Here is a 55,851-nt window from a genome sequence, read left to right as displayed (position 1 = left end):
GGCCGCCCTGGCCGAGGCGGCCGCCGGGCGTGCGGAGACCTCGCTCCTGTCGACGGTGGTGCCGCTGCCGGCTCCCGCCCTGCCCGCTGCGGCACCCGTGGTGTCGGTGCCGCGCGCCGCCGGCCCCGTCACCGACCTGCTGGACCTCGTACTCGGAGCGGTCGACGGCCTCCTGCGGACGATCACCTCTGGTGTCGGCGGCCTCCTTCCCTCGGTCGACGACCTGCTGACCGGGGTGGACGACCTCCTCGCCGCGCTGACCGCGGGCGACATGTCGTTCCGGGACGAATCCGATGCGTCGACACCGTCCGACGAGCTGTCCGGCGAGTCGCCCGGCCCGTCGTCGACATCGGCACCCGCACAGACGGCCGTCACGCTCCCCGCGGTGCCGCTGCTGACGACTTTGCTGCCGCCGACCTCTTGAGCCCGTCCAGCCGTGGTGCCGCCCGCAGGGGAGCGGCGCCACGACTGTTGTTCTTCGGTCTTTTAATAGATTTCGTATGAGGTATTGGCAATCTTCGGCATCTCCGGTTTCCGCCCAGGCCAGGGCTCGTTAGGCACGGCGACAGAATCCCCTCCGGCGACGCGCGTTGCCGAAGAAAGGAACACGATGAAGTCTCTGAAGGCTGCCGCCGTCTTTGCCGGATCCTTGATCGCCGCAGGTTCCGCCACGCCCGCGTTCGCCCAGGACGTCATGGTCGCTCCGAGCGCCCCTGCTGCTCAGAGCGCTCCGGATGTGCAGGCTGCTCCGGTCGCTCAGGCTGCTCCGGTTGCTCAGGCTGCTCCGGCGGCTCCAGTTCAGAGTGCTCCCGTCGCCCAGAGCGCTCCGGCGGTCCAGAGTGCCCCCGTCGCCCAGCCCGCTCCGGCTCCACAGGCCGCTCCGGTCGCTCAGGCGGCTCCGGTCGCTCAGCCTGCTCCGGCTTTTCAGAGTGCTCCGCCTGCTCCGCCTGCTCCGGTCGCCCAGCCCGCCCCCGCTCCTCAGCCTGCTCCGGCCGCTCAGAGCACTCGCGACCTGGCGTCCACCGACCTCACCGGCGGCGTCAGCACCAAGGTGCCCCTGGACGTGACCGCCGAAGGAAAGGAGTCGCTGGTCCACACGGCGAAGAACGCCGCTTCCGCGGTCAACGACGCCAAGCCGGTGCACGGCAACCTGTGGTTCTAGGCGCGAACCACGCCCTGCGGAGGGCCGGTCCTCGGAAAGTCCGAGGACCGGCCCTCCGCACGTGTCCATCAGGTGAAACGGACGCTCCCTCCCTCCCTTCCTCCGGCAACGGACACCGGTGATCACTTGTCTGGCCGCACGGCGGTGACCGCGCGGGACGTCCGGCGGTTATGGCTACGACACCGGAACCGGACGAGGAGCGGACCATGGCCGTCAGCATCGGCGCAGGACAGGCGGGGGAGGAGGCGCCGACCCCGGCCCCGGCACGAGCGGTACCGGGCCGTACACGGCGGGAGGCGACGCGCACTCTGCGTGTCTGCGTCTTCGCCGCCGCCGTGGCGGCCCCGGTGGCCGCCGCCCTCCGGTCCCGGCGCCCCGGGCCCGGGGACGTCCCCAGCGGCACCGTCTTCGCCGAGACCTATCGAGGCCGCCACATCGGCATGGTGTGGACCCCACCGCACGGCCCGGCCGGGCAGGGCCGGTGGCACGTCACTGTGGACGGCCGCCCTCTGCACCTGATGCGCCGGGCCGACGGCACCTGGCTGAGCATGGTCGACCACTACTGCTCCTACCCCTCACCGCTCGAGGCCGCCCGCGCCGCCGTCGACGCCCTCGGCCCCGGTCAGCGACTGGGCGAGCCGGCTCAGGGGCCGGGAAGCGCGGGCCACGTGCACACGGAGAACCGGCGTGGCGTACGTACGTAAGGACGCCGGTACGCTCACCAGGGCCGAGCAGCGGCGGTTCGTCAAGGCGCTGCTGGAGGTCAAACGGCGGGGCGAATACGACGAGTTCGTGCGGATGCACGTCGAGTACTTCTCCGCGGACGGCGAGCACGGACTGCGCGCCGCGCACATGGCGCCCTCCTTCCTGCCCTGGCACCGCCGGTTCCTGCTCGACCTGGAGCGTGCGCTGCGCCGGGTGGACTCCTCGGTGACGCTGCCGTACTGGGACTGGACACGCGACCGCAAGGCCACCTCCGCGCCCTGGACGGCCCATCTCCTCGGGGGCGACGGGCGCCGTTCCGACCACCAGGTGATGACAGGTCCGTTCGCCTATCGGGAAGGCAACTGGACCATCAAGGTGAACGTGACCGACAGGGTGTTCCTCACCCGGGACCTCGGACGCCCCCGAAATCCGGTCGGCCTGCCCGCGAAGAGTGAGCTGGAGTGGGCGCTGAAAGACCCCGTCTACGACGTGGCGCCCTGGGACTCGACGGTCACCCGGGGTTTCCGCAACAAGCTGGAGGGCTGGGGCACCGGCCGCAGCAACACGACCTGGCGCAACCACAACCGGGTGCACGGCTGGGTCGGCGGGGACATGCTCGGCGGGGCCTCCGTCAATGACCCGGTGTTCTGGCTGCACCACGCTTTCATCGACCTGCAGTGGTACCGCTGGCAACGCCGGCACCGCGGTGCCCGCTACCTCCCCGCGACGCCGCCGCGCCGGGGCGATCGGCAGCACGGCCGGATCGTGGCGTGGCGCCAGAGCCTGCCACCGTGGGACGTGACGCCGGCGGAACTGGAGGATGTCGGCCGGATCTACCGCTACGCGTGAGGTGGCACTGGTTTCCACCGGGCGCACGGGGAGAGCCCCGGCCTTCGGGGGCCGGGGCTCTCGGGTCGGACAGCATGAGTCAGTGGCGGTGGCCGCTCTTCTTGCTGTTCTTCTTGTCGTTCTTCTTGTGGCTCTCGTTCTTGCACTCGTTGCCGACGGCCGGGTTGAGCAGGCCGACCACGTTGACGGTGTTGCCGCACACGTTGATCGGCACGTGGACCGGCACCTGAACCACGTTGCCGGACAGGACGCCGGGCGAGCCGATGGCCGCGCCCTTGGCGCCGGCGTCGGCCGAGGCGAGACCGGCCCCACTGAGCACCACGGCGCTCGTGCCGAGAGCGACAGCGCCAACCTTCGCGATGCGAGACATCACGTTCTCCCTTACTGACTAGGTAAGTGCGGCAGCAGTACGAGCGCCGCACTGCCCCTTCAACGCGACGACCCCCGACCGGTCACGAGGAATCCTCCGCAAATCACCCGTCTTGAACAGGGACTCCGCCAAACGGGTGCGGATCGCGGCCCTCTGCTCGTTTCCGGCCTCCTGCCAGGTGTACTGGCGGGGACGGCAGCCGCCCGGCCGGTGCTCGGTTCGGGGCGGCGGTCCGGCTTGGACCCATCCGACTGATGCACGGCAACGCCATGACGTGCACTTTCACAGGAAAGACACGCAGTCGGGCGTTTCGCGTGGAAAAAGGCGCAAACACCGCTTATCTTAGCGACTGTCGGTGACCGGACCATAACGGTCCGTGTCGACTCGAGAATCGGAGAAGTAATGCGCAAGTACCAGAAGGCCGCGGTCGTCGTGGCCATGCTCGGCAGCGTCAGCTTCCTCGGCGCTGGCGTTGGTCACGCTGCGGGCGGGGACGACAAGTTCAAGCTCGAGAACGAGCAGGCCCAGTCCTGCTCGCAGAACGACTCGACCCAGGGTCTGGTCAACGTCGACGACGTCAACGTCAACGTTGCCGCCATCCTGGGCCTGGCCAACCAGGACAACAGCGAGCGCGAGTCGCTGAGCTGCTCGCAGGCCTTCTCTCTGCGTGGCGGCCACTGATCAGCTTGATCCAGGCAGGCCCCGGTGCTCGAACCATGCGTCCGAGCCCCGGGGCCTGCCGCCTGACTGAAGGAAACAGGTAGATGTTCAACTCGAAGAAGACCGCGGCTGTGGCGGCGGTTCTGGGGAGCTTTGCTCTGATGGGTGTCGGTGCCGTCCAGGCGTCAGCCCAGGGTGGTCCCGGCACCTGCGTCGAGGACGGCAAGGGGCATGTCCGCTGCGTGCAGATGAGTGAGTACCAGGTCATCAAGGACAAGCGCGGAAACGTCACTGTCGTCAACAACTCGACGCAGACCTGTCCGACGTCGCACAGCCAGGTCAGCTGTGTCGACAGTGTCGCGCTGCCCGTCAAGGGGACCTGACACTTCCGCCGGCCCGTGCGGGCTTCGTCTGCCCGCACGCACGCGCGGCCCTCGGCGGTGACTCGGGGTTCGGTCACTCGCTGCTCGCCGGTCCTCCCGCTCTGCGAGCGGAACTACAAAACGTCTTTTCCAGAGACATGCGCGGTTGGGCGTTTCGCCCGGCAAGGGGCGCACACCCCGCCTAGGGTTGGCAACTGTCGGTGACCAGCCCATTACGGTCTGTGTCAACTCGAGAAATCGGAGAAGTAATGCGCAAGTACCAGAAGGCCGCAGTCGTCGTGGCCATGCTCGGCAGCGTCAGCTTCCTTGGCGCTGGCGTTGGTCACGCTGCGGACGGGGACGAGAAGTTCAAGCTCGAGAACGAGCAGGCCCAGTCGTGCGAGCAGAACGACTCGCGTGAGGGACTCATCAACATCGACGACATCAACGTCAACCTCGCCATCCTGGGCCTCGCCAACCAGGACAACAGCGAGCGTGAGTCTGTGACCTGCTCGCAGACCTTCTCCCTGGGCAAGTAATCACCGACCAGGTGATTCACGCAGGCCCCGGGGCTCGAACCAGGTGTCCGAGCCCCGGGGCCTGCCGCTTGGCTTCTTTGCCGGTAATGCGTCCGGAACGACTCACCTGCCCAGTGGCGGCGAGTCGACCGTAAAGGAAAAGGTAAATGCTCACTTCGAAGAAGATCGCGGCGGTAGCGGGGATCCTGGGGAGCTTCGCTCTGATCGGTGTCGGTGCCACCCAGGCCTCTGCCGAAGGTGGCCCCGGCAAGTGCGTCGACGACGGCAACGGTCACGTGCGCTGCGTGGAACTGAGCCAGTACACGTACACCACCGACAAGGGCAAGGTCACTGTCGTCAACAACACAACGCAGGAGTGCCCGACTTCGCACAGCCAGGTCTCCTGCGTCAGCAGCGCTGTCGTCCCCGGCAAGAAGGCCTGACTCCCGCCGAGGCCGAGGCGCCTCGTTCACGGCGGCGCCCTTTGAGTCCACCCGCACAGCGGGCCATGGCCGGGACCCGGTATCGGGTCCCGGCCATGTGCGTGCCTGTGACCCTGCGGTCGATCGCCGACGGTGGAAAGCGCGCCGTCGTACGGGCGTAAGGGCAGCCGTCGTACGGGCGTCAAGGCAGCCGTCGTACGGGCGCGCCCGCGAGGAACGCGCGGATGTTCTCGACCGCCTGCCCGTAGTACGTCGCGTAGTTGGCCTGGGAGACGTAGCCGAGGTGAGGGGTGGCAAGGAGGCGAGGGGCGGTGCGCATCGGGTGGTCGGCGGGCAACGGCTCGATGTCGAAGACGTCGATGCCGGCGCCGGCGATACGGCCCGCGTGCAGGGCCTCGAGGAGGGCGTCCTGGTCGACGATCGCCGCCCGTGAGGTGTTGATCAAGTGGGCGGTCGGTTTGAGGAGGGCGAGTTCGGCCGGGCCGAGCAGGCCGCGGGTGCGGTCGCCGAGGGCCAGGTGGACCGAGACGAAGTCACTGGTCGCGAGCAGCTCTTCTTTGGAGGGGGCGAGTTCCACGCCGACCTCGTCGGCGCGCTCGCGGGTGAGGTTCTGGCTCCAGGCGCTGACCCGCATGCCGAAGGCGAGCCCGACCTGGGCGACCCGGCTGCCGATCTTCCCCAGGCCGAGCAGTCCGAGACGCCGGCCGTGCAGGTCGGCACCGACGGTGCTCTGCCAGGGGCCGCCGGAGCGCAGGGCGTTGCTCTCCTCGACGATGGCGCGGGCGAGGCCGAGCAGCAGTGCCCAGGTCAGTTCGACGGGCGGGGTGGAGGAACTGGCCGTGCCGCACACCGTGACGCCGTGCGCCTCGGCGGCCGCGTAGTCGATGACGGAGTTCCGCATGCCGGAGGCGACGATCAGTCTCAGCCGCGGCAGCCGGGCGATCAGCGACCCGGGGAACGGCACGCGTTCGCGCAGGGTCACCACGATGTCGAAGCCGGCCAGGGCGGCGGCCAGGTCGTCCTCGCCGTCGATGTGCCGGTCGAACGACACGACCTCCACCTCGTCCGCGACCACCGACCAGTCGGCGACCTCGGCCGCCACCTTCTGATAGTCGTCCAGTACAGCGCAGCGCAGCCGCACGTCGTGCCCCTTTCACGGCAAGTGGATCGGTCCTCGGAACGACCCGCGGATCGGCCCATGACTCGGTTCCAGGGGGCATGATCGCGCTTCGGGCGGTGGCACCGGAAGCCTCTCCCGTCACCCGACCAACGATCTGCGCTGGAACCAGGGCCCGTTGTACGTGCGCTACGGCGGTTTCGTCGAGCGGCACGTCGTCTCGGAGAAGGGAGTGCTGGAGCCCGCCATCGAAAAGCCCGACGGCACCCTCGTGCCCGATCGCCGCCTGCCCGGCTTCCACGTCCCCGAGTGGGTGACGCTCCCGGAGTTCCTCCAGCCGCACGCCGAGGCGCGCCGTGCCGAGTCCCTGGCCGGCCTTCCGTACACCGTCCGCCGCCCGGGCGCACTTCTCCAACGGCGGGGCGTGCACATCGCCGAGGACACCCGCACCGGCAAAGAGGTCATTCTCCGGCAGCCGCTCAGCAAGTTCTTCGGCCTCAGTACCCCGAGACCGGCCCCAGGGCCGACCCTGCCGAGAACGCCGACTACACGGAGTGGGCGATGGGGGTCTGCAGCGCGGTGGAGGACGCGGTCGCCTCGGCACACGCCCGCGGGTGCAGCGCCTCGGGACGGACCTCCACCGGGGGGGAGAGAGAGACGGCACCTGCGCCGGCCGAAGCGCGCGCTGCACGGCATGAGATCACGGGCATACCACCTACCCCGAAGCCACTGAGTACGGCACTGTGTCTCCGACTGTCCGCGTTAGTCATGGGGGGATCAACGTTGTGGGAGCAGTTACCTGCCTTGGTCGGCGTTGGCGTAGGGGCCGTCGGCTCCTACTTGGCAACCAGCCTCACGGAACGGAGCCGGTGGCGACGGGCAAGAGCCGAACGCTGGGATCAGAAGAGACTGGACACCTACGCGTCCTACGCGAACGCCTTGAAGCATCAGATCAACATCGCGCAGCGCATAGGGGCCGCAAGGGGATTCCAGCACGCTGTGGACCCGCTGGATCCGGAGCAGGGCCTAACACAGCTCGCCGAGGCGGAGGCGCGGCGTGCAGCCGAGTGGGAAACGGTGCTGCTTGTTGGGGATGCCGAGACCATAGCGGCAGCTCGTAAGTGGCATGAAGCTGTTTGGAACGTCGAACTTTATGCTCGCGGTCTGAAGGACGACCCTGCTGGCTGGGAGAAAGCGGTTGGGAAGATGAGCCGAGCACGTGATGACTTCTACGCTCTCGCACGGCGTGACCTAGGTATCTCGGGGCCCCCTCCACCGTCCGGCAACTGGCCTCGTGTCTGGCAGCAGCAAAACGGAACGAACTGAGAGGGCGTTAAGTCCGTTTCTGGTAGCGGCCTCGTCCGGGTTGGGTGAGGAAGCCTTGTCGGGTGAGGCGTCCGAGGCGGCTACGAGTGACGTTCAGGGCCGGGTCGGCGGTGAGCGTGCCGAGGAGGTCGCGTAGTTCGCCGGCCTGGGTGGTGGCTGCGTCGTGGCGGGCCTGGAGGTTGGTGAGGAGTTCGGTGATGTTCACGCGGCCGCTTGGAGGGTGTCGCGCCAGGACGGAGTGGGCGTGGTGAGGCGGCGGGTCATGCTCGCTGTGGAGGCCCAGCAGACCGGGGAAACGATCCCTCAGTGGGCTCCGCCTCCCACCCGCACCAGCCCCAACTCGTAAGCCGCAATCACGGCCTGCGCCCGATCCCGCAGCTCCAGCTTCGCGAACAGCCGGTTGATATGGGTCTTCACGGTGTGATCCGTGATCGTGAGCTGGCTTGCAATCTCCGTATTGGACAGCCCCCGAGCGATCAAGGTAAGCACCTCCGCCTCCCGCGCTGTGAGTTCCCCAGCGGAGTGAACCGGCAGCCGCGACGCCCGCGCATGCACGAACTCGCCGATCACCCGTTTGGTGATCTCGGGCGAGAGGAGCGCGTTCCCGGCCGCCACCACTCGCACCGCGTGCAGCAGTTCGGGAAAGGTGGCGTCCTTGAGCAGAAAGCCGCCCGCCCCGGCCGCGAGCGCGTCGTACACGTACTCGTCGAGCCCGAAGGTCGTCAGCATCAGGACCTTCGTCGCGCCCCCGGACCCGGCCAGAATCTCGCGGGCCGCCTCGATGCCGTTCTTGTGCGGCATCCGGATGTCGAGGAGCGCGAGATCGGGCCGGGTCTCGGCGGCGATGCGTACCGCCTGCACACCGTCCTCGGCCTCGCCCACGACCTCGATATCCTCCTGAGTGTCGAGGAGGTTCACAAAGCCGGTGCGGACGACCGCCTGATCGTCAGCGACCAGTGCCCTGATCACACCCAACTCCTTTTCCATGCCGATCACTCGGTCCCCCAGGGAAGCTCCGCCTCCACCCAGAAACCTCCGTCCGGGCCCGCGCCCGCGCTGAGCCGACCGCCAACCAGGGCCGCCCGCTCCCGCATCCCGGTCAGGCCGTGGCCCGTGCCGGAGCCTGGACCGGAACCCGGGCCCGGTCCGTCGTCGTGGATGCGCAGCGTGAGCAGCCGGTCGGCGCCGTAGCCGATCTCCACCACGGTACGGGCGCCGGGCGCGTGCTTGCGCGCGTTGGTCAGCGCCTCCTGGATGATTCGGTAGGCGGACAGCTCCCATGCGGCGGGCAGCGACACCCGCTCTCCTGTGACTCTCAGCTCGACCTCACCGCCCACCGCCCGGTGCTGCTCGACCAGTTCGGCAATATGGTCGAGGGTCGGCTGCGGGGCGGTGAGGGCCATGTCCTTCTGGCCCTGGGGGGTGCGCAGGACGCCGAGGAGGCGGCGCAGTTCGGCCATCGAGGAGCGGGCGGTGCCGGCGATCTGCTGGAAGCCGTCGCGGGCCTCGGGGGGGAGTCCCGGGGTGGTGTATGTGGCGCTCTCGGCTTGCACGGCGATCATCGACACCGAGTGCGAGACGATGTCGTGCAGCTCACGGGCGATGGCGGCCCGTTCGGCCTCGGCGGCCTGCTGCCGCTCCATGGCGATCAACTGGGCCTGTGCCAGGTTCCGTTCGTTGCGGGTCTCCTCTCGGGAACGTACCGCGTCACCCATCATCACGGCCCCGAAGATGACCACGGTCAGCAGGAACGACTCGGCGAACAGACTGAGTGAGCCCTTCTCCCAGAGCGCGGGCACCGGCAGGTCCATCCGCGACCAGGTGTTGATGTGCACCAGGTTCACGCACAGGGCCCCGAGCGCGGCGCCCGCGACGGTCAGCGCGGGGTGTAGTACCCGGTTGCGGCCCAGGGTGTAGCAGCCGATCAGCCCGCTCGCCATGATCGAGGCGTACAGGTTGACGTCCCCGGCGAACCCGAGCAGCCCCGCGGCGACTGTGAGCACCGCGACGGGCGGGAACGACCGTCGCCACATCAGCGAGGCGGAGGAGACGAGGACTCCGATCGTGGTGGTCACGGATCCGGGAAAGGCGATCAGCTCCGCCACTGCACCGACGGTCAGAGCGCCGCCGGTGACCCAGGGATAGGCGGGCGCAGCGATCCAGGCGCGAAACCGCTGCTGAAGGGGCGTACTCATACATCCATGGTCCGTGTCGGGGTGGGTGCGCGCGTCGCCGCACGGGTTGAGGCTGGGGCCGGATGTCATGCCACGGGTTGAGTTTCAGGTTCGGAGTCTCGGTTGACGTCCTCCGACCTGCGGATTCCTACCGTCGATGGACATGACGAAGAGTCTTGAACGGTACGTGCGGCACATTCGGTACGTACGTCACGAGCGGTACGCGTGGGCTGGCTGCGCGGTCGTCGCGCTAGGGCTCGCTCTGGCCTCGGATCTGGGTCCGCACCGGGTGTGGGGGGTGGTGGCGGGGGCGGGCTACGCGGTTGCGGCGGTCCTGGCGTGCGGTGCGCGCTCCCGCCCCGCCGCCCGGGTGGTCGCGGTGGCGGGGGCTGTCGTGGTGCCGCTCGTCTCGCTGGTGACGGCTGGGCTCGGGCAGCTGGAGGTCACGGTCGTTGATGGGTCGGGGCAGCTGCTGCTCACGACCGGCAGCCCGTACGTCGCCGACCCTACGGCCGTCGCCGACTTCAACCCCTACCTGCCCGGGATGGCGCTCTTCGGTGTGCTGCCCGGGGATGCGCGCTGGTGGCTGGGCGGCGCCTTCGTGGTAGCCCTCGCTGCGTCCGGCCTGCACCGAGCCTGGCTGCTCGCCTGCCCTCTGGTCGCGCTGCCTCTCGCGGTGGGCGGGATCGACCTTCCGGTCGTCGGCCTGATGTGCCTCGGGGTGGTGCTCGCCGGGCAGGGGCGGTCGGGCCGGGCGGGGCTGGTGCTCGGCGCCGCGGCCGCGCTCAAGTGGACGGCGTGGCCCGCGCTGCCTGTGGCGCTGGCGCTGATCGCGGTACGTCGGGGCGGTCGGCCCGCGCTGCGGCACGCGGTCGTGGCCCTGTCCACCGCTACGGCGGCGGTGCTGCCTTTCGCCCTCGCTAACCCCGCCGGCTTCTACCGGAGCGTCATCGCCTTCCCGCTGGGCCTCACCAACACCACCTCGCCAGCCGCGAGCCCGCTGCCCGGGTATCTGCTCGCGACGTACGTCCCCGGCGGCAGGGTGATCGCGCTCGTGCTCCTCGCGGTGAGCGCGCTGCTGATCGCGGTATCGCTGGTGGTGCAGGCGCCGGGGACGGTACGGGCAGCGGCCGCCCGGCTCGCGCATGGTCTGGGCCTGGCGATGGCCCTGATGCCCGCGACCCGTTTCGGCTATCTGGTCTATCCGCTGGTGCTAGGGGCGCTGGCGTACCGGATGCCGCAGGGCGGCAGCACCACTGTCACCCCTGTCGCTCCTTCCAGGGAGAAGGCCCTCGTATGACGAACAACTCCCGCCCTCGCACACTGATCGTCACCAATGACTTCCCGCCCAGGCAGGGCGGCATCGAGACGTTCGTCCGTGAACTGGCCGACCGATTCCCGCCCAACGAGGTGGTCGTCTTCACCTCGGTGCCGAGCCCGGCCACGGCGGAGTCTGCACCCGACGAGTCCTTTCCCTACCCGGTGATCCGCCACCGGGTACGCACCCTCCTGCCCACCCCCCGGGCCACCGCGCACGCCGCATCCGTGGCCCGCCGGTACGGCTGCGACCGGGTGTGGTTCGGAGCGGCGGCGCCGCTCGGCCTGATGGCGGGCCGACTGCGGGAGACGACTGGCATCCGTACCGCCGTCGCCACCACGCACGGCCACGAGGTGTGGTGGGCCCGCACCCCCGGAACCAGGGCCCTGCTGCGCCGCATCGGCACGGAGGTCGACGCCCTTACCTGGCTAGGCGCGAGCACCCGCCGACCGATCGAGGCGGCCCTTGCTCCCGGGACCCGCACCGCACGTCTGGTCCCCGGCGTGGACACCACGGCCTTCCACCCCTGCCTGGACGGCGGTCCGGTGCGGGCCCGCTATGGCCTGGGCCGCCGCCCGGTGATCCTGTGCTCGGCCCGACTGATCCCGCGCAAGGGCCAGGACACCTTGATCAGGGCGCTGCCCTGGATCCGCAGGGCGGTCCCGGACGCCATGCTCCTCCTGGTCGGCGATGGCCCTTACGTTCCCGAACTACGCCGACTTGCCCTGAGCGAAAGCGTTTTGGACTCGGTTGTCTTCGCAGGCGGCCACCCCCACCACACCCTCCCCTCCTTCTACGCCGCCGCCGACGCCTTCGCCATGCCCTGCCGTACCCGCAGACGCGGCCTGGAGGTGGAGGGCTTGGGCATCGTCTACCTGGAGGCCGCCGCGTCCGGACTCCCCGTCCTGGCAGGCGACTCGGGCGGCGCCCCCGACGCGGTACGCGATGGCGAGACCGGCCATGTCGTCGACGGCAGCTCGGTGGCGGCGACGGCGGACCGCCTGACCAGACTCCTCCTCAACCCCGAACTCGCCCACGAGATGGGCGAGAAGGGTCGCCACTGGGTCCAAACGGAATGGACCTGGGACCGCTCCTACGCAACTCTGGCGGAGCTGCTCCATTCAGCGGGAGCAGCAGGGTGAGTGAGCGCAAGCCGTACCGTGCGGGAGAAGGCCCGGCGATTGGAGGGCCCATCCCTGGTGGTCATCGACACCCAGTCTGTGCGCGCGGCCGCAGGTGTCCCGAAGACCACGACGGGACTGGACGCAAACAAGAAGACACCGGGGCGTAAACGAGGACTGGCCGTCGACGTGCTGGGGCTAATCATCGGCGTCGTCGTCCTGGCCGGATCGGATCACGACAACGCGGCTGGCACCGCCCTGCTCGACCAAGCCGTCGAACGGTGCGGCAACCGACGGGAAAAAGCCCTGGTGGACCAAGGTTTCAAGGACCAGGTCGTCATCCACGGCGCACTGCTGGATATCACCGTCGAGGTCGTCCACCGCAACCCCGCCGACCAGGGCAAAGGCTTCGTCCCGCAACCCAAAAGGTAGGTAGTCGAGCAGGTCAACGGCACCTTGATGCTCGGCGCCTGGCCCGCGAATACGACCACCGGCCCGACAGCGCAGCCTCCCGCGTCTACTGGGCCTCCACGGCGAACATGACCCGCCGCCTCACCACGCCCACTCCATCCTGGCGCGACACCCTCCAGGCGGTCGCGTGAACATCACCGAACTCCTCACCAACCTCCAGGCCCGCCACGACGCAGCCACCACCCAGGCCGGCGAGCTACGCGGCCAGATCAAGCACCTCACCGCCACCCTCACCGAGACCGAAGCGCACCTCGCGGACCTGGACACCACCCGGAAGGTCATCGTCGAACTCACACTGCCCGAGAACACACCGGCTCCGCCCGAGACGGCCACCGCCTACCAGGCCATCGTGGGCGCCTTCAACCAGCACCCCGCCCAGGCATTCCGTGTCCGCGAACTACACGACCTTCTCGGCATGCCCACCGACGACCCGGCCCTGAACGTCACTCGTGCCGCCTCGGACGCCTCACCCGACAAGGCTTCCTCACCCAACCTAGACGAGGCCGCTACCAGAAACGGACTTAACGCCCTCTGAGAGCGACCTGATGAGGACACCGGACGTATTTGCTTTGACGCCGGGTATGCCCTCGTGTCATCCAAGTGCCAGGTTCGAGGCTTTTCGGACCTGACCTGCGGCGATGCCCCTGAGAACCTGTTCACGAGTAGTCTGCGGCGGCTGACATACGGCCGCTGCGGGCGGTCCACGCCTGCAGGTGGCCGAGTGGGCCGGAAACAGCGTTGCCGTGCTCCTGGCGACCTACGCCCGCTGCTTCGAGGGCCAGCTGCCCGACCGGAAACGTATTCGACACGGCCACCCGCAAAAACCTCGTAACGGCCGGACAGCCCCGGAGTCAGCCCTTGATCATCAAGAAGGCGTCCGGGGCCTCGCCGTGCCCAGCGGCACCCACCCTGACCAGCAAAAAGCCCTCCCAAACGGGAGGGCGGAGACTTGCGCCCCCGGCAGGACTCGAACCTGCGGCCAAGCGCTTAGAAGGCGCTTGGTGTATGGAGAGACACACCACTGTTGACCTGCATACTTGTGCGACCCGCAGCGCGTCCGCCCGTGAACTCGACACGCATTCGACACGCGGTCTTGCGCTGTCTGAACTCAGCGGAAGAGGTTCGGCACAGGACAGGCCTCGAGAGGCTCGTCCGGTCGGTCTGCCCAGCCCCACCAGAGATGCCGATCGCTACACCTCCACAGGGAGCGGCACGCCCGTCGACCGTCGTCCACCCGTTCGGAGAGCACGAGTCCGCCGGACGTCATGGGCTGGCCGCACTGGGGGCAGCCCGGGACCTCGTTGGTCATGCGGCGCACTCCAGTGACTCCGGCTCGGTCTCGACTGTTGCTATCGGTTGATCGGGATCTCGTAGACGATCTCGCAATGTGCGGCGGGCACCACGATGTCCGCCGTCTCCACGGGCCGCCCGTCGTCGCTGTAGTACGTCCGTCGGATGTGCGTCACGAGAGCGGCCTTCTGGATACCGAGCAGTGACGCCTCTTCGGCGTTCGCCTGTCGCGGTTCCGGTTGCTCTACGGCGTGGCTGACGGTGACGCCGATCGCGGCCATGCGGTTCACGACTCCCGCCCCGGCGTGCGGCCCTCCCTCGGGGAGGACGACGAGTGTTCCGGCGGTGAGGTCGTACGGCTCCCAACTCGTCGACAGCTGCACCGGCCTGCCGTCGGCAAGGAACTCGTACGTGGTCCGGACGCAGAGGTCGCCCTCGGTGAGGCCGAGCCGCGCTGCGATGTCTGCCGGTGCCGGCACCTTGGCCTCGGTCCGGCTTTCCCAATCCCCTTGTCTGCCCAGGGCCTTCATGTCTGCCCGGAAGGGCGATCCGCTGGGCTGCTCCCGGGCTGATGACCGGACGACCCGGACCCGCTGTCGGGGCTCGGCGACGTACGTGCCCGAACCTGCGCGTCCCTCAAGCACACCTTGGGAAATCAGCAGCTCCTGCGCGCGGCGGACCACGTTCTCGCCCACACCGCACTCCTGGCCGATCTGGGCGCGGGAGGGCAGGCGGTCCCCGGGCTCCCATACGTGTTCCGCGATCCGCCGCCGGAGTTCGTCGGCGATGCGGAGGTAGGGCGGCTGCTCAGGCATATGGAAAATCTAGTCCACTAGCTCTAATCTAGTTAACTAGCTTTACTCAAAGTGATCGTCGGTGACGGAGGCTGCCCTGTGCCCGCTTCGGGAGTTCGCGCGGCAGCCATCGCTGCCCGGCTGTCCGACCTCGGACTTCCCGCACGCGTGGAGGAACACGACCGGCACACGTCGGTCGAAGCGGCAGTGCCGGAATCTCTCTCCGCCGACTTATGGCGGGAGGTCCTGGAAGCCGTGGCCGAGGCCGATCGATTTGGGCTGCTCGCCACCAGCCTGTACGACCGCACCCTCTGGGCGGTCGTACGCAAAGCGGTCCCCGCGACGGGCGATGTCGGGGGACCGAGCCATCAGCGATAGGAGCTGACCAGCATGCTCAACGTTATCCATCGCGCAGTTGCTCTCGCCAGAACTCGGCATGTCCCCAAGGGCAGGCATCGCCGCACCTTAGGGCCCTCGCGGCCACCGATCGCCCCTGTTTCCCCGGTATCCGCTGACGGGCCGACAGTCGCCCTCGCGCAGGCCGTCGACGAGCCGAGCCATCGGCACTTGCTCAGAGGCGAGGACAGTGCACTCGTCCGTCCGTACGTGCTGGCGCGAGAAGAACGCACCCGACGGCGCCCGACGGTCGTCATTGCTCCCTACCTGTCGACCGACGCCTGGTCGAATCTCCTGGGGGTTCAGTGACGTCCTCGCGGCGGCAGACTCTTGGCCCGGACATCTCAGCTACCTCGTACCGCTCGGCTGCTTGCCAGGTCGGCACGCACCAGGCCTGCGCGGAGTCCACTCCGGACTTGGCGCCGGTCGACCTCCCCTTGATCTACGAGGCTTGCGGCTGCCTGTGCCACGCGGCATCTGACCAGTCTCGGCCCGGAGGCGACGCAGCGAGGAGCTCGACATCCAGCGGTACGCCGGCGCCCAACATCGAGGCCACCGAGGGGCGAGTAGAGGGATGACGGCACAGGACGAACTGAGGCTCCTCCCATGGGCGGGGCCGGACGGCAAGCCGTGCTATCTGAGCACTGGTGACCATGGGGGCTACGTGTCCCGCCTGGCGGACCACATCGAGGCGTTCCAGCTTGGGATGGCGTCCCAACTGCTTGAGCACGCACGGCAGGTACTCGACGACGACATCGAGGACCTGGAGGAGTTGCACCTTCTCGCCGCCCAGTTGACCAGCGCACTGCGGGACGTGCTGCGCCTAGCGACCAGCCGCGGACGGAGGCCGGTCGCGCCTGGGCACCCCTGCGGGAACTGAGCGGCAACCGTGTGTAGTGCAGCAGGGGGCCTCGGAAACGGTCCGGGGCTCCCTGTTCTCATCCGGCGTGCGCTTGGCACGCTTGCGGTGGGACTGAGCTTAGTGACTACCGCTCCAGGGGTGCGATCCGAAGCTGCAACGGTGTTGCCGTCGACTGACCCTACGGCCGGACAGAGTCGCTTGTGTGCGCCCCTGTCCGGGGCCGTTGATGTCAGGAGTCAGATCCTACTGATCCGCAGCTATCTGAGAGCTGCAATCTACAAATACACGGGCGGGGCGTCCATTTGCGATCGTCAGCGGGAGCCCATCCTGAGGTTGTGGGGCCAAGTCGGTCGGCTTTGTGTGCACACAGCCCTGCGCAGTCGTCGTGACCAGAGCTGCAGTAGGACCACCGAGGGCGAAGACGGGCTGAGTGTTTGTACGGATCTAGACACAGCTCGCCAACAGGGGTTTCCGCAGTACGAGCACGGGTATTTCCTCCTCCAAATTGGAGGGGGAGCGATGGAGGGCAGCGCACGGCGCAAGCGGGACTGGGCTACTGACGTTTCTTCAGGTGCGGCCGCTATTGGCCTTATGGTTACCGGCGTACTCGGGTGGTACCAGCTGCAGGAAATCAAGGAGCAGGACAGAGAGCAAGAGCAGAGTCAAGCGGCGCTGGTTACGAATTGGGTGGAGGACAGGACAAAAAATGGAGCACGACCTGAAACATGGGTCGTAGTGATTTCCAACAGATCATTCGATCCGGCCACCGATGTTTACATCAGAGTGCCCGGCGACTCGACATCAAAGGACCTAAAATACGTCGACAAATTTGTGGGCCAGGTTCCGCCCTGTTCCAGGGTCGAGGTTCCTTACGGGAACGGTGATTTCATCGTTGGCATCAAGATGACGTTCGTCGACAGTGCTGGCCAGAAGTGGCGCCGTAGCGAAGTGGGCGTGCTCAGTAGGAGTCCGTACGAATCCAATACGCTGGGCGGTCAACCCGCAAAGTGCCCCATAAAGAAGACTGTGGGATGCGGGGGCAGTAGCTAGAAGACGTCGTCCTAGACTGCCCCGAACCCAGTCGCCGTTGACCACCGAGCGCACGCTCTCAGTTCCCACCCGCATCCCTACCCCGGCGTCGAACAGGCCGCCACGACCATCACGAACGCTGGCAAACAGCCGGGCGCCGCGGGTTCCGCTCCATCGCGTGCGGTGTGGGACCCATTGGTGGTAGACAGCCATTCAGGAGATCTGTGTCGTGAGGGTGCGGGGAAGAGTACGGGAGGCGTGCAGCCTCGGTGAGGCGGTGCAGGTCGAGCCACGGCCGCCCCTCTCGTGGCCTGTGGGGTCGGCCGTGGCCCTTCCCAACAAGCGGTGACCGCTTCGCGGAACACGAACACGGCTGTCGACGTCGACTGCCGCGAACTCCACCGCGACATGCTTGGGCGCCGCCGCGACCACCCGTCGGTGCGGTTCATCCTGGACGGCACGCGGCCGAGCCCCGTTCGCCCGTCTGCCGCTGCGAGACCGGGCCGACAGGTGGTCTCCCGTAGGCTGTCCGGCATCTGGGGAGCCACGGCGACGAATTCCTCGCCGAGATACTGCGCCTGGGCAAGGCAGTTGTTCACCTACTCGCGGGTGCGCTAAGGAGTTCCCTTACGGTCGCGACGTAATTGCGTTGCGCTTCATCCCACTCACGGGCTGCAGTGTCTCTCCTGTTGCGCGCTTCCCAGGAGGCGTGCCGGGACTCTGCGGTGACGAGTTCAGCCAGATCTCTATGCGGAAATGGAATTCGGAATCTGGCTTGCTGAACGGCTTTCCACGCGGCGGCGAGCTCGTCTGGCACGTCCTCTTCCCAGTGATACGCGCCACGGGCCGGTTCATTCCGCGCTTCAAACTGGTAAGTGATCACTGCGTTGAGGAGATCACCGTAGGGGCTCGACATTCCTTCCTCCTCTACCAGCAGTTCGAGATCGGGGCGGGCCTTGGCGAGGTTAGCCATGTAGTTATCGTCCCGTATGATGCTGTCCAGAAGGCCGACCAAATGGGTGGCGAGCAGCGATACGGAATCCGGCCCTTCAAGCCTTACGACAAGCTCCGCGGTGTGAGCCTTCGTTGATGCCGCCCGAACCTCGTCCTCCAGTGCTTCATACCGGTCGTATCGCTCTTGTGTGCCACAGTTTTCCCTCAGCTCGAGGGAAGCCGTGAGCGCTTCGTGGCAGGCGAGGAGGAACGAGGAATAGGCCTGTCGACGTGTGTCCCTGAGCCACTGGGCGTGTGTCTCGTCCGCGGAGGCACGGACGGCATCGAGTGCCGCCTTGTAGCTGGCCTCTGCCTGTGCCATGCCGGCACGGGCCGTTTGCTCCGCTGCCCGCAGCGCCGCGCGCATCTGCCACCTGCCGACGACCAGTGCGGCCGGGATACCGACAGCCGCGACCGCAGCAGCAGCCAACGCCCCTATTCCCTGAAGATCCATAATCCCTTACTGGACATAGAGCTCAGGGTGGTCCGCGAGCGGCAAGACCCCGCCGACGCACCCGGCGACCAACGCGTCCTCTTGGTCCTGGTCCTCCGTCTCCAGCTCACTCGGGAGGTTCCGTTCGCATCACCATTCGGCGTTTTCCATATCGGCGTCGACAGCGTCTCCGAGATCCCCTGACTCAGCATTCCGCGCCACGTCGCGCGGCACCACGGCGTCATCATGGCGCTGCTTCCCGAATCCCCAGCCCTCACGATAGGCGTCCCAGGCGGGGCCTCTGTAGCTCGGCGACGGCTCCGCCTCGGCGCTGTGTGTGCTCTCGCACCCCGCGGTCAGGAGGACAGCGGGAACAAGGCCGCATAACGCGGCAACTCTCATCACCACGCTCCCTCCCCGGCTCAACGATCCCACAGGCACATCAGAGCGGCCCGGGTGTTTTGCCCTTCCTGCAGGCGTCCCACTGCTCGGCGGGGATCTGGTTGTCGACGAGCTCATGCGTGGTGGGGTTCATCGGCCATTCGATCAACGTGCAACAACATGCCGGCCATCGACGGTGTCAGAGGGAGACGCCTTCCGTCGCCTAACAGGCCGCACTCCGCCTCGCGGGCATCCTCGTCTGCACCCGACACTGACCAAAGAGACAGAACCAAGCCCGCACCTTCATGAGGTCATCGTCCATGACGGCGGCCAGCCTTGCGGTGGGACCTCAGCTTGGGAAGCTGCGGTCATTTGCAGCGGGTTCGCGCGCTGACCTGGCTGAACGATCTGCATCGAGCCTTGCCGGGCTCGGCCGCTTTCACCGTGATTCCCCGTACTTCCCCGCTCGTTCTGGTGCGGTTGCGGTGCGGGGCCAACTGGCCACAGCTGACGGTCGGCGCCGTTGGGTCGGTTGTCAGTGCTCGCGGCTATGGTCTCTGGCGCGCGGTCGGCTTCCGGGGGTTCCAGCTCTGCAGGGAATGGTTGCATCCCTGGCCTGTCTGGGGCCCGGAGACTCGTCCGGGACCTAACCGACGGCTGGGCTTCGTCGATGGCCAAGCAGTGACCTGCCAGCACCGACCGCGCACCGCCCTCGTCTCAACGGCCTCACTGGTTGCGACAGTCCGCCGTGGCCAACACGCGCTGTGGGTAGGGGCCTTCGTGTGCTTTGCCGTGCACCCAGTCGGTGAGCCACTGAGCGAGCGGCTGCCCGAGCGGCGCAAGGGCATGCTGCATGCAGCAGAGGTTGGGGTCCCAATCCCACAGTTGTCCATCCGCCGTCCGGAAGTCGATCAGCGTCCACATGGCACAGCCCCGGTCCATAAGCGGGACGATCCCCGGCGGAAGGCCATCGGGATCGGCGAAGCCGCGGTAGGCCATCGTGATGTCCGCACAGTCACTGAACCAGTCGCCGGTGTCGGTCAGGGATGCCACTTCCCACGGTCCGAAGCCACCGTTGGCGACTTCGAGATACATCCGCCTCAACAGCTCGGGCATCGGGTGCCCGACCACTCGCTCAAAGGCGGCGACGTCGTCAGCGGATGCTGGGTCGGGCAGGCCCCGGCCGGCAACGTGCGTGCGGATGGCCAGAACGAGTTCGTCATCAGTCACACCGGGATACTCGGCGACACCGCTCGCTTTGTCGATGCTTCACCATGCCAGCACCGCGCACGCCCTGAGCTTGGGAAGCTTGGGTTCTCCACGGACGGTTGCCGGCCTGACCTGCGGTGGACCGGCTGTGCGGACTGACGGGCCGACGGCTTGGTCCCCGTCATTCCCCGTGATTCCCCGTACGATCTGGCACGGTTCTGGCAGGAGCTCTTCTTGCGACCGTCGGGTGGTTACGGGCGGGGTCCGTACTGCTCATAGTTAGAAGTCATCTCATTTGGCTGGGTAAGCTGGCGGTCGTGGTGAGGATCGTCGAGCGGCTGGTGCCGGATGAGTTGTGGGAGCTGTTCCAGCGAGTGGTTCCGGAAGCGCCGTCGCGGCCCCAGGGTGGGGGCCGGCGGAGGCATGGCGACCGCGAAGTGCTGGCCGCGATCGTCTTCGTGGCGACCTCGGGCTGCACGTGGCAGCAGTTGCCGACCGCGTCGTTCGGGCCGTCCGGCGCGACGGCTCACCGACGCTTCACCGAGTGGACGAAGGCCAGGGTGTGGGCCAAGCTCCACCGCCTGGTGCTTGACGAGCTCGGGTCCCGTGGCGAACTGGACTGGTCGCGGTGCGCGATCGACTCGGTGAACATGCGCGCCCTGAAAAGGGGGACCTGACAGGTCCGAATCCTGTAGACCGGGGCAAGTACGGCTCAAAGATCCACTTGATCACCGAGCGGACCGGTCTGCCCCTGTCCGTGGGGACCTCGGGTGCCAACGTCCATGACAGCCAGGCCCTGATCCCGCTTGTGAAGGGCATACCGCCGGTCCGGTCCCGCCGGGGCCCCCGGCGTCGCAAGCCCGGCAAGCTCCATGCCGACAAGGGCTACGACTATGCCCACCTGCGGCGATGGTTAAGCTGCCGAGGCATCCGGCACCGCATCGCCCGCAAGGGAGTTGAGACCTCCCAGCGGCTGGGACGTCATCGTTGGACGATCGAACGCACCATGTCCTGGCTCGCCGGCTGCCGCCGTCTCCACCGTCGTTATGAGCGCAAGGCCGAGCATTTCCTCGCCTTCACGAGTATCGCCTGCACCCTCATCTGTTACCGGCGGCTCGGCCGCTGATGTGGGCCCGCAGCAGCTTCACCGCCAAGTCGTGGCCGTAGTGCTTGGCCATGTCCATGGGGGTGCGACCGTCTGGATCGGCGAGCTCCGGGTCAGCCCCGAAGGCCAGCAGCACAGCAGTGGTGTGCACGGTCAACGGTTGACCACTCTGCAGGGAGCCATCGCCCTCGGCGTCGATTGCGTGCGTCAGCAGCGTCATGTTGCTGAAGACCTCATCAGGATCGGTACCGTCGGCCAGCAACCGGGCCAGGGTCTCCGCATCCTCGTGCTCGACCGCGTGATGCGCGGGTGTCCAGTAGTCGCTCACCAAGGCATTCAACCGCCACCACAGCACGTCTGCCAGCGACTATCTACACAATTATCCACCAATTGAGATGACGTCTTAGGCGAGTCATTGGCTCCGTCTCGACAGCCCTCCATCCACACCTGCCGCTCCGACGTGTCGGGCATCCTGCTTCCACATTCGTCGTCGATCCAGAACTGTGTAGGGCTGTTCCACCCAGCGCCGCACGCGATGGCTTCAGCACCCTCCTTGCCTGAACAGTCAGCGGGCTGCGAGGGAGCCTCGTAGCCGCCGGCCACTTCTTCGCCGGTGGAAAACGCATCCCAGTAGACATCGTTGGCTGACGCGCAGCCGGCAAGTAGCAGCACCGCGGCAAAGATCATCCAGGGCAGAGCGCTGTATCGCACCAGTCCCCCTCCGTCGTTATCCGGAGGAACCATATGTGCAGGCAGCCGTCACTGTGTGCCAGTCGCAGAAACCGGCGGCAAGGCTTAGGCGTACATGGCGACACGGCTCCGGAGGCCACTTGGGTCCTAGGCAACGCAGCAGGTCACGGCCCTGTACGTGGCGAATAGGGCGGGACGAGTCCACGGATAGGCCATTGCTGGCTGAACCCTGCTTCAGGAGATTGGAGTGGTCGAGTCCCAAGGCCCGGTCTCAGTCGGCGAGGACCCGCTCGCCGAGGTCGAAAGCCTCTTGGAGCCGTCCGGCCTTGATGCAGGAGTGGCACGACCTCGGGCTCACTTGCCACCTACCTCGCCGGCGCCCCTCCAACGAGCACCCTATGTCCGGCCCACTCAGGTAGCGTCGTGGGCTCGAACTGGATTTGGGCAGGCGCGCTGGTGCCTGGTGAGTCGTCTTGGGGGATGACGTGGATGCTGCTTGGGCTGCAGTGGGAGCGGGTCTGGTCGGCGCCATGATCGGCGGAGCCGCGACCTACTTTGGGCCCATGCAAGCTCAGAAACGGGCGCTAGAGGCTAGTGCTGCTGCGAAAGCGGCAGATCGTCGAGACGAGGCGGTCCGCTGTGTTGCCGAGGTCCGCAGCGAAGCGCAGGCATGGCTCATGTATTTGATGCAAGTGCTAGTGGACGTCGGACAAGGTCGGGTCCCGGACCTTGGCGACTTCGATAACAAAGTAGCCGAACTGCGTGGGGCGTTCGAGAAGCCTTTGGCTCGCCTACTGACGTACGGGCTAGACGTGTTTTATAGCGCGTTTGCTCGTGAACTGCGCGCCGTGGAGCAACGAGTACGTCAGGTCGTTGCTGACCGAGATTCGGTGATGGCTACTGCCTACATCTCGCAGACAGATTCCTTGGGGACGTACTTCTCAGCTCGGGCTGTGGTGACTACGCGATGGGCGGATGATGTCATCAATGGTCGGTGGAGCGATGAGAACCCTCTACGTGGGACGGTCTTTGACCCCAATCGATGACCGAACGAGCCGCTAAGCCGTGACCAGAGCTTGGGAAGCTCGTGTGCTCCGGTCCCTCTCCACCCCTGAGACCGAAGCGACCACTGCCAAGTAACACAACAACACGGGGAAGCGCATGGGACTTGCCAAGCGGCATTGGATGGAAGCTCAAGATCGTGGCTGGTACTCCGGCGGGGACCAATGGGTGTGCGAGCAATGTGTTGCTGAGTCTTTCCTTGCAAGCAAGGTCAAAGAGGCATCCTCGCCCGAGAAGACATGCAGCTTCTGCGATAAAATTCCGGCCGCCGAGCTAGACGTCTTCATGGAAGCATTCATGCAGGGGGTTACACGCCGTTATGAAGACGCAGATAACGAGCATCGCTATGACTCGGAAACGGGCGAGTATCTAGGCAACACTTTTGACACATCGGATCTCATTAACTGGGAATACGGACACGTCTTCGCCAACTCAGAGTTTCAAGAGGTTGTGTGTGACTCCATCGTTGACAAAATGTGGACCGATAACGACTTCTGGTACTACACGCCGAGCGAAGCGCTCAGCACTGGCTGGCAGCGTTTTCGAGAAGCAGTGATGTACGAGTCTCGGTACGTCTTCTGGCTACGCACGGACTGGCAGGAGCAGGATTACGACGAGGACGGTGTTCATCCGGCTAAGGTCCTGCAAGCTCTAAGTGATTACGTAGAGAAGCATGACTTGTATCGCGCCCTTGAGATAGGTGACATTTTCTGGCGAGCCCGCACACGTAGGGATATTGAGGCTTCCTGGGGAGCGAAGGATCTGGGGACGGCCGGACGAGAGTACGCGAAGCAAGCGAACCGCATGAGTCCTGCCGGCATCCCCATGTTCTATGGTGCCGAAGACGCAGACACAGCCGTGCGGGAAACCCTCGTGCGAACTTCCGACACTCACGTCAGTGTTGCGTCCTTCCAGGCAACACGACGTTTTACGGTAGTCGACTTGACCGGCAGTAAGCTCCCCTCGCTTCCGTCCGAATTCGATGTCGAGCGATTCGCCGAGCGACACCGAATCTTGTTCCTCAGAGATTTTGTAAAAGATCTGACGAAACCAATTCGAGAGAGCTACGAACAGATCGACTACGTGCCGACCCAGATCTTGACGGAATACCTGCTCAAAGTGCACGAACCATCCGGTGAGCGCAGTATCGACGGCCTTATGTACACCTCTGCGGTGACGGGCAAAACCTGCGTCGTGCTCGACGTACCCCACAAGCGGTGTATTGATCGGGATGATGAGATCGAACGCTTCGCAGGTGACAAGCTCCATCTGAAGATGGACGCTGCATCGGTGACCACGCTCAAAATCCAGCGAGACTATGATCCGATACCGCCGGCCAACGACGATCCGTTCGCGCAACCTGGGTGACTTTCGGAGAATTATGAGTCCGTCCACAAGTGCTTTAGTTATTGCCTTCGTAGGCATCATAGGCACGCTCGCTTCTGCACTTCTTACCCAACGGAGCGCCAACAATAACAAGTTACGAGAAATTGAGCGGGCCGACCAGCAACGGCGAGAAGAGCGTGCGTACGAAACCGAGCAAGCAACTATTGAGATTCGGCGTGCCTGCTACGTCGCGCTCAACATCGCTGCCCGTCTGTATCAGACAGCGCTGACTAACTATCTTGTCGCCATTCGCTCCGGTGCCGTGACCGATGAAATACGTACCGATGTGGACGAAATGCGGCGCGACCACAGAGCTCGTCACGCAGAAGCTCAGATGCTCGTTCCCGACGCCGTGTTAGTAGCGGCTGGCACCGTGAACAGTCATCTGAGCAACCTGTATGGAATCCTGCGGCGAATCGATATCGGAGAACCTGAACAAGGTGAAACCGTCGAGCTGGCCGCGGAGATGCGTAGAGGAACGTGGGAGAATTTATCTGAGATGCGGACCGTCATGCGACGCGACTTGGGGATCGGGCCGTAGAACTGCCCCGAAAGGAATAGTTTTGAACTGGCACGGCCTTGGTGCCGCAGACGTCAACGGCTCACGACGCTAGTTCTCCGGGTGCAGGCATAACCCATCCAGTGTGGCAGATCAACTCCGGTTGCCCAGGCCAGAGTGGGGTGGGGGTGGTCACCCGTGGGTGCCGACTGTCAGCGTTGGTCGGCTTCGGACGGCCCAGACGGCCCAGGACTCAGTCAGCCTCCGACCCGGCTGTGTGCAGGCAGCAGCGCCACCGCCCGTCATTCCATCTGCACGGGAGCGACCTGCAGCTGCTCCCTGTAGGGCCATGTGAAGGTGCGGTCGGGTTCGAGGTGGGCGTCTCCCCAGTGGATGGCATGGATGCCGCTCTCGGCGTCGGCCGTGAAGAACACACAGACCAGCCTGGTAGAAGCTCCCAGCTCCTCGAAGACTTCGTGCAGCCCCAGGTACTCGTCGGTCACCAGGTCCTCATCGACATCGAACAGGCCTTCCGGAGGTTGCGGCCCGTGCGCCCGGAACAGCCGCTGCCGAGTGGGCGACGCGTTGGCCGGCAACCGGGCTCGGTCCAAGGGCCGCGGCCTGTCCGCGTACCGGAACGGGAAGAGTGCGTGATCATGGATCACCGCATACTCGTACCCGCGCACGTCGCGCACGGCTTCCCCCAGCTCCCGCGCCGTCTCCGCCAGGTTCTCGCGAACCAGCCCTGCAAGGGCGACACCGTATGGACTCCGCTTCTTCAGGCCCACAGCAAGGTGTGCGGCATGAGCCTTCCCGTGCGCCTTGGCCAGTTGCACCGGGACCGCAGCGGCAAGCGCGCCGGCATGCCGCCCAAACCGCTCGATGGCCCAGGCCGACGGCCCTACTGGATAGCCACCCAACACCGACATGCAGTGCTCCCTCCCCCATGTGCCGCCTCTGAACTGTGTGACACGTACACGAAGCGGACACAAGGGAGCGATCTGGCCACGGCGCGGCTACGCATGCTCGTTTCTCAGAACAGCCACACCTGATCACTGGCGGCCGTGACGTGCGGCCGTCTAAATGATCAGCGTTCTGACCTGTAGCTGAGTCGCAGTTGTCGACGTTGGTCGTCATCGAGTACTCGTCCCCGGCCCAGGACGGCCCCGGGAGGGCGCTCGGGCTTGAGGCAGAAGCTGGCGTTCAGCCTGCTCCTCTTGACGGATCATTCGTTCGACGCATGCTGTGCAACCGAGCCCAGCCTGCAAACATGATGCAATTTCCTCTTGCAGATTCTAAGCTGGTAATGCTGCAGAGAACCGCTGAGCCTAGTGCAGATTATTGGGGGTAACGTGAGTGAAAACAACTTCCTGCAAGGTGCCGATCTGGCCGCGTATAAGGTTGCCCCAAGTGGACTTTGCTGGTGGTGCGGAGCAGTTGCAGACTCTCAAGAGCACAAGTTCAAGCTGAAGAATCTTAAGAGGCTTTCTCAGGGCTCCAAGAAAAATCTTGTTTGGGTGGGCGATGATTCCTATCGAGAGATCCGCTCCATCAAGAAGTCGCATCATGTGAGGTTTCGAGCGAATCTCTGCGCCTCATGCAATAACACCAAAAGCCAGCCTTTCGACTTTGCCTATGATGGGTTCGTGGACTACTTGTGGAGTCACGGTCGACGACTCCATCGGTCCCGGTACGTCAACATGAAGCGCATCTATGGAGAGGAATGGAATAAGCAAGTAGGTAATCTTGCTCGGTACTTTGTGAAACAAATCGGTTGTCGTATTGAGCACGACGGGTACCCAGTGCCTCCAGAATTCGTCGAATTCCTCGACGGTTCCAGCCGGGTCCCGAGTTTGCATATGGTGCTGTATAAGGATCCAGACCTGTGGAAACTTCACAAGGGGTCACGGAAGAGTGACGCTTGGATAATAGGCGAGGGGATCGGTCCGATGGCGGGAGCCGTGAGCCGATCTCAGCGCCGACTAGTGATGTTTTCGAGTTCCATGGTGGTGGGCTATATCGGTGTGATGTACCGGTGGGAATTGGATCGGTCGGATGTCGATCCGTTTTACGCCTATCAAAAGGCGCGGTTGCATCGACGAGATAAGCTCCCTGACTTTTGATCGAGATCAGCCTCGCGGTGGGCACTGAAATCGATGGGTCCGTGCCTCCTCGATGCGCGGGTCAAGCGCACGCCAGGCCCGACCTGGTGCGGTATCGGGTCCCGTAGACCCGAATGGACGTCTCAAGATGCATATGGGCGATCGTTAACCACAATTATCAGTATGGCCAATGATGGTGGGCCCTCGGGCTCGAATGGCAGCACCTCAAGCTGGAAAAGGAAGGCGCTCAGTGCGCTCGGTCGCCATTCCGGTGTCGTGATCAGTGGCGTCATTGTGGCCGTTCTAACGGTTATCCTCACGCAGGCGATTAGTCAATGTGGAGCGAAAGACCCCAAGAAGCCGACAGCCGTGCTTACCAAAACGGTCTTCTCTGAAGGAAAGCTTCTAGCGGCATTCAAGGTGACTCGGCGCGAACAAGGCGAGCGCTGCTTGTCATTCTCTGTGTCATCCGAAGACCCTGAGGCGCGACGTTGTTTCGGTGAGAATTTCATTGGCGATCCTTGCTGGCCTAGACGGAGAATCGATGGAGATTTCGCAGTATGCTTGAGCTCTCCATGGAGCTCTAGCGTGACAATGCTGACACGAGTGCGTTCGTTCGATACGGGCGATACTCCCTCTCCACAGTCGCTCCCAGTCAAGCCCTGGGCTCTCGAGATTCGAAACCCGAATGATGAGTCCGAAATCCTACACTGCACTTTCCAAACGGGAGTTGAGTTCACCGTAGGAGGGCAGCGCAGAAATTGGAAATGCCTCCGCGCAGATTCCAATAGCGGGAAGATTGAGGGCTACGCTCTTGGGAAACCTGATTCTACGCAGAGCAGCTGGACGGTGCAATTCTCCGGCGTAGCTACTGAGGAGGTTAAGGATGCTGAGATCGTTCGAGTGTGGCGCTGAATGCATCGCACGGGCGGGGGTGTTTGCCGGCCCGCGAGCCACGCGGTCAGGCTCGCTGACACTAAGGGCGGCGGAGCGGCTTTGGGCTGGAGCTGCTTTGGGGCGAGTGATCATGGCCCCGTAAGCTTCCGGCGAGTCGGGCAGTCTGTGGACCTGCCCGTTAAAGCACGACGTTGGGGCCATGATCTTAGAGGCTCGCCCCAAAGTGGCTGCCTAAAGCCGTGGAGCCGACCGCCCCAGCCATAGAGGGTGTTTCCCACTTCATGCCCGCAGCCCCCGCGCGCGCCGCCGGGCGCGGCCAGCCGGGGCGCAGACAGGAGGCAGGCCGCGCCGCAGAGGCGGCGCGCGCCCGCGCCGTGCGCGGGCCTTGATGAACGTAGGGAAACTCTTACCGCAGGACTGATCATCGGTGCTGACGCTTGATGAACGTAGGGAAACTCTTACCGCAGGACTGATCATCGGTGCTGACGCTTGCCTACTCACGTGAGTAGGACCCGGCTACAGTTGTGCTGGCCGACAAAGCAGGACGACAGGAGCGTGCTCGCCGGATGGGACCGAAGTCGGAGCGGGTCTACCGCACGATTCGTGAGTGGATCGCTGAGGGCAAGTACTCGCCGGGTTCCAAGCTTCCGTCCGAGCGGACCCTGTCGGAAGATCTGGAGATCGGCCGTACAGCCCTGCGCCAAGTGCTGGCCAAGCTGGTTGCAGAGGGTGTCGTCGAGGTGCACGGCCGTAGCTCGTACCGAGTGCCGGATCGTTCCGTGACCACTGAAGCGCCGGCGGACGTCGAGCCATGGCAGATCCACGGTGAGCGGACGCTGTATGACAACCGATGGGTGAAGCTGAGCCTCGTCGACGTCGAGCCGCCCGGCGTCGATCGCTTCGAGCACCATGTGGTCAAGCTTCATCATGTGGCCATCGCTGCCGTCATTGACCACCAAGACCGAGTGCTCATGATGTGGCGGTACCGCTTCGTTCCGGATGCTTTCGGCTGGGAGCTACCGGGCGGGATCGTCGACCAGGGGGAAGACCCCCTCCAGGCCGCCTTGCGTGAGGTCGAGGAAGAGACCGGGTGGCGGCCGAACGCCCTGGAGCATGTGGTCACTTACCAGCCCATGGTCGGCATGGTCGACTCACCTCACGACATCTTCGTCGGTGAGGGGGCGAAGCTCGTTGGTGAGCCGACTGATCTGGAAGAGGCGGGGCATATCGCCTGGGTTCCGCTGTCCGATATTCCCGGCCTGATGGCTCGCGGCGAGCTGATGGGGTCGGGCACGCTGGTCGCCCTCCTTCACGTGTTGGCTTCACGAGGACCCGGCGCGTCGCCTACAACCGCTGCGTGAGTTGCTCGATCCGGCGCCTGTGACGTACTGACTTAGTTCGGCTTGCCACGAGTCGAGCTTGACGCAGGTGCTTTCTCGCGTGGTTGTACTCCCCGCGGGCCAGATGGGCTTGGGCCAAGTCGCAGTGGAGTCCTGCCGACGCTCTGACGAAGGTGGGGTCGGTCGTCTCCAGTGCGGCATACAGGTTGTCCACCGCCTCGCCATCGCCGATTAGGGCGAGTGCATTCCCGCGCCACCTGGTGAGGTGGCCTTCGTTCAGGAAGATGCTCAGCATGTCCGGATCACGGGCTTCATCTCCTGCGGGCAAGTGGCGCATCGCAAGCTCAAGAGCCCGCCGACAATCCTCCTGGAGCCCAGCTCGGGCGCAGATCTCCGCTTCGGCTGCGTGGAGCCATGCTCTGAGCCGCGGAGACATGCCCTGTCCTCCGAGACGCTGTGCCTCTCGTACCAGATGCACCGCCATTTCGGGTCGTCCGGCGTCGCAGAGCACGTATGCCTGCTCGGCGGCGGCGTGGGCGAGGTACATGGGTTCCTCGGCCTCCTGGGCGGCGCGCTTCCCCAGCTCGTAGTGACGCCAGGCTCGTTCGACGGCTCCGACGTCAAGGGCCTGCCAGGCAGCGAGTGTTGCCGCACCAGTCAGGGCGAGAGCGACCGGGCGTCGGGTCTCCGGGAGCACGGCGAAGGTAAGGGCGTCCTCCAGCCGCGTCAGATGGGCGGTCATCTGGTCGACCAGGCTTGCGGCGCCCATCTGGCGGTCGATGGTCCGGAGCAACTCAGTCTGGTCCATGAACGTCTGGACCATGGTCAGGCTGACGTTCCGCGCCTCGTCGATCCGGTCTATCAGCTCGTCGTACCCGTCTGCCGTGGTGGGTGCCGGCGGCTGCGCTCCGCCTCCGAGCTCAGCGTCAGTGATCCCGAGGAGGGCACAGAGGATCTTGGCGTAATAGCTGGAGATCGTTCGTCGGCCGTTCTCCCATTCTGAGACGTACACTCGCAAACTCGCGGTTGAGGCGACGGTGAGCATGTGCTGACGTGCGTGACGCTCGATCTCCCGCACCAGATGCTCCTGTGACCAGGCTCGTGCCGTTCTTGCTGCCCTGAGTCCACTCATGCCGTACTGCCGTTCCTCCTGGGGTTGTTGAGCCGTAACAGCAGAATGCCTCACATCGACGCAGGTCGGGAGGGGTTAACCGGTCTCGTGTTAACCCCTGTTGTCTACCGGTGCGTTGCCTGGCGCGCTTTCCTGGAACCGTCACAGTCAGGCGAGTTGAGGTTGCCGGGCCCGCGACAGCGCTTGACATCTGGTGCGCACCAGATGGTGGCGCAAAGCACTCCGTGGCTTTGCTGCGGCATTCCATCCACGTTCACAGGAGCGGCGACCCACCGCCAAGCAAGTACGCCGCTCCCGTCCCCTCTCAAGGGAGTTCCATCATGCGTCAGATCCCCGTCGAGACGTCCGGCGCCACCGTGATGGTGGCCAAGGCCCCGCAGCCCAAGGTCCGTGACCGCCGTACCGGTGAGATCGCTATCGACGCCGACGGCGTCAAGCTGATGACCGTGGACGTGATGTTCGCGGCGAACAACGAGGTTGAGATCCTGTCCATCACCGTCCCGGAGCCCGGTATCTCCAGTGACCTGGCTATGGGCACGCCGGTGGCCCTGACGGGGCTGATCGCCCGACCGTGGGAGAACGAGTTCAACGGCCAGAAGCGGCACGGCATCGCCTTCCGCGCGGTCGCCGTCACCTCCCTGGCCGCCACCGGCTCGGCCTCTGAGGCGGCCTGATCATGACCTGGTTCATGGTCGCTGGAGTTGTGGTCGTCGCCGCTGCGGGTCTCCTGCGGTGGCGGCGCCCCGCCTGGTACTGGCTGACCTTCGGGGTCCTCATCGCGACCGTGCGGGTCCTGGTCCGCTACGCCTCAGTCATGGACGCCTGCGGGCTGACGGTCCCGCCCTCGCGCTGGCGCCTCACCCTGGCCCGGGTGACCAACCGGCCGGTGCCTGAGTCCCATGTGCCGCGCATCCTGCGGTTACGGCCCACCCGGACCGGCCTGGTTCTCCGGCTCAAGCTCCGCCCCGGACAGGACGCCTTCGACGTATCGGCCGCCACGGACCGGCTGCGCCACTCCTTCGGGATGTACGGCGTGACCTCCCGCGAGGTCCGCTCCGGCGTCGTTGAGGTGCGGATGACCGGCTACGACGTGCTCAAGCAGGTCCAGATGCCCGCCAAGACCGAGACGCGTCCAATGCGGGTTCCTGTCGCGTTGCGGGAAGACGGCTCGGTGCACTACCGCGACTACCGCGCCGTCCCCCACGGCCTGACCCTCGGGGCCACGGAGTCGGGCAAGTCTGTCTACCAGCGCAACCTGGTCGCCGGGCTGGCCCCGATGGACGTCGCCCTGGTCGGCATCGACTGCAAACAAGGCGTCGAGCTGTTCCCGTTGGCACGCCGCTTCTCCGCCCTGGCCGACAACCCCGACACCGCCCTGGAACTGCTCGAAGCCCTGGTGTCCCACATGGAGGAGGTCTATCAACTGATCCGAGCCGAGCAGCGCATCAGTGTCGCGGTGCCCGATGCGGAGATCGCCGCCGACATCTGGGACCTGCCCGACGACATCCGCCCCGTCCCGGTCGTGGTCCTAGTCGACGAGGTCGCCGAACTCGCCCTGTTCGCCAGCAAGGACGAGGAGAAGCGCCGGGACCGGATCATCACCGCCCTGGTCCGTCTCGCCCAGCTCGGCCGCGCGGCCGGCATCTACCTGGAGATCTGCGGCCAGCGCTTCGGCTCCGAACTCGGCAAGGGCATCACCATGCTCCGCGCCCAGCTCACCGGCCGCACCGCCCACCGCGTCAACGACGAAACAAGCGCCAACATGGCCTTCGGCGACATCTCCCCGGACGCCGTCCTGGCCGCCATCCAGATCCCCGCCGAGACACGCGGCATCGCAATCGCCGGTGACTCCACCGGCGGATGGCACCGCATCCGCGCCCCGCACACCTCGCTGCGCCAGGCCGTGAACACCTGCAACAAGTACGCCGACCGCACCCCCGACGTGCCCGCCCTGGCCGCCTACCGGCCCGCGGCTGGCCCGTTGCCCTCGGCCCGGGTGCCGCTGTCCAAGACAGCCCCCGCCACGGCCTGACCCTCCTCCCTGCTCCACCGGTCGGCGCGACCGCTTCGCGCCAAGTCCCTACCCCCGCCATGCCACATCACCGGAAGGAGACGTGATGGCCCGCCCCGCTCTCCGCGTCGACGCCGTCCTGGTCCAGGCCGTCATCGCCGGGGCGCTGTCCTTCGCCCACCTCCACGACCTCGCCGCAGCTGCCGGACAGGACGGCTGGAAAGCCTGGGCCTACCCCATCAGCGTCGACCTGCTCCTGGTCGCCTCCTGGCGGCGACTGCGCAACGACGGGCCGTCCCGGCTGGCCTGGTGCTGGTTCATCGTCGCCCTGTTCGCCTCGCTCGGCGCCAACGTCGCCACCGCCGGACTCCTCGACCTGACCGACGTCCCGGCCTGGCTACGCATCCTCGTCGCCGCCTGGCCCGCCCTGGCCCGCCCTGGCCTTCATGGGCGGCACCCTCCTCGCCCACTCCGCACCAGAGCAGATGCCGGAAACGCCGGCGCCCACAGCCCCGGTAGCCGAACCGGACTCCGATCTGGCTACCGAGACCGAACCAGAACCCGAGCCTGAGCCGCATCCGGCGGTCGACGACACCCCGGCCCTCCCGGTTGCCGAGTCCGCCCCTGCCGAGGCTGCCCCGGTCGCCGCTGCTCCGGCGGTGCCTGTCCCGGCCGCGCTGGTCGACCACGCTCGCAAGGTCGCCGACGACCACCACGCCCGTACTGGTTCGCCGATCGACACCGACACCCTGCGCGCCCGCCTCGGCCTCCCGCCCCAGCTGGCCGACGCCATCGCCGCCCAACTCGCCTGACCTCGACGGGAGCCACGCCATGACCAGCGACCCGGCCGACCTGACCGCCGCCGACCACCTCGACGCCGCCCGCGAGATGGCCGCCGCGAACCGGCCCCTCCTCGCGCACCTGCTCGCCGAGGAAGCCGCCCGCCGCACCACCGACCCGGCCACCGCCGCCGGTATCCGCGCCGCCTTCCCCGACCCGGCCCTGACCCGAGAGGAAACCGACTGACATGCCCGCCCGCGACCACTTCCACTCCGTGATGCGCATCGGACCCGTGCAGATCGGCACCCATCGCGACCGCCACGGCCAGACCAAGTACGCCGCCGTGTGCACCGCCGACCGCTGCGGCTGGTCCTCCGACTACTCCAGCCAGTCCGCCGCCCAGCTCGCCGCCCGCACCCACCGCTGCCGCGTCCGCTAGGAGGCCACCGCCATGGAAGTACCGCTCTGGCTCGCGCTGCTCGTCGTCGGCTACCTCGGCGTCAAGCTCATCCGCCCGCCCGCCTGGCTCATCGCCGTCCTGCTGCTCGGCGGTTTCCTCCTCGCCGACAGCGTCCTTGCCCCGCCATCGACACCGTCATCAAGTAACCGCCCGCCCCCGGAAGGGAGAACCGCTGATGTTCCGTCCGAAGATCCCGAGCATGCCCACGCCGACCGGTCAGGTCAGCCCGCCTGCCGTGGTCGAGCCGACCACCATCGTCCCGGCCGCTCAGACCCCGCAGCCCGCCCCGGTGGCCCCGGCCCCCGCGCCGTCCCGGCCGACGGTTCAGCTCACCCGGAACCGCTCTGGCCCTCCTCGGCGGCGGTACCGCCGTGGTTCTGGTCGTCGGCGCCGTTCTGGTCTCCATGCTCCTGGCGGTCGCCGTCACCGGCGCCTCGGTTGCCGTCTGCGCCGTCGTCCTGCGCTCGCTCCTCGCCTCGGAGGCGAAGCGGCGCTGACCGGCCCCCGGAGCGGCCTCAACCGCCAAGTCTCGTCCGCTCCGGGCGCCGTCCCTGTCCGATCCACTGAACCGGAAGGAACCCCCAGGATGACCGACCGCACCGCACCCGCGCCCCGCATCTGCCCGAACTGCGACGGACACGCCTCCGCCGCCATCACCACCGGCGGCCGCGACCGGCACGGCCACCTGCGGATCATCACCGTCGACTGCCGGGCCTGCAACGGCCTGGGCACCGTCCAGCCCCGCCCCGTGCGGGAGGGCGCCCGTGCCTGACCTGCTGCTCGACCCGACCACCCTCGGCGACCTGCTGAGGGTGGCCTCGGCCTCCGACTTCGACCGCTGGCACGAGCAGATTCGCCGCACCGGCGGCTGCGCTGACCCCATCCACCTCACCGGCTGGACCCTCGCCAGGGACAAGACGACCGGCGAGACCCTGCACCGCTACAGCACCGAGAATGAGCCCGGCGGGCGCCTGCGCGTCGCCTGCGGCAACCGCCGAGCCTCCCGCTGCCCGTCCTGCGCCTGGACGTACGCGGGCGACACCTACCACCTCATCCGCGCGGGTCTGGCCGGAGACGAACGACGCGACATCCCCGCCACCGTCCGCGATCACCCCCGGGTCTTCGCCACCCTCACCGCTCCGTCGTTCGGCCCGGTCCACAACCGGCCAGACCGAGGCGTCTGCCGCTGCGGTGTCCGCCACGCTGCCGACGATGGCGCGCTCGGCACGGCCCTCGATCCGACCACGTACGACTACGCGGGTGCCGTGCTGTTCAACAACCACGCCGGGCAGCTCTGGCAGCGCTTCACCAACCGGCTCCGCCGCGAGATCGCCGCTCGCGCCGGCATCACCCAGCGGGACCTGAAGGAGTGCGCCCGCCTTTCGTACGGCAAGGTCGCCGAGTTCCAGAAGCGGGGCGCCCTGCACTTCCATGCCGTCATCCGCATCGACGGCCCCGAGGGACCGGACACCGCTCCGCCGTCCTGGGCGACGGTCGATCTCATAGCCGACTCGATCCGTGCAGCTGCTGCGCACTCCTACACTTCGGTCGCCGTACCGGCCGCTGAGGACCAACCGGTCCGCACCTTTCGCTGGGGCACCCAGCTCGATGTGAGGCCCGTGAAGGCCTTCGGGGACGGCTCCGACATCACCGAGCAGGCCGTGGCCTCCTACGTGGCCAAGTACGCCACCAAGGCCGCCGAGAACACCGGCACCCTCGACCGACGCATCGGCGAACTCTCCGAACTCGACCGCCACCAAGTCCCCGACCACACCCGCCGCCTCATCGAGGCCTGCAAGCAGCTCGACCCGCTCTACCCCGACCGGCGCCTGTGGGCCTGGGCACACATGCTCGGCTTCCGCGGCCACTTCTCCTCCAAGTCCCGCCGGTACTCCACCACCCTCGGCGCCCTGCGCCAGGCCCGCGCCGACTACCGCGCCGCCCAGGAACACGCCGCCCTCGGCCTGGACGACCGAGAGCCCGACACCGTCCTGGTCCTCGCCGACTGGCAGTACGCCGGACACGGCCACACCCCCGGCGAATCCGCACTCGCCGCCACCATCGCCCGCGACATCCAACTCAACCGCGAAACCGCCCGCGAAGCCCTACGCGACCAACTCACCGAAGGGGAGCACTGACCATGGCCTCAGAGTTGCCGACCCGGTTCCTGACGCCTGACGACCTGGTCGAGATGTTCGAACTTCCCAGCGTCGAGACGGTCTACCAGTGGCGCCGCAAGCGCACCGGTCCCCGCGGCTTTCGAGTTGGCCGGCATCTCCGCTTCGACCCGGACGACGTACGCGCGTGGGTGGACTCCCAGCTTGGGGAGGCTGCCTAGTGGCCGGGCATATCCAGGACCGCTGGTACCGGACCGAGGTGGGCGCGGACGGCAAGACTCGCAAGGTCAAGACAGACCGCCACGGCACGGGCATGCGCTACCGCGCCCGCTACATCGGCCCGGACGGCACAGAGAAGTCGAAGAGCTTCCCGGACAGGCAGAAGCGCTTGGCGGACACCTGGCTGACCAACGTAGAAGCCGATATGGCCCGATGGGCAGTACATCGACCCAAGGGCCGCCCGCACCACCTTCCGTGAGTACACCGACCGTTGGCTGGCAGCCCTCACGACCGATCTCACCAGCCGGGCCGCCGTCGAAGGCAGGCTCCGCCTTCATGCCCTGCCCTACCTCGGAACGCGCCCCATCGGCTCCTTCCAGCCCGAGCACATCCGCGACTGGAACCGCCAGCTCGAAGACGCCGTGGCATCCGCCCAGTATCGACGTCTCATCTTCGACGCGGTCTCCTCGGTGCTGAACGCGGCCGTGGACGACCGTCTCCTTGCCTCAAACCCTTGCCGGGTTCGATCGGTCAAGGCACCTCGCCCCGTGCCGTCACGCGTGCATCCGTGGTCCGCTGATCAGGTCTTCGGCGTACGCGCCGGGCTGCCGGACCGGTACCGGGCCATGGTCGACCTGGGCGCCGGGTGCGGCTTGCGACAGGGTGAGATCTTCGGCTTGGCCGTCGACAACATCGGAGACCTCGGCTGGCTCTACGTCCGTCAGCAGGTCAAGAAGGTTCGCGGCACGCTGGTCTTCGCCCCGCCCAAGCGTGGCAAGCTGCGGGACGTCCCGCTCGACCCGGAAGTGTCGACTGCGCTCCGCCGGCACTTGGAGTGCTTCCCGCCGGTCGAAGTGACCTTGCCTTGGCTGACCCCGACCGGCCCCAAGGTCACACACCGGCTCCTCTTCACGAGCGGCATCGGCGCAGCCATCTGGAGCCAGGCGTTCAACGACCAGGCATGGAAGCCCGCGCTCGCATCCGCCGGCATCATCCCGACCCCCGAGAAAGGCCAGCGCCACGCCGCCGCCCGCGAGCACGGCATGCACGCCCTGCGGCACTTCTACGCCTCGGTCCTCCTGGACGCCGGGGAGAGCATCAAGGCCCTGAGCCTCTACCTCGGCCACAGCGATCCCGGCTTCACGCTCCGCGTCTACACGCACCTCATGCCGTCCAGCGAAACCCGGACCCGGAAAGCCATCTCAGCGATGTATCGGGCCGCCGGTCACGCACATGACGGCCCAGGGACGCCCGACGGCCCAGAGACGGCCCAGGCTGCCTGACACGGCCCCTCATCGGCGACAAACCCGCTGGTGAGGGGCCTTTTCATGCCCTCTCACGGTAAGTAACACCCCATCTTGCCGTACGGCTACCCCCGGGCGGAAACGCGTATGGGTGGGGGGCTGTGACCTGGGGTTCACTGCGGGCGGCTTCAGCTGTTGGTCGCTGTTGGCCAGCCTCGGGTCGTCTCGGGTTCAGACCGGTCCGCAGCGATCAAGCGCAGCACGAACCAGGTTGAGCCCCTCCGCTCTCCAGTGGTCCCGGTCAGGCATCTGGTCGTGTCGGCGCCAGCGCCAGGCCGAGAACATCGCCCAGTTCAGGGCGCGGCACCGGTGGATCAGGTCGTCGTCGGCCCCCGCATAGTGCTGTCCCACTTCTTCGGGCGCGTGGGCGAGGTCAAACTCGATCGGCCCACGGCAGCAGGTGGCGAGGTCTATGAAGAGCGGTCCTCTCCTTGTGTTCAGGAGGTTGCCGGGGTGTGGCTCGCCGTGCAGCAGCTGGTCGCCGGCTTGGTCGGTGCTGATCGCGGCGCTCAGACCACTGAGTGTGTCGCTGAGGAGTTCCCGGTCGGATTCGAGCAGCTCAGGGGACTGCTCCCGGTCGTTCACCGCTCTCAGTGCCACGGCGACCCGATCGGTGAAACGCGGTGCGTCCAGATCGATCTGCCGCAAGGCGGCATGGTGCCGCAGGAACGCGTCTGCGTAGTCGGACGGCGCGATCTCTGGCCCCACTGGTTCGTAGTAGGTCCAGAGCGAGATGGCGAAGGCATCCCGCACATGGACTCGAGGGGCGACCCGAGGCTCGAGCTCGGCCACCGGAGCGTCGACGTCGGCGAGACGCCGAGCAACCTCTACCTCGAACTCGGAATCAGCCAGATGCGCCGAAGGCGCGACCCGAGCCAGAACATCGCACGGGAGCAGGCGCAGTGCGACCCGGTCCGAGTTGTGGATGACGACCACGTCGTCGACCTGAAGGCCCAGCTCCGAAGCGGTCGCCCGTCCTGCCTCAACCGCGCGGCGGAGTTCTGACGGCTCCACACCGTCCCCCTTCCCCTCCTTGGCCCTGTTGCGCCTCAGCGATAGGTCCTTCTCCAACTCGGCGAGCCTGGGCAACATCCTTCGGCTGACCTGGACCGTGGGGCATCGTATGCAGGCGTGCTCGTGCCGCCCAGGGTGAGCCGTAGGGGCGAGCGCGGTTATGGTGCCGCCGTGACAAGCGCGGAGCGCCCCCTTCTTTTCCTCGACGTCGATGGTCCGCTCATCCCGTTCGGGTCGTCGTCCGCCCACGCCGAGACCGCCCCTGCCGACACCTCGACGTCCGCAGAGCGAGGGAACCCGCTGCTGCAGCGGCTCGATCCCGGCGTCGGGGCGCGTCTCACGGCTCTGGGCTGCCGTCTCGTCTGGGCCACGACCTGGGTGGAAGAGGCGAACGAGGTCGTCGCCCCGCTCGTCGGTCTGCCGGATCTGCCTGTGGTGCAGTGGCCGGACTCCGGCGTCGAGGAGGGCCCTCGCGGCCTGCACTGGAAGACCCGCCCCCTTGTCGAGTGGGCCGACGGCCGGCCGTTCATCTGGGTCGACGACGAGATCAGCGCCATGGATCGCCAGTGGGTCGCCGCCGGCCACCCTGGACCGTCGTTGCTTCATCATGTCGACCCGTCCAAGGGCCTCCTGGCCGCCGACTTCTCCGCGCTGGCGGAGTGGCTTCGTGCCGTCGCGCCGTGACGAGCACCGTTCGAGCGCTCCTCCGATGCGGCCGACCAACCCGCTCACACGTGAGCCGGGCCGGCCGCTCGGACACCCGCAGTCCGGGTCACTCCCCGGCCGTCGCCTCCCTGCGCCGCAGCACGATCAGGGTCCCCCCACCGATCACGACCAGGCCGATGGCGACGCCCGCGATCATGGGAGTGATCTCCGAGCTGCCCGTTTCGGCGAGGTTGGTGTCCGTGGCCGTGCCGCCCACCGTGGCCGGGCTCGGTTCGCTGAGGGTCTGGGTGGTGGTGCCGGTGTCGCTGCCGCGGGTCTGGCAGTCCAGCATGCCGGTGAAGCGCTTCTCGAAGCCGCCGGGGCCGTGGATCGTGAAGTCGTAGGCCTGGTCCTCCTGGAGCGGAACCGTCACCGTGCGGGACTCGCCCGCGGCGATGGTGTGCTCCAGACCGGCCAGTTCGAAGGTGAACGGCTCGTCGCCCTTGTTGGACGCGATGATGTCGACGCCGCCCTCGGCACAGTTCTTCGCCGCCGTCAGCGCCGGGATCGGGCCCTGCTTCGCCCAGGTCGCCGCGGCCGTCGCGGACACCGTCGACTCGCTCGAGCCGGCCAGGATCTGTGTCTGGCTGCGGTTCTCGGAGGCGAAGGCCCGGCCGACCGGCACGGTGGTCGAAGCCTGCACGGTCAGCTCCGCCGTGCCGGCTGCCGCGTCCTCGGGCACGTCGAAGAACACCTGCCCGCCGTCGGACGCGGAGGTGACGGCCTTGCCCTGCTTGTCGACCACTCGCACCCCGCTCGTGGCGGCGTCGGCGGGCGGGGTGACCGTCGCGCTGCCGGCGTTGGTGCGCACCGTCACCGGTCCGATCCGCTCCCCCGGCCGGCCGGAGACCGCGGACGGCTCGAGGGTGAGCGAGGCCCGGGGCTCGGGCAGCGTACGGGCGCTCTTCTCCAGATAGTCCGCGAGCTGCTCGGCCTGCGGGTCGAGGGCGTCGACGGCCACGTCGTCCGAGTAGCGCCAGATCGCCACCTGCGTGCCGGCCGCCGCGTCCTGCTCCGTCAGCGCACCGCGCACGCCCGCCTTCCGCGCCAGCGTCGCGAGGTCGTTCACCTGCGGGTAGGAGTTCTGCAGGATCCAGCGGATCTTGCCGGCGTCCTTGTTGGCGCCCAGAGACGTGCCGCTCCAGGGCGTCTCGTGGTACTTGGCGTCCCGCTGCGTGGGGTTGTGCAGGTCGACGCAGTACGTCTGCAGCATGCCGCCGCCGTCGACGGACATCTCGAACAGGCCCGCCGAGATCTCCTGATCGCCGGTGCCGGCGTGTATCACGGCCGCGCCGTACGTCTTGAGGCCGCTTATCGTCGCGGCCGCTCCGCCCTGACTCTGCGTCGTCTCATCGGCGGCCGCCCGGCCGGCACCGGCCAGCCCGCCGGCGGCGACGAGCCCGGACATCACCGTCGCGGTGGCGAGGCGGGCGGCCCCTCGCCTGCGTACGAACAGCTCAGAGAACGAAGCAAACACCAAATTCCCCTTCGAGCAGGACCCGTTGTCGTGGGGGGACGGTCCCACCAGCAGAATCAGAAGCCTCACAGGACACAAGAGTCCCGACAGCCATGTCCGGCATCCTAGGGACGCGGGGGACCCCGCCCGCCGGTCAGACGGTCGGACGAGTGATCCGACTCGGAATCGTTATCGCCAAGATCCCTTGCGGGCAGGGCTTATCGACAAATCCACTCCTGGTCGTTCGGTGCGCACTCGTCGATAAGCCGCAGTTCGGGCAGGTGGCTCAGCGATTGACGTCACGTCAACACAGCTGGCTCCGGCGCGCGTTGGGTCTGCCCGCCCGCTGGTTCCGCGGAACCCTCCGGTGGTGTCTCCCAGTTGGGTTCGGGTTGCGTCGGCGAGGGCGCCGCGTCCGTCTTGCCCGCCCTCCTGAAGGCCGAGGTGCCCCAGGCCAGATCGTGGCCGATCGACACCGCGTCGATGTCCGCCGACGTCCAGCTCTGCCCCTCGCGTACGTCGGTCCGCACCTTCAGCCTGCCCTGCACGATCACGGGCTCGCCGACCGTCAGCGACGCCGCCGTGTTCGTGGCCAGCTGGCGGTTGGCCCACACCGTGAAGAAGTTGGTGTGCCCGTCCGTCCACGTGCTCTTCTCGCGGTCCCAGTAGCGCGCGGTCACCGCCAGCCGGAACCTCGCCGACGGGCCGGACGCCATCTCCCGGTACACCGGCTGCGTCGCCACCCTGCCGACCGCGCAGACCATCGTCTCGTTCATCGCGAACCCTCCCTCGCCCGGACCACGGCAACCCACCGGGCCGACACGCGTACGGGCCCGTCCCGTACGGCTGTGTCTGCCAGACTGCCGCCGCCGGGCCGGGCCCGCTGAGCGCTGTGGATCACCGCCCGGCTGTGGACAACGCCGCCACCCGCAGGGGTGACGCCGGCGGGCCTCGGAGCGCCGACGCAACCACCTGCGGCCCGTCACAGCCGCCTCGCCCCGGAGCCACCGCCGCCCTGCCCGGCAGCAGCCTCACCGCCGTGGCCTCACCGCCGTGGCCTCACCACCGCCCCACGCCTGACCACCGCGGTCTCACCACCAGCCCGCACCCCTGTATCTCCCGCACCTCACCGCCCCGCCCCCACCACCCTCCCGTACTGCTCCCGGACCTCCCGGTACCGCAGCAGCTCCGCCGCCACCGGATCGAGGACCCGGGCCCTGCCGCATCCGGCCGCCGCCTCCCGCAACCGGCGTTCCGCCTCCAGTCCGTAGCGCCGGGCCGGACCGCGGGCGGCCAGCCGGCAGCTCCACTCGATGAGCGGGCCGCCGACGATGCCGATCACCATCAGCAGCACCGGCACCCCCAGGTTCGGCGACATGACCCCGATGATCTGGCCCAGCAGCCACAGCCCGCCCAGGAACTGCAGGATCGTCATGGACGCCTGCGTGAGGACGGCCACCGGCCACCACCCCGGACGCGGTGGCCGCCCCGCGGGCACGCCCGCGCGCGCGGTCAGCTCGTCCAGTGCCTCGGGCAGCCCCTGCGAGCCGCGAACGGCCGCCTCCCGCACCGCCTGCGCCCACGGCGCCGGCAGCCCGGCCGAGGCCCGCTCGGCCACGGTCCGTACCGCATGCTCGACCCGCTGACGTGCGGTCGCCTCCTCGTCGGCCTGCGTGCGCGAGGGGAGCCGGCCCGTGGTGGACTCCCCGCGGTCCTGGTACCAGCGCCACAGCCGCAGCCAGGGCGTACCGCAGGCGCGGTTGGCGTTGCGCAGCCACGCCCGCTCGGCCGCCTCGCCCGCCGCCGTGGCGCCCACCGCGTCCGCGAGCCGGTCGGAGAACTCCTCCCGGGCCTGCTCGCTGAGCCCCGTCCGCCGCTGAGTGGCGTAGACGGGCCACAGCCGCGCGGCGGCGATGTCCACGTCGGCCGAGATACGGCGGTTCGGCGCCCCGCGCTCCGAGACGAACTGGCCGAGTACCTCGCGCAGTTCTCCGACACCGTCCCCGGTGAGCGCGGACAGCGCGAGCACGGTCGTGCCCGGTTCGCCGTACTCCCCCAGGGCGATGCCGTCCTCGTCGAGGAGCCGCCGCAGATCGTCGAGGACCTGCTCGGCGGCCTCCCCGGGCAGCCGGTCGATCTGGTTGAGGACGACGAACATGACCTCGGCGTGGGCCGCCATCGGCCGCAGGTAGCGCTCATGGAGGACGGCGTCGGCGTACTTCTCCGGGTCGACGACCCAGATGACCGCGTCGACGAGCGCCAGGATGCGGTCCACGTGCCGGCGGTGCTGTACGGCCGCGGAGTCGTGGTCGGGCAGGTCGATCAGGACGAGTCCGCGCAGCGGCGACTCGCCGTCCCCGGTCGGCAGCGGCCGGCGGCGCAGCCGGGGCGGGATCCCGAGCCGTTCGATGAGACCGGCCCCCCCGTCGCTCCAACTGCACGCGATGGGCGCGGCGGTGGTGGGACGGCGTACGCCCGTCTCCGAGATGGTCACCCCGGCGAGCGCGTTGAACAGCTGCGACTTGCCGCTGCCGGTGGCGCCCGCGATGGCGACGACGGTGTGCTGTCCGGAGAGCCTGCGCCGTGCGGAGGCCTCGTCGAGCACCCGGCCGGCCTCCGAGAGCGTCCGGCTGTCCAGGCGGGTGCGGGAGAGCCCCACGAGTTCGCGCAGGGCCTCGAGCCGGGAGCGCAGCGATCCCTCGTACACCAGCGGGGTCACCGTCGGCGGAACGGCGGAGCGGTGGTCCGTCATGGGGTACCGGTCTCCTTCGGCTGTCTCGTTGACCCGGCGCGCGATGAGCCCGTCGTCCCAGACTTCGGTGGAGTCGGCACGTGTGGCACGCTCGCCGTCCGACGCGCCCCGGGCGGCGGCGCTTCCCGCCTTGTGCGTGTCGTCGTCCGGCTGATCGGCGTGATCGGTGGGGTCCTGGTCAGTGACGGCGGTCACCGGTCACCTCTCCTTCTGCAGTACGGACAGCGCGGCGATGAGTTCGGCCTGCGGCTCGGGGTGGACGTCGAGCGCGTCGATCGGGGCGAGCCGGCGCTCGCGTTCGGCGTGCAGGACCCGGTCCACGTGCTCGGTGAGCAACCGCCCGGCCCGGTCGCGCAGCCGCAGCGCGCCATGGGCGCCGATCCGCTCGGCGAGCCCCTCCCCGGCCATCCGGCCCCGGCGGCCGCCCAGCAGGGAGGTGGCGACCAGGGCGGCGACCAGCTCCGGGTCGGGTGCGAGGTTGCGGTCCAGTTCACGCACCTCGTCCTCGGCGTGCTCCTCGAGCTCGCGCCGCCACCGCCGTACGGCGAGCCCGATGCGGTGCTCTGCGCTGTCCGCCGCGGGTTCGCGTGCGGCGAGTTCCGGGGCGGCCGACGCCGGTTCACGCCGCCAGGCGTCGTCGATGCGCTCGTCGGCGGCGGTGACGGCGCACAGCAGCAGCGCGCTGAGGCTCTCCACGAGCGCGTCGAGGAGTTCGGCGGCGGTGCAGTCCAGGGGGAAGGCACGCCACCGCTTGAGCGCGTCCCCGGCGAGCACGGCCCCGGACTGCAACCGGCCCCGCACGCGCGTGTGCTCGCTGTCGTACGCCCCTTCGACGGCGGAGGTGAGCCGCAGTGCCGCGGCGTACTGCGCGGCGGCGGCACCGGCGAGCTCGGGCATCCGGGACTTGAGGGAGTCGAGGACGCCGTACGCCGTGCGGGCGAGGACGTGCTGCCGGGCCGCGGGGTCCTGGGTCTGGTGGACCAGCCAGGTGCGCAACTGGGCGACTGCGGAGGCCGGCAGGAGACCGCCGCCCCAGGCGGACTCGGGCAGCTCGGGCACGGTGAAGCGCGGCACCTCGCCGAGGCCGGCCTTGGTGAGCAGGGCCCCGTACTGCCGTGAGACCTCGTTGACGACCTGGTGGGGCACACGGTCGAGCACCGTCACGAGGGTGACGTCGTACTCCTTGGCGGTGCGCAGCATGTGCCAGGGGACGGCGTCGGCGTAGCGGGCGGCCGTGGTGACCATGACCCAGATGTCGGCGGCGCAGATGAGTTCGGCGGCCAGGACGCGGTTGTCGGCGACCAGGGAGTCGATGTCGGGCGCGTCGAGGAGGGCGAGGCCGGGCGGGAGTGTCTCGGCGGTCTCGACGCGCAGCACGCGCGCGGGGTTCTCGCCGGGAAGCAGCAGGTCGTCGGTGGAGTCCTGTTGGGGCACCCACACGCGCGTGAGGTCGGGCAGCACCCTCATCCCGCTGAACCAGTGGTGGTCCTCCGGATGGCAGACCAGCACGGGGGTGCGTGTCGTCGGCCGCAGCACGCCCGCCTCGCTGACCCGCCGTCCCACGAGGGAGTTCACGAGCGTCGATTTCCCGGCTCCGGTCGACCCGCCGACGACGGCCAGAAGCGGCGCTTCGGGTTCCCGCAACCGGGGCACCAAGTAGTCGTCGAGCTGCGCGAGGAGTTCGTCGCGGTTGGCACGCGCGCGTGGGGCCCCCGCCAGGGGCAGCGGGAAGCGTGCGGCGGCGACACGGTCGCGCAGGGCGGAGAGTGCGTCGAGCAGCTGAGGCCGTACGTCCAAGGTCACCACATGTGAAGAATGCCCAATTTTAGGGGAATTCTGAAGCATATGAGCATGTCTGCGCGCCGACGGAACACAAGGGATGGAAGGGACGACTGGGACACAGGCACACTCCAGGCATAACGAGTGCACAACACCCGATGCCTCTGACGCCAAAAGCGGTGCACGATTCGTACCTGCCTGCGATTATCAGGACCGCTTCACTGAACCTCCACATCGAGCCACGGAGGCGAAGCAACAGGGACAAGGACGCGGGAGCCCTATCCTTGTCCCCGGCAACGTCACGGATCGGCCCACACCCGGGCACCACGACAGAGGCCACCACACCCGGCCCCCGTAGCTCAGTGGATAGAGCAGGCGCCTTCTAAGCGCTTGGCCGCAGGTTCGAGTCCTGCCGGGGGCGCAAGTCTCCGCCCTCCCTTTGGGGAGGGCTTTTTGCTGGTCAGGGTGGGTGTGGGGTGGCGCGGCGAAGCCCCGGGCGTCCCCTTGATGATCAAGGGCGTGCTCCGGGGCTGTTCGGCTGTTACCGGGTTTTTGCGGGTGGCCGTGTCGAATACGTGTCGAAGTTTCTGCGGGCCGCGAGGTCAGTCGGCGGACGGCCGCTCAGGAAGATCTCCGGCAGCTTCGAGCCGCCTCTTCAGGTCGGGCAGCTGACCCTCGACGCAGCGGGCGTAGGTCGCCAGGAGCACGGCAACACTGTTTCCGGCCCACTCGGCTACCTGGGCGGGTGGGATGCCGTCATTCAGCCACTTCGTCAGTCGCGTGTTCCGGTTGTCGTAGACACGCCGTCCGGTGGGTGACTCGAAGACGTGCGGGGGCAGTACGGCCTTTCGGGCGCTGCGCCACGCTCGACGGATGACGGAACCGGCGAGGATGCCGCCGTACTCGCCTTGGAACAGCAGGTCACCCGGCTTGAGCTGTTCGTCGTCGATGTGCTGCCGCAGGATGCGCGTGAGGGCGGGATGCCCCGGGACAGTGCGGGTCTCACCCTCCGCACGGCCTTTCAGGTCGCGTTGTTCGTGGATCTCCCCCGTGTCTGTCCACTGCTTCCCGACCTCGGGGGTCGCGGTGTGGATCAGCAGCTCGCACCACTGGTCGGCAGCGTCGGGCTCGGGCAGGGTCACGTCCTCCACTCGCATCGCTACGGCCTCCTCGGGCCGGGGACCGCAGTAGTACAGCGTGGCGAAGAAGGCGTGAAGTCGCTCGCCGCCGCGTGGCCGGCGCCGTACCCAATCGAGGATTGCCGCCGCTTGCTCCGGGTTCAGCAGGGACCGTTTGTCCACGGCGTTCGTGGTCTTTACGACGGCCGTCGACTCCTTGCCCTTGGGAAGCGGGTTGGTCCGTAGGATGCGCCTCCGGATCGCGTACTTCATGGCGACGTTGAGGATGCGGCGGTTGCGCTTGCGGGACCAGGCCGCCGCTTGCTTGCCATCTAGGCGCGTGTCGATGGCGCGTAGGACCTGGTCGACCTTCTCCGGGTCCTCCCAGGCCGAGACGGGCAGGGAGTTCCGCTCGACCCACCGGAGGATGGCCACCATGTCTCGGGGGGCGTCGGGGCGTCGGTTGGTGTTGAACGCCCACTCACGCAGGGCGGTGCGCACGGCCGGAGGTGCGAACTGGGTGGGCTTGGCCCGCAGCAGCGCGATTGTGGTCGCCGTCAGGGTCTTGGCGATGTTCTTACGGCTGTTGCCGCCGAGCTGAGGCCAGCGGGCATCCACGTACTCGACGGCGAACTTGTACCAGCTCATGGCAGCCGACTTGGAGCGGTGGGACACCGGGAGCCCGGTGGCAATGACGAACGCCTCGCCCTTGCCAGTGGCCCGGATGAGTTCGGAGCGGAAGCCCTCGGCGAGGGCGACGGTGTCGAAGGGCTCACGCCAGCGCTTCCCCGCGACCACCCAGCGCACGGTGTAGGTGGTCTTCCGGGCGCCCTTGTAGGTGAGGATCTTGTAGACCTTCACGTCGTACGTCGTCTCCATCAGGCGGCGTCCTCACGGTCGTCGAGCCAGTGTTCGAGGTCGCTCCGCCGGATTCTGAGGTCGCCGTTCGGGAGCTTGATGCAGCGCGGTGCCCGACGCTTGGCGCGCCAGTCGTAGAAGGTCGAGCGCGAGACGGCCAGCTCCTCGCAGACCTCCGCGAGGGTGAGCATGGTGCGCGATCTGGTGGCCGTGGTCATGTACTGCTCCCTTCGCTGAGCAAGGCTTCGCGTGCGGTTTCGCGGTTGAGCTGGAGGTCGCGGGCGATGGTGGCGGCGAGTGCGGATTCGCCGGGGGTGTGGCCGTGTCCGGCGTACTGCCAGTCGGCCAGGACCAGGACGGTGTCCGGCTCGTGGTCCTCCAGGCCGAGGGCGGCGTGTTCCTGGGCGGCGCGGTAGTCGGCGCGGGCCTGGCGCAGGGCGCCGAGGGTGGTGGAGTACCGGCGGGACTTGGAGGAGAAGTGGCCCCGGAAGCCGAGCATGTGAGCCCAGGCCCACAGGCGCCGTTCCGGATACAGCGGATCGAGTTCCTTACAGGTTTTGATGAGGCGGCGGGTGTGGTCGGGGACCTGGTGGCGGTCGAGCTCGGCGAGTTCGCCGATGCGGCGGTCCAGGGTGCCGGTGGTCTCGGCGGCCTTGGTGGCGTACTTGGCCACGTACGAGGCGACCGCCTGCTCGGTGATCTGGGAGCCGTCGCCGAAGGCCTTCACCGGCCGGACGTCGAGCTGCGTGCCCCAGCGGAAGGTCCGGGCGGGCTCGTCTTCGGCGGCCGGGACGGAGACCGAGGTGTAGGAGTGCGCGGCAGCTGCACGGATCGAGTCGGCCAGGAGGTCGACCGTCGCCCAGGCGGGCGGAGCGGTCTCGGGTCCGTCGGGGCCGTCGATGCGGATCACGGCATGGAAATGCAGGGCGCCGCGCTTTTGGAACTCGGCGACTTTGCCGTAGGAGAGACGGGCGCGCTCCTTCAGCTCGCGTTGGGTGATGCCGGCGCGGGCGGCGATCTCGCGGCGGAGCCGGTTGGTGAAGCGCTGCCAGAGCTGACCGGCGTGGTTGTTGAACAGCACGGCGCCCGCGTAGTCGTAGGTAGCCGGGTCCAGGGCCGTGCCGAGGGCGGGGTCGCCGGATGCGTGGCGGGTGCCGCAGCGGCAGACGCCCCGGTCGGGCCGGTTGTGGACCGGGCCGAAGGAGGGGGCGGTGAGGGTGGCGAAGACGCGCGGGTGGTCGCGGACGGTTGAGGGGATGTCGCGTCGGTCGTCTCCGGCCAGGCCCGCGCGGATGAGGTGGTAGGTGTCGCCCGCGTAGGTCCAGGCGCAGGTCCGTACGCCAACGGCGTCGAGTCGAACAGCTCACGCAGCGCTTGTAGGCGGAGCTCCAGCACCTCGTGCGGAGAGGACATGGAGCAGGGCCACGAGCGTGCCGGAGCCCATTAGTTCACCCCGTGCCATGAGGCTAGGAATGTCGGCGAGCGGCACCCAGGCTATGTGCCCGGCCTCCTCCAGATCGGACGGCTCACCAACGAGCTTGGCGCCCTTGCCCACGAAGATGTCGTGCGGCGAATCGACCATGCCCACCATGGGCTGATACGTGACCACGTGCTCCAAGGAATCCGGCCGCCAACCAGTCTCCTCCTCGACCTCACGCAGCGCGGCCTCCAAGGAGTCCTCCCCCTCGTCGACGATGCCGCCCGGGAGCTCCCACCCGAACGAGTCGGGCACGAAGCGGTAGCGCCACATCATCAGGACACGGTCTTGGTCGTCGATCACGGCCGCGATGGCCACGTGATGAAGTTTCACGACATGGTGCTCGAAGCGCTCGACCCCTGGCGGTTCGACATCGACGAGGCTGAGCTTCACCCAGCGGTTGTCATACAGAGTCCGCTCGCCATGGATCTGCCACGGTTCGACATCCGCCGGCGCCTGCGTGGTCACAGACCGATCCGGCACCCGGTAGGAGCTGCGGCCGTGTACCTCAATCACACTCTCCGCAACAAGCTTGGCGAGCACCTGCCGTAGGGCGGTCCGGCCGATGGCCAGCTCTTCCGACAAGGTCCGCTCAGACGGGAGCTTGGAACCTGGCGGGTACTGTCCCGTCGCGATCCACTCGCGAATCGTGCGGTAGACCCGCTCCGACTTGGGTCCCATCCGGTTAGCACGCTCCCTGTCGTCCTCTTATGTCGGCTGGCACAAGCGTAGCCCGGAGCCCACTCCCAAGAGTAGGCACTGACGACGTGGACGATCAGCAGCCAAGACGAGGCAAGCGGCGTCAAGCATCTCCCGGGACCGGACAAGATCAGCGGCCAAGAGCGCGGTAGAACTTTCCCTACTTCATCAAGGCGGCTCGCTCCGCTCACCGCGCGCGGCCCGGCCCCCGGCCGGGCCTGCGCTCCTGTCTCCGCCCCGCTCCAGCCCGGCCGGCGCCCGTGCCGCGCGCACCGTAATCAGCCGCTTGCTGCCAAAGAAGAGGTACGTCGTGCCTGGGGGTCAGCTTCCCGACTTTTAGCCAGCCACTTTAGCGGCGAGCCGCAAAACCATAGCCCCAACGCCGTTAACGGGCAGGGCCACAGACTGCCTGACGTGCCGAGAGCTTACGAAGCTCCCACCCAAGCCGACCTCCCAACCTCGCGTGCTGGAACCGCCCCCAGCCGCTACGAGAAATCACCAAGATCGTACTGGCGCACTTCACCGTTGCTCAGTCGGTCAACCTGGCGAAGGGCTGTTCGCTTTGAAGGGACAAAAGCCTGTAGAACCAGGACATTGGTGGACCCGCAGCATTGACAATCGCTCACAATGTCGACTCTAACTCGTGCATAGACTGGCGCACCCATGATGCGCCGTACACGAATATGGACCTCGTTTGTGTCTGTCGGCTCGGCAGGAAGCTGAAAAGTCCGCTCCACGCTTTCGCTGATCAATGTGCTACTTGTGTCACTCTCTTTGAAGCGATTTGAGAGTTCCACGTTGAGCTTCGCCGTTAGAGATGCCACCTGCTTACTGGCCAGCCCCAAACCACCAGTGAGTTTGTCAACAGTCTCACGCTCAAGAACGATGGTGTGACTGGCCTCGACCTTCACTTGGCGCGTCTCCGTTTGACCTGCATGCAGGGTCACGAGATCCCGCCATCCATCGTCAAAAGTGTGAGATTCATCGAGAAGTTGAGCTCTCAGAATTCTATAAGTGACTGTTGGGCGCCTCCTAAGCCATCCTGAACGTCGTTGCAAGACAGCAGGGCGATCTGTGGTTAGCGCGGCTGATGCCACATTTAGCTGCCATGCGATATATTCGTGCAATACTTTCTGCGGCAGGTTGCTGATCTGGTTCTTGGGGACATAACCCTTGTATCCCAAGCTAAGGGCCGTGCCCACCTCCTCAGCCCCAGCCTCGCCCGTCAGCATAATTGCATGCACCTTCGGGTCCATCGCACAAATATCCTGAAACAAATCCGTGCCTGACCTATTGGGCATACGTTGATCCAAAACCACCACCTTGACTGGGTTCGTGCGACAGATTTCTAGCGCCCTGCCTGGATCGCTGGTGTGCGTAACTGAAATTCCTGTCGCAGACCTAATCAACTGAGCATAGTCTGCGGCAGCTTGGGCATGGTCATCAACGACCAAAACATCAATGGGATTAGGGTCTGCCAGGGTCATCGCTCCGCCCTCCCGGAAGAATCACCGTAAATTTAACAATGTCGTTATTCAGTTCGTGGGACAGGGTCGCCCCGTCATATGCAGTGAGGAGCCTACGGACGACTGCAAGGCCGAGCCCCTGGTGGTCGGCCTTAGATGTGAAGCCGGACTCGTAGATTTCCGCACTATCTCGGAACCCCGTGACCCGGTTCGATACTGAAATGCCGACCCCTTTCGGGAGGTACTCCTGGTTGACGACGACAGTGCTGCCACCGATTGCCGCTTCGAATGCATTCTCCAAAAGTGGAAGAACGAGTGACAATACATAGCTGTTGGGATACCCGCCTACAGAATCGCCAATTTTGGCCTCATAGCCCACATCGCTAGAAGATTTCTCTGCGTAGATTCTGCTCGCCGCGGCCAGGGTGTCACGCAGCGACTTAGGGTTCCACTGGTTCGCCCCCTCCGCCACCTCGGTGATCTGGCGAAATCCGGCAAGGAACGCTTTGCAGATTTCTACATTCTGCGAAATGCGCTCGTCGATGGAGGGCCTCGATACACGCTCCCCAGACGCAGCCAACTCGCTTTTGAGTAGAAGAGCGGCAGTCTCAATCTGGGACAATGGCGTATTGAGACTGTGGGAAATTTCCCTAACTAGGTCACTGTAATCTCGCTGCGCGACTGATTCTGTCGCCTTCTGCACGTCACCTACGTTTACGTAGATATGCGGGCTGCCAATTTTAGCAAGAGCCTCATTTTGCCTTGCGATAAACTCGTTCAGGATGGATGTTTCCGCTTCAGGCTCTTGCCTGCCTCTATATCGGAGCTCCATTTTTAGTCGCTCTAGTTGATAGTTCTGTCTTTTGACGATGAAATTTGAATATGCTTGAACCAGGATCGCAATCGAGGCGGAACCTGCTGCGACCAACAGAGGGATATCGGTGCCAGCCATGGGCATCACGATAGTCCTCGGGCCAGGTCCTGAGGGCGTAACAGCACACAATCAACTCAAGAAGAGGCAATGAGTGGTGACCGACCGCTGCACCCGCGACCAACCACACAGTTGCCGACAGCCGTCCAGCCGGAGCGTCGGGGGGGCGGGCCCGCGTCATCCAGAGCATCAATAGCCCTAAGCAGCACAGAGCACACCACTTCCCAAGCTAAGGGCTCGGCCGGCCGCCGTCGTCAGGCGCTGGCCGTCGGCACTTGCTCTGGTCGTCAGCACAAGCAACATGGCTGAGGCCGGTGGAGGTGCAGCGAGGCACACGCGTGTGTGATCGGTTGGCGCACCCGCCATCGTGGCTGGCTGTCGTCGGCTGAGGCCAGGCAGGTCCATCGGGGATGCCAGCCGTTAGTCGAGTGCGGCAGAGCTGGGCCGTCCCTGGGCCGTCCGAGGCCGCTCGACAGTGGCCAATAACGACCAACGACGATCACCAGGAGCACGAACCCACCGCCCCTGACCAGCAAAAAACCAGCTCACCAAGATCCCCGGCAACACCCAGGGCAAGAAGAAGCCGGAGCTACGACAACAATCGGCTGGCCAGGACCTCTGCCGCCACCCACGATGAGCCCATGGACCGGTTGCAGTTCAGCGCTTGGCAGTACGTGGCGGAGATCCTCCCTGCCGAGGAACTCCCGATGCTCGCTGCGCATGCGCTTGTCGATGGACGTGATTCCCCTGCACTGCGCGAGCTGGCCGGTCTGCCGCGCCGGAGCGACCCAGCCGAAGCCCGGGAACTCTACGTTCTAGCCCTGTGCGAACTCGGCATGCCCCTTCCCGACGAGGAGACAGCTGGCCGATGTCTCCTGGTGAGACTCGCGTTCGGCCTCGTCCATGGCGAGCTGAGCCCCCAGGATGTGGGCAATGGACTGTCGATGACGGTCACAGCCCGCACCCGGGAGGAGACACGGTTCCTGTCCGTCGCAGCGGACTACAGCGAATGGCTCGGCCCCGATGAGCTTCCGGGATGGGAGAAGGAGCTGAGAACCGCGGCCCACTCGTTGGCCGCCGCCACTGATCTCGGCCCCAGCATCGGTGTCCCATGTGGGCGGTCCGACTGACCAAGCCGCGGTGAGTCCTCGCCGACACCGCCGGCCATGCAGGCAGCGGCCCGTCTCAGCCCTCAGCCGGTCTGAGGCACCGTGCGACGGCCACAATGACCCCTGGTGACTCGTCCGGGTAGGCGTCGGCAGAGCTCAGCAGGGCTTGCTACCTGGCAATATCCTTCGCAAGGGCGACAACCACTGCAAGAACGGCATCTAGGGGGTAACTATGGGCGTCTTCGACAATTCCGCTAGCAGCAACAGTGGCTTGGGGCGAGCGTGTCCTGACTGCGGGGAAGTTTTGTGGGCCGACTCAGACGAACTTGCTGGCCGGTACGAATGCCACAACGACAGTTGCTTTGGGTTCAGGGTCTACTTCGACGTAGATGGCATGCTTCTTGACCCGCCGACCCGTGCCAAGAACCGCGGCAGTGGCACCTGCCAGTGGTGTCAGTCATCGCTCTCGGGTGGAGCGAGCTACTTGCCCTATGAAGATGGCAGCAACTCACACGCTTACATCGTTTGCCCATCCTGCAAGCAGGAGAACATCCGATACGGCTTCGGCGAGGATGACTGAGGACAGGCTCTCTGCAGGAGCAACGCCAACCTGAGGGGTGAGTGTCTAACTGCGTGACAACGCCCACGAACAACCGCGGACGTCCGCGGACCATCAGCCCAGGTGAGAACGCACCAGCCCACGGCAGCGGTCCCGTCCAAGTTGCTTCGGGACGCAGGGGTCGCCGTGCAAGACGCACCGGGTGTAGCCGTCTCGCGGTCTAGGTCGCCTGGCGTCCGCGTCCATGCCACGGTTCTCGTGTAATTCGAATCCGGGCTACCAATTGTCCCTACTCTTGAATTCAACCTTTCCGGTGCTCATCCGGAAGTTCCCGTTCGAGTACAGCGTGGGACGAGCCTCGACGTGGTTCCCGCTGTACTTTTCTACATGTCTGACCTGAGCGCCGCCGGGAACTGTGAAGTCAATGAGGGCAATTGCTACCCAGTAGGACAAGTTGCGGTTATTGAACAGCGGTACGGTGACGGTGGAACCTCTTCCGTCGGTGACGACTGCTCGGGCCCCGTAGGACTTGAACGATCCAGTGCCGTTCTCCAAAGCGCTGTAAGCGCATAGGAGCACGTAGCCCTGAAGGTCGGGGCGACGGATGGTGATGGTCTCTCGACCTGGCACCTTGGAGTCACCGTCCAGAGCAATGTACGGCGGCGCAACGGAGGAGCCGAGCTGTCGGTAGTAGACGACCTCGTCAGACTTGGTTGGACGCTTCCCCTGCGGGGTTACGACACTCTTGGGAACATAGAGAGCGTAGAGGTCAAGGTCGGCGCCAGCTTGCCGTCGCTCCAAGCTGCCGCCGTTCCACTCAAGCATGGCCGTAACAACCAGGCTCGGGTCGTCCTTTCGCATGTCAATCGTCGCCTCACCGGACTTGGTGAGAGCGACCTTGCCCAGAGGGCGAGGCGTTGCCATCTGAAGGACTGGTGCAGTCCGTGGTGGGCTGCTCGGTACGTAGGTGGGGCGCGGTGGGTGAGTCGGCCGTAGGCGGGTTTGAGCGGCCCTGGCTGCAACTGGCGTCTGAGCTGGGCTTGGTCCTGGATCATCCACGACAATGCCAACGTCCCTGGCCAGGCCAGCTAGTCCCGTATCCCAGCCCTGACCGACCGCCCGTGCCTTCCAACCGCCGGCACGTCTGTACAGCTCGATCAGGATGGCTACCGTCTCCCGATCCGTAAGGGGAGGCGGAACAAAAGTGATCTTTGTGCTGCCGCAGTCGACGACCGCGTCGGGGGTGCTGCCTGCGTCGAAGTGCGTGGCCCGCAGTTCGGGGTCGATGCTGGCCACGATGGCGATGCGGTCAACCGCCGCCGGTACCTCGGCCAGGTTCGCGACGATCGTCTGGCCTTTCAGGGCAACCCCGTCCTGAAACGGATGGTTGTAGAAGACGAGATCGTCGTCCCCCCTCACCTTGCCGTCCTGCTTGAGCAGGACAGCCGAGACGTCGATACCTGTGGTGCCCGAGGTAAGGGTTACGCGGCAGGTGCCGAATGACAGTGGCGCGTTGCCGCCTTTTGTGAGAGCAATCGTCATGTGTGGCCCCTCGTGTGTTATGTACATCGTGGGGCCTCCGTCCGGCTCATGTACGCCAAACGCCAATGACGGATGGTTGGTTGGAAGCATCGGCTAGGCGGCATGCCTCGATGACACCAGCGGTGGGAGATTGTGGTGGTCTTACGCGCCTTGGCAGAGACGACGCGCTCCTACAGCTCCGGTTCCGCGCCGAACGTTGATCGAACTTTCGTGTGCTCACCCGATCGTGGCCTATCTGTGGACTCGTCCCGCTCGATCTAACGTGGGCAGCGCCATGACCTGCCGCATCGCCCGGCTCTCACGGGGCCTCCGGAGCCGCTTGCCTAGTTGTTGGCATCCCGGGAGGGGAACTCGGGGCGACCCCTCCTCTTGGAGGAGGGGCGCACTCTGGCTAGTACTCGCCACTGTCCCGCAGTTCCTCAGTTACCTTGTCCACCTTGTCCGGGCAGTAGGCCTTCACACCCATCAACAAGAGCTCGTTCGCCTCGGGCTTTCTCGTACCCCAGTCCCCGCCCGATGGGTACAGGCCGCCCTCGCTGAAGAGGAACGCGACACTGTGCCCCTCGGCGAGCCCGTCGCACCACATCTGTGGGAACTCGATGAGGTCTCCGTCTGCCGGCTGAGTCTCCTGCCAACTCTGCCAAGACGCGAGATGCACGGCGTCAAGAAACTTGTCTTCCTTCGCCACTGTAGGCGTCGGCTTCGCCTTGGCGGTGGGCTTAGGGTCGTTGCCACCGCAGGCGGTGAGCGAAGCCGCAGTTACCAGTACCAGTGCAGCTAGTGCAGTGCGGTAGAGCATGGTCCCCCAGGCATGTGTGATGCACACATGATCACCGTCGTGAGGGTGACGTGAAGGCGAAGTGTTCAAGCTGTGACATGACGGCCGCTGTGTGGGTAGGTGACACGACAGCCATCGCCAGACCGTGCGACGCGCCGAGTAGGGTCGGGTGACTGTAACGATTTTCTCCCGTAGTTCGGGAGGAAGAGGGCTGTGCCAGACCCGTGCCAGATCGTGCGGGGAACCACGGGGAACACTGGGGAACCAGGCGACCGGCTGCCAGGCGTCGACACTGCTTGCCCGCAGGCCACCCCCGGAGCGACCACCAGAAGCCACAAGCTTCCCAAGCTGAGGTCTCACGGCTGTCTTGGCCCGTCAGTCCAGCCACAGGAGCATCGCGTCGTCCGCCCTGGCAGCAGCGTCGAAGAACTGTGTGAGGCCGTCGTACCAGGGTCGCCCCCACTCCAGCGAGTTGGCCTCAGCCCATCCGAGCGGATACACCCCGGCGCTGGTCAGTTCAG

At 66.6% G+C, this 55,851-nt stretch carries 54 protein-coding genes, 1 tRNA gene and 5 pseudogenes (2 of these 60 cut by a window edge); 34 read left to right on the top strand and 26 right to left on the bottom strand.

Annotated features, from left to right (window positions below; translation table 11 throughout):
• Positions 1-424: the 3' portion of a hypothetical protein gene (locus CEB94_RS14665; protein ID WP_175432646.1), read on the top strand. It extends 281 nt beyond the left edge of the window; the window shows 424 of its 705 coding nt (coding positions 282-705); its start codon lies off the left edge, out of view; its stop codon occupies positions 422-424.
• Between the two features lie 62 nt (positions 425-486).
• Here the strand turns inward: CEB94_RS14665 and CEB94_RS14660 are convergent, their stop codons facing one another.
• The gene (locus CEB94_RS14660) at positions 487-696 is read right to left on the bottom strand and encodes a hypothetical protein (RefSeq protein ID WP_175432645.1); all 210 of its coding nucleotides are present in this window, start codon (positions 694-696) and stop codon (positions 487-489) included.
• Between the two features lie 672 nt (positions 697-1,368).
• On the opposite strand from CEB94_RS14660, the gene CEB94_RS14655 reads away from it, so the two are divergent.
• Together CEB94_RS14655 and CEB94_RS14650 are read left to right on the top strand one after the other, a co-directional pair.
• On the top strand, positions 1,369-1,866 hold the full coding sequence (locus tag CEB94_RS14655) for a tyrosinase family oxidase copper chaperone (protein WP_175432644.1): 498 nt from the start codon (positions 1,369-1,371) through the stop codon (positions 1,864-1,866).
• The gene (locus tag CEB94_RS14650; protein WP_175432643.1) at positions 1,850-2,716 is read left to right on the top strand and encodes a tyrosinase family protein; all 867 of its coding nucleotides are present in this window, start codon (positions 1,850-1,852) and stop codon (positions 2,714-2,716) included. The genes CEB94_RS14655 and CEB94_RS14650 overlap by 17 nt, the downstream gene beginning before the upstream one ends.
• Positions 2,717-2,795: 79 nt before the next feature.
• Here CEB94_RS14650 and CEB94_RS14645 read toward each other — a convergent pair whose 3' ends face one another.
• Positions 2,796-3,086 (bottom strand): chaplin, encoded by a 291-nt coding sequence (locus tag CEB94_RS14645; protein ID WP_175432642.1) that lies wholly within the window; start codon positions 3,084-3,086, stop codon positions 2,796-2,798.
• A gap of 402 nt (positions 3,087-3,488) precedes the next feature.
• Here CEB94_RS14645 and CEB94_RS14640 point away from each other — a divergent pair, with 402 nt between their 5' ends.
• The 4 genes from CEB94_RS14640 to CEB94_RS14625 all read left to right on the top strand — a co-directional run bounded on the left by CEB94_RS14640 (position 3,489) and on the right by CEB94_RS14625 (position 5,069).
• Complete coding sequence (locus CEB94_RS14640) at positions 3,489-3,767, top strand: hypothetical protein (protein ID WP_175432641.1); 279 nt, start codon at positions 3,489-3,491, stop codon at positions 3,765-3,767.
• Positions 3,768-3,850: 83 nt separating this feature from the next.
• Positions 3,851-4,129 carry a hypothetical protein gene (locus CEB94_RS14635; RefSeq protein ID WP_175432640.1) on the top strand — a complete coding sequence of 93 codons (279 nt, stop codon included), beginning with the start codon at positions 3,851-3,853 and terminating at the stop codon, positions 4,127-4,129.
• A 248-nt stretch (positions 4,130-4,377) separates the two neighbouring features.
• Entirely contained in the window at positions 4,378-4,647 is a 270-nt protein-coding gene (locus CEB94_RS14630; RefSeq protein ID WP_175432639.1) for a hypothetical protein, read from the top strand.
• A gap of 146 nt (positions 4,648-4,793) precedes the next feature.
• Entirely contained in the window at positions 4,794-5,069 is a 276-nt protein-coding gene (locus CEB94_RS14625; RefSeq protein ID WP_175432638.1) for a hypothetical protein, read from the top strand.
• Between the two features lie 181 nt (positions 5,070-5,250).
• On the opposite strand, the gene CEB94_RS14620 is transcribed toward CEB94_RS14625, so the two are convergent.
• Positions 5,251-6,210 (bottom strand): D-2-hydroxyacid dehydrogenase family protein, encoded by a 960-nt coding sequence (locus CEB94_RS14620; protein ID WP_175432637.1) that lies wholly within the window; start codon positions 6,208-6,210, stop codon positions 5,251-5,253.
• Positions 6,211-6,370: 160 nt separating this feature from the next.
• Here CEB94_RS14620 and CEB94_RS42485 point away from each other — a divergent pair, with 160 nt between their 5' ends.
• Together CEB94_RS42485 and CEB94_RS14615 are read left to right on the top strand one after the other, a co-directional pair.
• Entirely contained in the window at positions 6,371-6,919 is a 549-nt protein-coding gene (locus CEB94_RS42485) for a class III lanthionine synthetase LanKC N-terminal domain-containing protein (protein ID WP_484422086.1), read from the top strand.
• Positions 6,920-7,125: 206 nt separating this feature from the next.
• Entirely contained in the window at positions 7,126-7,512 is a 387-nt protein-coding gene (locus CEB94_RS14615; protein WP_246111800.1) for a YbhB/YbcL family Raf kinase inhibitor-like protein, read from the top strand.
• A gap of 7 nt (positions 7,513-7,519) precedes the next feature.
• Here CEB94_RS14615 and CEB94_RS14610 read toward each other — a convergent pair whose 3' ends face one another.
• The 3 genes from CEB94_RS14610 to CEB94_RS14600 all read right to left on the bottom strand — a co-directional run bounded on the left by CEB94_RS14610 (position 7,520) and on the right by CEB94_RS14600 (position 9,707).
• Positions 7,520-7,717 carry a hypothetical protein gene (locus CEB94_RS14610; protein WP_246111799.1) on the bottom strand — a complete coding sequence of 66 codons (198 nt, stop codon included), beginning with the start codon at positions 7,715-7,717 and terminating at the stop codon, positions 7,520-7,522.
• Positions 7,718-7,815: 98 nt separating this feature from the next.
• Entirely contained in the window at positions 7,816-8,499 is a 684-nt protein-coding gene (locus CEB94_RS14605) for a response regulator (protein WP_175432635.1), read from the bottom strand.
• A 5-nt stretch (positions 8,500-8,504) separates the two neighbouring features.
• Complete coding sequence (locus CEB94_RS14600; RefSeq protein WP_175432634.1) at positions 8,505-9,707, bottom strand: sensor histidine kinase; 1,203 nt, start codon at positions 9,705-9,707, stop codon at positions 8,505-8,507.
• 142 nt (positions 9,708-9,849) lie between these two features.
• On the opposite strand from CEB94_RS14600, the gene CEB94_RS14595 reads away from it, so the two are divergent.
• The 4 genes and pseudogenes from CEB94_RS14595 to CEB94_RS14580 all read left to right on the top strand — a co-directional run bounded on the left by CEB94_RS14595 (position 9,850) and on the right by CEB94_RS14580 (position 13,131).
• Complete coding sequence (locus CEB94_RS14595) at positions 9,850-10,986, top strand: glycosyltransferase 87 family protein (RefSeq protein WP_175432633.1); 1,137 nt, start codon at positions 9,850-9,852, stop codon at positions 10,984-10,986.
• Positions 10,983-12,146 (top strand): glycosyltransferase family 4 protein, encoded by a 1,164-nt coding sequence (locus CEB94_RS14590; RefSeq protein WP_175432632.1) that lies wholly within the window; start codon positions 10,983-10,985, stop codon positions 12,144-12,146. The genes CEB94_RS14595 and CEB94_RS14590 overlap by 4 nt, the downstream gene beginning before the upstream one ends.
• Before the next feature lie 18 nt (positions 12,147-12,164).
• A pseudogene (locus CEB94_RS14585) lies at positions 12,165-12,727 on the top strand (transposase); the annotation flags it as partial.
• Entirely contained in the window at positions 12,724-13,131 is a 408-nt protein-coding gene (locus tag CEB94_RS14580) for a hypothetical protein (protein ID WP_246111798.1), read from the top strand. The pseudogene CEB94_RS14585 and the gene CEB94_RS14580, both read left to right, overlap by 4 nt.
• A gap of 814 nt (positions 13,132-13,945) precedes the next feature.
• Here CEB94_RS14580 and CEB94_RS14575 read toward each other — a convergent pair.
• The gene (locus CEB94_RS14575; protein ID WP_175432631.1) at positions 13,946-14,701 is read right to left on the bottom strand and encodes a GntR family transcriptional regulator; all 756 of its coding nucleotides are present in this window, start codon (positions 14,699-14,701) and stop codon (positions 13,946-13,948) included.
• 78 nt (positions 14,702-14,779) lie between these two features.
• Between CEB94_RS14575 and CEB94_RS40895 the strand changes: the two genes are divergently transcribed.
• From CEB94_RS40895 to CEB94_RS14565, 3 genes are all read left to right on the top strand, one after another.
• Positions 14,780-15,058, top strand: a complete 279-nt coding sequence (locus tag CEB94_RS40895; RefSeq protein WP_246112156.1) for a hypothetical protein — start codon at positions 14,780-14,782, stop codon at positions 15,056-15,058.
• Positions 15,059-15,650: 592 nt separating this feature from the next.
• Entirely contained in the window at positions 15,651-15,956 is a 306-nt protein-coding gene (locus tag CEB94_RS14570; RefSeq protein WP_175432630.1) for a hypothetical protein, read from the top strand.
• Positions 15,957-16,457: 501 nt separating this feature from the next.
• Positions 16,458-16,988, top strand: coding sequence for a hypothetical protein (locus CEB94_RS14565; RefSeq protein WP_175432629.1), 531 nt, complete (start codon positions 16,458-16,460; stop codon positions 16,986-16,988).
• A 574-nt stretch (positions 16,989-17,562) separates the two neighbouring features.
• Here CEB94_RS14565 and CEB94_RS14560 read toward each other — a convergent pair.
• A complete protein-coding gene (locus tag CEB94_RS14560) occupies positions 17,563-18,414 on the bottom strand; it encodes a hypothetical protein (protein ID WP_175432628.1) in 852 nt (283 codons plus the stop codon).
• 1,086 nt (positions 18,415-19,500) lie between these two features.
• Entirely contained in the window at positions 19,501-20,004 is a 504-nt protein-coding gene (locus tag CEB94_RS14555) for an SMI1/KNR4 family protein (protein ID WP_175432627.1), read from the bottom strand.
• A 305-nt stretch (positions 20,005-20,309) separates the two neighbouring features.
• Here CEB94_RS14555 and CEB94_RS14550 point away from each other — a divergent pair.
• Positions 20,310-21,109, top strand: a protein-coding gene (locus CEB94_RS14550) for an IS5 family transposase (RefSeq protein WP_425472531.1) whose coding sequence is annotated in 2 segments (ribosomal slippage) — positions 20,310-20,658 and positions 20,658-21,109 — 801 coding nt in all. Because the reading frame shifts where the segments join, the coding sequence is not laid out codon by codon here.
• Here CEB94_RS14550 and CEB94_RS14545 read toward each other — a convergent pair.
• Positions 21,081-21,416 (bottom strand): ankyrin repeat domain-containing protein, encoded by a 336-nt coding sequence (locus CEB94_RS14545; RefSeq protein WP_054214933.1) that lies wholly within the window; start codon positions 21,414-21,416, stop codon positions 21,081-21,083. The genes CEB94_RS14550 and CEB94_RS14545 overlap by 29 nt on opposite strands.
• 1,523 nt (positions 21,417-22,939) lie before the next feature.
• On the opposite strand from CEB94_RS14545, the gene CEB94_RS14540 reads away from it, so the two are divergent.
• Both CEB94_RS14540 and CEB94_RS14535 read left to right on the top strand, forming a co-directional pair.
• The gene (locus tag CEB94_RS14540; RefSeq protein ID WP_175432626.1) at positions 22,940-24,208 is read left to right on the top strand and encodes a HEPN-associated N-terminal domain-containing protein; all 1,269 of its coding nucleotides are present in this window, start codon (positions 22,940-22,942) and stop codon (positions 24,206-24,208) included.
• Positions 24,209-24,221: 13 nt separating this feature from the next.
• Positions 24,222-24,767 (top strand): hypothetical protein, encoded by a 546-nt coding sequence (locus CEB94_RS14535; protein WP_175432625.1) that lies wholly within the window; start codon positions 24,222-24,224, stop codon positions 24,765-24,767.
• A gap of 260 nt (positions 24,768-25,027) precedes the next feature.
• Here the strand turns inward: CEB94_RS14535 and CEB94_RS14530 are convergent, their stop codons facing one another.
• Positions 25,028-25,654 (bottom strand): hypothetical protein, encoded by a 627-nt coding sequence (locus tag CEB94_RS14530; protein WP_175432624.1) that lies wholly within the window; start codon positions 25,652-25,654, stop codon positions 25,028-25,030.
• Between the two features lie 423 nt (positions 25,655-26,077).
• On the opposite strand from CEB94_RS14530, the gene CEB94_RS14525 reads away from it, so the two are divergent.
• Complete coding sequence (locus CEB94_RS14525) at positions 26,078-26,848, top strand: hypothetical protein (protein ID WP_175432623.1); 771 nt, start codon at positions 26,078-26,080, stop codon at positions 26,846-26,848.
• Between the two features lie 1,442 nt (positions 26,849-28,290).
• The gene (locus CEB94_RS14520) at positions 28,291-29,085 is read left to right on the top strand and encodes a GntR family transcriptional regulator (protein ID WP_175432622.1); all 795 of its coding nucleotides are present in this window, start codon (positions 28,291-28,293) and stop codon (positions 29,083-29,085) included.
• Here the strand turns inward: CEB94_RS14520 and CEB94_RS14515 are convergent.
• Positions 29,069-30,109 (bottom strand): NsdA family TPR-like regulatory protein, encoded by a 1,041-nt coding sequence (locus CEB94_RS14515; protein ID WP_175437006.1) that lies wholly within the window; start codon positions 30,107-30,109, stop codon positions 29,069-29,071. The genes CEB94_RS14520 and CEB94_RS14515 overlap by 17 nt on opposite strands.
• A 407-nt stretch (positions 30,110-30,516) precedes the next feature.
• Between CEB94_RS14515 and CEB94_RS14510 the strand changes: the two genes are divergently transcribed.
• The 10 genes and pseudogenes from CEB94_RS14510 to CEB94_RS14465 all read left to right on the top strand — a co-directional run bounded on the left by CEB94_RS14510 (position 30,517) and on the right by CEB94_RS14465 (position 37,066).
• Entirely contained in the window at positions 30,517-30,870 is a 354-nt protein-coding gene (locus CEB94_RS14510; protein ID WP_175432621.1) for an SCO3933 family regulatory protein, read from the top strand.
• A gap of 2 nt (positions 30,871-30,872) precedes the next feature.
• Positions 30,873-32,228 carry an FtsK/SpoIIIE domain-containing protein gene (locus CEB94_RS14505; RefSeq protein ID WP_175432620.1) on the top strand — a complete coding sequence of 452 codons (1,356 nt, stop codon included), beginning with the start codon at positions 30,873-30,875 and terminating at the stop codon, positions 32,226-32,228.
• An 85-nt stretch (positions 32,229-32,313) separates the two neighbouring features.
• Positions 32,314-33,019, top strand: a pseudogene (locus tag CEB94_RS14500) (DUF2637 domain-containing protein).
• A gap of 19 nt (positions 33,020-33,038) precedes the next feature.
• Positions 33,039-33,233: a hypothetical protein gene (locus CEB94_RS14495; protein ID WP_175432619.1), complete on the top strand. Its 195-nt coding sequence runs from the start codon at positions 33,039-33,041 to the stop codon at positions 33,231-33,233.
• A gap of 1 nt (position 33,234) precedes the next feature.
• Positions 33,235-33,426, top strand: a complete 192-nt coding sequence (locus CEB94_RS14490; RefSeq protein WP_031108984.1) for a mobile element transfer protein — start codon at positions 33,235-33,237, stop codon at positions 33,424-33,426.
• A 196-nt stretch (positions 33,427-33,622) separates the two neighbouring features.
• Positions 33,623-33,944, top strand: a pseudogene (locus CEB94_RS14485) (SpdD-like protein).
• Between the two features lie 89 nt (positions 33,945-34,033).
• Positions 34,034-34,219, top strand: coding sequence for a hypothetical protein (locus CEB94_RS14480; protein WP_175432618.1), 186 nt, complete (start codon positions 34,034-34,036; stop codon positions 34,217-34,219).
• Positions 34,212-35,585: a replication initiator protein RepSA gene (gene repSA / locus CEB94_RS14475; protein ID WP_175432617.1), complete on the top strand. Its 1,374-nt coding sequence runs from the start codon at positions 34,212-34,214 to the stop codon at positions 35,583-35,585. Before CEB94_RS14480 ends, repSA (CEB94_RS14475) begins: the two co-directional genes overlap by 8 nt.
• A gap of 2 nt (positions 35,586-35,587) precedes the next feature.
• Positions 35,588-35,785, top strand: coding sequence for a helix-turn-helix transcriptional regulator (locus CEB94_RS14470; protein WP_175432616.1), 198 nt, complete (start codon positions 35,588-35,590; stop codon positions 35,783-35,785).
• Positions 35,785-37,066 (top strand): annotated as a pseudogene (locus CEB94_RS14465) (tyrosine-type recombinase/integrase). The gene CEB94_RS14470 and the pseudogene CEB94_RS14465 overlap by 1 nt, the downstream one beginning before the upstream one ends.
• A gap of 192 nt (positions 37,067-37,258) precedes the next feature.
• Here CEB94_RS14465 and CEB94_RS14460 read toward each other — a convergent pair.
• Positions 37,259-38,101 (bottom strand): phosphotransferase, encoded by an 843-nt coding sequence (locus CEB94_RS14460; RefSeq protein ID WP_175432615.1) that lies wholly within the window; start codon positions 38,099-38,101, stop codon positions 37,259-37,261.
• Between the two features lie 171 nt (positions 38,102-38,272).
• Here CEB94_RS14460 and CEB94_RS14455 point away from each other — a divergent pair, with 171 nt between their 5' ends.
• Entirely contained in the window at positions 38,273-38,785 is a 513-nt protein-coding gene (locus CEB94_RS14455) for an HAD domain-containing protein (protein WP_246111797.1), read from the top strand.
• An 88-nt stretch (positions 38,786-38,873) separates the two neighbouring features.
• Here the strand turns inward: CEB94_RS14455 and CEB94_RS14450 are convergent, their stop codons facing one another.
• From CEB94_RS14450 to CEB94_RS14435, 4 genes are all read right to left on the bottom strand, one after another.
• Positions 38,874-40,283 (bottom strand): Cys-Gln thioester bond-forming surface protein, encoded by a 1,410-nt coding sequence (locus tag CEB94_RS14450; RefSeq protein WP_175432614.1) that lies wholly within the window; start codon positions 40,281-40,283, stop codon positions 38,874-38,876.
• Positions 40,284-40,561: 278 nt separating this feature from the next.
• Complete coding sequence (locus CEB94_RS14445; RefSeq protein WP_175432613.1) at positions 40,562-41,038, bottom strand: single-stranded DNA-binding protein; 477 nt, start codon at positions 41,036-41,038, stop codon at positions 40,562-40,564.
• A 350-nt stretch (positions 41,039-41,388) separates the two neighbouring features.
• Positions 41,389-43,209: a YfjP family GTPase gene (locus CEB94_RS14440; protein WP_175432612.1), complete on the bottom strand. Its 1,821-nt coding sequence runs from the start codon at positions 43,207-43,209 to the stop codon at positions 41,389-41,391.
• A gap of 3 nt (positions 43,210-43,212) precedes the next feature.
• Positions 43,213-44,820, bottom strand: coding sequence for a dynamin family protein (locus CEB94_RS14435; RefSeq protein WP_175432611.1), 1,608 nt, complete (start codon positions 44,818-44,820; stop codon positions 43,213-43,215).
• Positions 44,821-45,141: 321 nt separating this feature from the next.
• Here CEB94_RS14435 and CEB94_RS14430 point away from each other — a divergent pair.
• Positions 45,142-45,214: transfer RNA gene (locus CEB94_RS14430), tRNA-Arg, on the top strand.
• 181 nt (positions 45,215-45,395) lie between these two features.
• Here CEB94_RS14430 and CEB94_RS14425 read toward each other — a convergent pair.
• The 6 genes and pseudogenes from CEB94_RS14425 to CEB94_RS14400 all read right to left on the bottom strand — a co-directional run bounded on the left by CEB94_RS14425 (position 45,396) and on the right by CEB94_RS14400 (position 51,363).
• Positions 45,396-46,790, bottom strand: a complete 1,395-nt coding sequence (locus tag CEB94_RS14425) for a tyrosine-type recombinase/integrase (RefSeq protein ID WP_175432610.1) — start codon at positions 46,788-46,790, stop codon at positions 45,396-45,398.
• Positions 46,790-46,987, bottom strand: a complete 198-nt coding sequence (locus tag CEB94_RS14420; RefSeq protein ID WP_030835967.1) for a helix-turn-helix transcriptional regulator — start codon at positions 46,985-46,987, stop codon at positions 46,790-46,792. The genes CEB94_RS14425 and CEB94_RS14420 overlap by 1 nt, the downstream gene beginning before the upstream one ends.
• Positions 46,984-48,102 (bottom strand): annotated as a pseudogene (gene repSA, locus CEB94_RS14415) (replication initiator protein RepSA); the annotation flags it as partial. The gene CEB94_RS14420 and the pseudogene repSA (CEB94_RS14415), both read right to left, overlap by 4 nt.
• A 30-nt stretch (positions 48,103-48,132) precedes the next feature.
• On the bottom strand, positions 48,133-48,927 hold the full coding sequence (locus tag CEB94_RS14410; protein WP_175432609.1) for an NUDIX domain-containing protein: 795 nt from the start codon (positions 48,925-48,927) through the stop codon (positions 48,133-48,135).
• A gap of 503 nt (positions 48,928-49,430) precedes the next feature.
• Positions 49,431-50,432: a response regulator gene (locus tag CEB94_RS14405; RefSeq protein ID WP_175432608.1), complete on the bottom strand. Its 1,002-nt coding sequence runs from the start codon at positions 50,430-50,432 to the stop codon at positions 49,431-49,433.
• Positions 50,413-51,363, bottom strand: a complete 951-nt coding sequence (locus CEB94_RS14400; RefSeq protein WP_175432607.1) for a GHKL domain-containing protein — start codon at positions 51,361-51,363, stop codon at positions 50,413-50,415. Before CEB94_RS14400 ends, CEB94_RS14405 begins: the two co-directional genes overlap by 20 nt.
• Positions 51,364-51,983: 620 nt before the next feature.
• Here CEB94_RS14400 and CEB94_RS14395 point away from each other — a divergent pair.
• Positions 51,984-52,472 (top strand): hypothetical protein, encoded by a 489-nt coding sequence (locus CEB94_RS14395; protein WP_175432606.1) that lies wholly within the window; start codon positions 51,984-51,986, stop codon positions 52,470-52,472.
• A gap of 814 nt (positions 52,473-53,286) precedes the next feature.
• On the opposite strand, the gene CEB94_RS14390 is transcribed toward CEB94_RS14395, so the two are convergent.
• The 3 genes from CEB94_RS14390 to CEB94_RS14380 all read right to left on the bottom strand — a co-directional run.
• Positions 53,287-54,552 carry a TerD family protein gene (locus CEB94_RS14390; protein ID WP_175432605.1) on the bottom strand — a complete coding sequence of 422 codons (1,266 nt, stop codon included), beginning with the start codon at positions 54,550-54,552 and terminating at the stop codon, positions 53,287-53,289.
• 391 nt (positions 54,553-54,943) lie between these two features.
• Positions 54,944-55,351, bottom strand: coding sequence for a hypothetical protein (locus tag CEB94_RS14385; RefSeq protein ID WP_175432604.1), 408 nt, complete (start codon positions 55,349-55,351; stop codon positions 54,944-54,946).
• A gap of 354 nt (positions 55,352-55,705) precedes the next feature.
• On the bottom strand, positions 55,706-55,851 hold the 3' end of the coding sequence (locus CEB94_RS14380) for a YfbM family protein (RefSeq protein ID WP_175432603.1). 355 nt of this gene lie beyond the right edge of the window; only the last 146 of its 501 coding nucleotides appear in the window; its start codon lies beyond the right edge, outside the window; the stop codon is at positions 55,706-55,708.

Source organism: Streptomyces hawaiiensis (assembly GCF_004803895.1).
In the GTDB taxonomy this organism is placed as follows: Bacteria; Actinomycetota; Actinomycetes; order Streptomycetales; family Streptomycetaceae; genus Streptomyces; species Streptomyces hawaiiensis.
Note: the sequence above shows the minus strand (reverse complement) of the source record. Positions and strands in the feature narration are given on the sequence as shown.

What these genes read in the sequence shown, in the direction of transcription:
- CEB94_RS14520 (WP_175432622.1), top strand. Translation starts at nt 28,291, where the DNA reads ATGGGACCGAAGTCGGAGCGGGTCTACCGCACGATTCGTGAGTGGATC.
- CEB94_RS14445 (WP_175432613.1), bottom strand. Translation starts at nt 41,038, where the DNA reads ATGAACGAGACGATGGTCTGCGCGGTCGGCAGGGTGGCGACGCAGCCG.
- CEB94_RS14515 (WP_175437006.1), bottom strand. Translation starts at nt 30,109, where the DNA reads ATGCTCACCGTCGCCTCAACCGCGAGTTTGCGAGTGTACGTCTCAGAA.
- CEB94_RS14505 (WP_175432620.1), top strand. Translation starts at nt 30,873, where the DNA reads ATGACCTGGTTCATGGTCGCTGGAGTTGTGGTCGTCGCCGCTGCGGGT.
- CEB94_RS14425 (WP_175432610.1), bottom strand. Translation starts at nt 46,790, where the DNA reads ATGGAGACGACGTACGACGTGAAGGTCTACAAGATCCTCACCTACAAG.
- CEB94_RS14590 (WP_175432632.1), top strand. Translation starts at nt 10,983, where the DNA reads ATGACGAACAACTCCCGCCCTCGCACACTGATCGTCACCAATGACTTC.
- CEB94_RS14495 (WP_175432619.1), top strand. Translation starts at nt 33,039, where the DNA reads ATGACCAGCGACCCGGCCGACCTGACCGCCGCCGACCACCTCGACGCC.
- CEB94_RS14405 (WP_175432608.1), bottom strand. Translation starts at nt 50,432, where the DNA reads ATGACCCTGGCAGACCCTAATCCCATTGATGTTTTGGTCGTTGATGAC.
- CEB94_RS14530 (WP_175432624.1), bottom strand. Translation starts at nt 25,654, where the DNA reads ATGTCGGTGTTGGGTGGCTATCCAGTAGGGCCGTCGGCCTGGGCCATC.
- CEB94_RS14635 (WP_175432640.1), top strand. Translation starts at nt 3,851, where the DNA reads ATGTTCAACTCGAAGAAGACCGCGGCTGTGGCGGCGGTTCTGGGGAGC.
- CEB94_RS14630 (WP_175432639.1), top strand. Translation starts at nt 4,378, where the DNA reads ATGCGCAAGTACCAGAAGGCCGCAGTCGTCGTGGCCATGCTCGGCAGC.
- CEB94_RS14480 (WP_175432618.1), top strand. Translation starts at nt 34,034, where the DNA reads ATGACCGACCGCACCGCACCCGCGCCCCGCATCTGCCCGAACTGCGAC.
- CEB94_RS14660 (WP_175432645.1), bottom strand. Translation starts at nt 696, where the DNA reads ATGACGTCCTGGGCGAACGCGGGCGTGGCGGAACCTGCGGCGATCAAG.
- CEB94_RS14575 (WP_175432631.1), bottom strand. Translation starts at nt 14,701, where the DNA reads ATGCCTGAGCAGCCGCCCTACCTCCGCATCGCCGACGAACTCCGGCGG.
- CEB94_RS14510 (WP_175432621.1), top strand. Translation starts at nt 30,517, where the DNA reads ATGCGTCAGATCCCCGTCGAGACGTCCGGCGCCACCGTGATGGTGGCC.
- CEB94_RS14625 (WP_175432638.1), top strand. Translation starts at nt 4,794, where the DNA reads ATGCTCACTTCGAAGAAGATCGCGGCGGTAGCGGGGATCCTGGGGAGC.
- CEB94_RS14395 (WP_175432606.1), top strand. Translation starts at nt 51,984, where the DNA reads ATGGACCGGTTGCAGTTCAGCGCTTGGCAGTACGTGGCGGAGATCCTC.
- CEB94_RS14385 (WP_175432604.1), bottom strand. Translation starts at nt 55,351, where the DNA reads ATGCTCTACCGCACTGCACTAGCTGCACTGGTACTGGTAACTGCGGCT.
- CEB94_RS14410 (WP_175432609.1), bottom strand. Translation starts at nt 48,927, where the DNA reads ATGGGACCCAAGTCGGAGCGGGTCTACCGCACGATTCGCGAGTGGATC.
- CEB94_RS14600 (WP_175432634.1), bottom strand. Translation starts at nt 9,707, where the DNA reads ATGAGTACGCCCCTTCAGCAGCGGTTTCGCGCCTGGATCGCTGCGCCC.
- CEB94_RS14390 (WP_175432605.1), bottom strand. Translation starts at nt 54,552, where the DNA reads ATGACGATTGCTCTCACAAAAGGCGGCAACGCGCCACTGTCATTCGGC.
- CEB94_RS14420 (WP_030835967.1), bottom strand. Translation starts at nt 46,987, where the DNA reads ATGACCACGGCCACCAGATCGCGCACCATGCTCACCCTCGCGGAGGTC.
- CEB94_RS14655 (WP_175432644.1), top strand. Translation starts at nt 1,369, where the DNA reads ATGGCCGTCAGCATCGGCGCAGGACAGGCGGGGGAGGAGGCGCCGACC.
- CEB94_RS14645 (WP_175432642.1), bottom strand. Translation starts at nt 3,086, where the DNA reads ATGTCTCGCATCGCGAAGGTTGGCGCTGTCGCTCTCGGCACGAGCGCC.
- CEB94_RS14605 (WP_175432635.1), bottom strand. Translation starts at nt 8,499, where the DNA reads ATGGAAAAGGAGTTGGGTGTGATCAGGGCACTGGTCGCTGACGATCAG.
- CEB94_RS14400 (WP_175432607.1), bottom strand. Translation starts at nt 51,363, where the DNA reads ATGGCTGGCACCGATATCCCTCTGTTGGTCGCAGCAGGTTCCGCCTCG.
- CEB94_RS14535 (WP_175432625.1), top strand. Translation starts at nt 24,222, where the DNA reads ATGAGTCCGTCCACAAGTGCTTTAGTTATTGCCTTCGTAGGCATCATA.
- CEB94_RS14570 (WP_175432630.1), top strand. Translation starts at nt 15,651, where the DNA reads ATGACGGCACAGGACGAACTGAGGCTCCTCCCATGGGCGGGGCCGGAC.
- CEB94_RS14595 (WP_175432633.1), top strand. Translation starts at nt 9,850, where the DNA reads ATGACGAAGAGTCTTGAACGGTACGTGCGGCACATTCGGTACGTACGT.
- CEB94_RS14490 (WP_031108984.1), top strand. Translation starts at nt 33,235, where the DNA reads ATGCCCGCCCGCGACCACTTCCACTCCGTGATGCGCATCGGACCCGTG.
- CEB94_RS14540 (WP_175432626.1), top strand. Translation starts at nt 22,940, where the DNA reads ATGGGACTTGCCAAGCGGCATTGGATGGAAGCTCAAGATCGTGGCTGG.
- CEB94_RS14470 (WP_175432616.1), top strand. Translation starts at nt 35,588, where the DNA reads ATGGCCTCAGAGTTGCCGACCCGGTTCCTGACGCCTGACGACCTGGTC.
- CEB94_RS14565 (WP_175432629.1), top strand. Translation starts at nt 16,458, where the DNA reads ATGGAGGGCAGCGCACGGCGCAAGCGGGACTGGGCTACTGACGTTTCT.
- CEB94_RS14640 (WP_175432641.1), top strand. Translation starts at nt 3,489, where the DNA reads ATGCGCAAGTACCAGAAGGCCGCGGTCGTCGTGGCCATGCTCGGCAGC.
- CEB94_RS14560 (WP_175432628.1), bottom strand. Translation starts at nt 18,414, where the DNA reads ATGGATCTTCAGGGAATAGGGGCGTTGGCTGCTGCTGCGGTCGCGGCT.